A 57,671-nucleotide genomic window follows, 5' to 3' on the forward strand; every position below is an offset into this window, starting at 1 on the left:
TTGCAGAACTTGCTGCACTGATTATCAATATTATCCGTACGCAGTTTGTCGCTATTCTCGGCAATATTTCCATTGCAATTCCGGTTGCAGCATTGATCACCATGATGTGGCCGTTGATTCTGGGTGAACAATTACTCAATCACAGTAAAGCAACATATTTACTTCATAGTTTGAATCCTTTTACATCCCTAGCAGTCCCACATGCAGCTATTGCAGGTGTATGTCTATTTTTATCTGGTTTGATCGCAGGTTACTTCGACAACATGGCAGTGTATCGTAAAGTCGGACCTCGCTTAAAAGCACATCATCGTCTAAAAAACTGGCTAGGTGCTGACAGACTGGAAAAGTTTGCAAACTATATTGAACGTAATTTAGGAGCACTAGCCGGGAATTTCCTGTTCGGAATCATGCTAGGCAGCATGGGGACAATTGGTTTTATTCTTGGTCTGCCTTTAGATATTCGCCATATTGCCTTTGCTTCAGCAAACTTTATGCAGGGCCTATTGAGTATCAATGGCACACCTGAAATAGGACTCATTATTGTTTCATTCCTTGGTGTATTATTAATTGGTTTGACCAACTTATTTGTCAGCTTTAGTCTCACTATTATTGTGGCATTACGCGCACGACGTGTTCGTTTTGAACAATGGAAACCTCTGGCAAAATTAGTATTTACTCACTTTGTTACACGACCAATGGACTTTTTCTGGCCCCCAAAACAACCTTTAGAGGTCGAAGATCCAATTTCACCAAAGAAATCTTCTCATTAGATATTTGTGTTATTTTTTGTGCTAAAAATAAGATGCACATTGTAATGAAATTACTATAAATTATGCTTTTACACTGACTTGAAAAAAAGTGTACTGGCGAGTACACTTTGACGCATTCATGCAATAAATGTATGCGACTATAATATAACTCAGGTTATTTTATATGCCTTACTTACTGATTTTAATAGGTTGTTTAGGAATAACGATAAGTAGTATAGGAATCTATATTCCAACGATACAACAGCTCGATCTCACTGCTGTTTCATGGATGAGTCAACACCGCAATCCCCTCATAGATGGAATTGCGGTTTTATTGTCTCATGTTGGCGGTTTACCGATCATGCTGATGTGCGTGGCGATTTGGACCTTACAGCAATGGCGATTAAAACAATATGCTAACTGTCTATTTATCTCACTTGGTCTCGTTGGTGGTGCCTGTCTTGGCTGGTTACTCAAATATGCTTTCGACCGACCTCGTCCAAATGCAATTTATCAAATCGTTGAAACTTATGGAGCCGCATTTCCAAGCGCACATAGTCTCTATGCAGCAGTGATTGCTGGTTTGATGATCATGATCTTTCGAAACCATCATCAAAGTAGAATCATTTTCGTCGCTGCCTGTATATGGTTTGTTGGCATGGGTTTTTCACGGGTTTATCTCGGTGCTCATTACCCGACAGATGTTGTTGCAGGTTGGAGTATTGCGTTGATATGGCTGACTATACTGTGGTTAGTCCTATCACAACGGATAGCAAAGCAAACAATTATTTTTAGAGAAAAATCTAACGAGGTGGAATAATGATGTCGGCAAAGCTTTGGGCCCCTGCCCTCACTGCTTGTGCTCTTGCAACAAGTATTGCACTTGTGGGTTGTAGCAAAGATCCAAAAGATGCAGAGCAAGCCGCTGCACAACAGCAAATGCCGCCAACTGAAGTTGGTGTCATCGTTGCTCAACCACAAAGTGTTGAACAAACTGTCGAGCTTTCGGGTCGAACTTCAGCCTATCAAATTTCTGAAGTACGTCCGCAAGCAAGCGGTGTGATTTTAAAGCGTCTGTTTGCTGAAGGTAGTTTTGTGCGTGAAGGACAACCTCTGTACGAAATTGACGCAAATACCAACCGTGCGAACCTAGACAGTGCAAAAGCAGCCTTAGTTCGTCAAAAAGCCAATCTCAATGCGCTTCAAGTTAAAGCTGACCGTTATCGCCAACTTGTCGGTATCAATGCTGTGTCTAAGCAAGAATTTGATGATCTACAAGCACAAGTAAAATTGGCACAAGCAGATGTTGCAGCTTCAGAAGCAGCGGTGAAAAATGCGCAGATTAACTTAGGTTATTCTACTGTTCGCTCACCAATTTCAGGGCAATCAGGTCGCTCTAGTGTGACTGCAGGTGCATTGGTAACGGCTAATCAACCTGAAGCATTGGTAACAATCCAACAGCTTGATCCAATCTATGTCGATATCAACCAATCAAGTGCTGAGCTTCTTCGTTTACGTCAACAGTTAAGTCAAGGCAGCATCGACCGCAGCAACAATACTAAAGTTCGTTTAAAACTTGAAGATGGCAGCATCTACCCTATTGAAGGTAATCTTGCATTCTCTGATGCAAGTGTAAATCCAGAAACAGGGACAGTTACCCTACGTGCTGTGTTCTCAAATCCGAACCAATTATTATTGCCAGGAATGTTCACTAATGCTCAAATTGTGCAAGGTGTAATTCCTAATGCGATTTTAGTGCCTCAAGCGGCTGTGACCCGTACACCAACAGGTCAAGCGACTGCGATGATCGTGAATGCGAAAGGTGCAGTTGAAGTACGTCCAATCGAGACTGCAGGTGTTAAAGGTAAAGATTGGATTGTGACCAAAGGTCTAAATACGGGTGACAAGGTCATTGTAGATGGTGTGGCGAAAGTTAAACCTGAACAACAAGTTGTAGCTAAACCTTACCAACCTCAAGCTGCAGCACCTCAAGCCGGCAAAGATGGTCAACAAGCAAAGCCAGCAGCTCAATCTGAACAAAAAGCTACTTCAAATGCATAAGGAGTAGACTGAATGGCTCACTTTTTTATCCATCGCCCAATTTTCGCTTGGGTGATTGCATTGGTCATCATGTTGGCGGGTATTTTATCCCTCACCAAGATGCCAATTGCGCAATACCCAACGATTGCACCACCAACGGTATCGATTTCTGCAACATATCCGGGTGCGTCTGCTGAAACTGTTGAAAACACAGTAACGCAAATTATTGAACAACAAATGAATGGCTTGGATGGGTTACGTTACATCTCATCTAACAGTGCGGGTAATGGACAAGCTTCCATTACACTAAACTTTGAACAAGGTATCGATCCTGATATTGCTCAGGTACAAGTTCAAAATAAACTTCAATCAGCGACTGCACTTTTGCCTGAAGACGTACAACGTCAAGGTTTAAAAGTTACCAAGTCTGGCGCAAGCTTCTTACAAGTTATTGCGTTTTATTCTGAGTCAGATGCATTAGATGCAAATGACATTAAAGACTATGTAAACTCAAATATCTCTGAACCACTTAGCCGTGTGACTGGTGTTGGTGAAGTGCAAGTATTTGGTGGTTCATATGCTATGCGAATTTGGATGGACCCATCCAAAATGGCCAACTTGCAAGTTACACCGAGTGATATAGCAAATGCATTAAGAACTCAGAATGCGCAAGTGGCGGTAGGTCAGTTAGGTGGTGCACCTTCTGTACAGGGTCAAGTTTTAAATGCGACTGTAACTGCTCAAAGTCTTTTACAAACACCTGAACAATTTTCAAATATTTTCCTTAAGAACTCACCAAATGGTGCACAAGTTCGTTTAGGTGATGTCGCTAAAATTGAATTAGGTGCAGATAATTATGCATTTGACTCTAAATTTAATGGTCAACCTGCAGGTGGTGTAGCGATTCGTTTGGCAACGGGTGCAAACGCATTAGATACAGCCCAAGCGATTGAAGATCGTTTAAAAGAATTACGTCCAAACTACCCAACAGGTATGGTGGACAAACTTGCATTTGATACAACACCATTTATTGAGCTCTCAATTAAAAGTGTTGTGAAAACCTTAATTGAAGCAATTATCCTCGTATTCTTGGTCATGTTCTTGTTCCTACAAAACTGGCGTGCAACCATTATTCCAACAATGGCTGTTCCAGTGGTTGTATTGGGTACATTTGCCGTGATCAACATGTTCGGATTCTCGATCAACACATTAACCATGTTCGCTATGGTTCTCGCCATTGGTCTTCTGGTGGATGATGCGATTGTCGTCGTAGAAAACGTTGAACGTGTGATGGCAGAAGAGCATCTTGAGCCTGTGGAAGCGACTGAAAAGTCGATGGGACAGATCTCTGGTGCATTGATTGGTATTACCTCTGTCTTAACTGCAGTATTTGTACCTATGGCATTCATGGGGGGTACGACAGGTGTAATTTATCGTCAGTTCTCTATCACGCTCGTTACAGCAATGATTCTTTCATTGATTGTTGCATTAACCTTTACCCCTGCATTGTGTGCGACCATGTTGAAAAAACATGATGTCAACAAACCTCAAAGCAATAACATTTTTGCCCGTTTCTTCCGTTGGTTTAACAATGGTTTTGACAAAATTTCGGTGAAATATCAAAACGGCGTAAACCGTTTAACACATGCCAAGCTATTTGCAGGATTGGTCTATGGTGTTGTGATTGCTGTGATGGGCTGGTTATTTGTCAACCTTCCTTCTTCATTCTTACCAGATGAAGACCAAGGTGTGGTGATGACTCTCGTTCAGCTTCCACCGAATGCAACGCTTGAACGAACAGGTAAAACAATTGATCAAATGACAGGCTTCTTCCTCAACAACGAGAAAGAACATGTTGAATCTGTATTTAGTGTTGCTGGTTTCTCGTTCACGGGTATTGGTCAAAATGCGGGTCTTGCCTTCATTAAGTTGAAAGACTGGAAAGACCGTACCTCTCCTGAATCTCAGGTCGGTGCCATTATCCAACGTGGTATGGCACTGAATATGATTGTGAAAGATGCCAGCTATATCATGCCTCTTCAACTTCCAGCAATGCCGGAGTTGGGCGTGAGTGCAGGCTTTAACCTACAGTTAAAAGCAGCTGCAGGTCAAAGTCACGAGCAATTATTAGCAGCACGTAATGCTGTACTCGGCTTAGCTTCTCAAGATCAGCGTTTAACAGGTGTTCGTCCTAACGGACAAGAAGATACGCCTCAATATCGTGTCATCGTCGATCATGCTCAAGCAGGTGCTATGGGAGTCAGCATTGCTGAAATCAATAGTACGATGGGTATGGCATGGGGTGGTACATACATTAATGACTTCATCGATCGTGGTCGTGTGAAAAAAGTGTATGTCCAAGGTGAAGCGAGCTCTCGTATGATGCCTGAAGACTTAGACAAGTGGTATGTCCGCAATAACCAAGGTACGATGGTTCCATTCTCAGCGTTCGCAACAGGCGAATGGACTTATGGTTCACCACGTTTAGAGCGTTATAACGGCGTTTCTTCCATGAACATTACAGGCACTCCAGCTCCAGGTGTGAGTTCGGGTGATGCAATGGCAGCGGTTGAAGAAATCATTGCGAAGCTTCCTTCAATGGGCTTACAAGGTTTCGATTACGAATGGACTGGTTTATCTCTTGAAGAACGTGAGTCTGGCGCACAAGCACCATTCCTTTATGCTCTTTCGTTATTGATTGTCTTCCTCTGCTTGGCAGCCTTATATGAAAGTTGGTCTATCCCATTCTCTGTACTCATGGTTGTGCCATTGGGTATTGTTGGTGCACTTGCCTTAACATTCTTGGGAATGATTATTTTGAAAGATCCAAACCTTTCAAATAACATCTACTTCCAAGTGGCGATTATTGCCGTGATTGGTTTGTCCGCGAAGAATGCGATCTTGATTGTAGAATTTGCGAAAGAGCTTCAAGATCAAGGTGAAGAACTCTTCGAAGCAACCTTGCATGCCGCGAAAATGCGTTTACGTCCAATCATTATGACCACATTGGCTTTCGGTTTTGGTGTTCTTCCACTAGCTCTCGCTTCTGGCGCAGGTGCAGGAAGTCAACATTCCGTGGGTTATGGTGTACTTGGTGGTGTAATCAGCTCAACACTTTTAGGGATCTTCTTTATTCCAGTGTTCTATGTATGGATCCGAAGTATCTTTAAAACAAAACCAAAACAAAATAAACAGGAGCAAATTTCGTGATGCAAAACGTATGGTCTATTACAGGTCGTAGCATTGCGGTATCTGCAATTGCGCTTGCTTTGACAGCATGTCAAAGCATGCGTGGTCCAGAACCGGTCACTCAAGCCAATATTCCAGGAAGTTATCTTGGCAATGCTTCTGGTCCATCTATTGCGGAGCAAGGTTATAAGGATTTTTTTGTAGATCAACGCTTAATCCAAGTTTTGGATTTAGCCTTGGCAAATAACCGCGATCTTCGTAAAGCAACGCTAAATATCGAATTAGCACGTCAACAATTTCAAATCAGCCAAAACAATCAATTGCCTACGATTGGTGCAAGTGGTGGTGTTTTACGACAAGACACGATCAATTCGCCAAGCCCAGTAACAACCTATAATGTAGGTTTAGGTTTAACGGCTTATGAAATTGATTTTTGGGGTCGTGTTAGAAGTTTGAAAGACAATGCCCTAGACACTTATCTTTCAACTGCAAGCGCACGTGATGCCACTCAAATTGCCTTGATTAGCCAAACAGCTCAAGCTTGGTTGGCTTACTCATATGCGCAAGCGAATCTTAAGCTCGCTGAACAGACGCTGAAAGCTCAACTTGAATCTTACAATCTCAACAAAAAACGTTTTGATGTGGGAATCGACAGTGAAGTTCCGCTTCGTCAGGCTCAAGTTTCTGTTGAGACGGCACGTGGTGATGTTGCTGAATACAAGACTCAAATTGCACAAGCGGTTAATGCGTTAAACCTCCTTGTAGGTCAACCACTACCTGACAATTTATTGCCTAAAGAGAGAATCACACGTGTGACATCAACCACTGCTTTTGCGGCTGGTTTGCCAAGTGATCTACTCAACAACCGTCCAGATGTTAAAGCGGCTGAATATCAGCTAAGTGCGGCTGGTGCGAATATCGGTGCTGCAAAAGCGCGTTTATTCCCAACCATTAGCCTCACAGGTTCAGCAGGTTATGCATCAACAGACTTAAGTGATTTATTCAAGTCTGGCGCTTTTGTTTGGTCTGTTGGTCCTAGTCTAGATATACCAATCTTTGACTGGGGTACACGTCGTGCCAATATTAAAGTCTCTGAAACACAGCAACAGATCGCATTGTCTGATTATGAAAAATCAATTCAATCTGCGTTCCGTGAAGTGAATGATGCTTTGGCAGTGCGTCAAAATATCGGTGAACGTTTAACTGCACAACGCCGTTTAGTTGATGCGACCAATACAACCTACAAACTCTCAAATGCCCGCTTCCGCGCTGGTATTGACAGTTTCTTAACTGTATTAGATGCGCAACGTACATCGTATAGTGCTGAGCAAGGTTTATTGCTGCTTGAACAAGCGAACCTTAACAACCAAATCGAGCTCTATAAATCACTCGGTGGTGGCTTAAAAACTAATACTACGGATCAAGTGATTTATCAGCCTTCAAGCTCAGGTTTAAAATACGACAAGAAGTAATTTTTTGTTTGAATAAAGCTCACTTCGGTGGGCTTTTTTATTGTCCCAAATACTGATATTTTGTCATTAATTATCCTTTTTATAACGACTTCAATCACATGCTGTTAAGTAATTTAGAATCTGTACCTGGTCATCAAATTCAACAACAATTTGACGTGGTATATGGTAGTACCGTCAGAAGTAAACACGTTGGACGTGATTTACTCGCAGGACTTAAGAATATCGTCGGTGGAGAACTTACCGCATACACGGAATTACTTGAAGAGTCTCGTCAAGAAGCAATGAACCGTATGATTGATAAAGCGCGTGGCTTAGGGGCGAATGCGATTGTCGGAATTCGTTTCTCGACTTCCAATATTACCCAAGGTGCTTCCGAATTATTTGTTTATGGCACAGCTGTGTATGTCACACCGAATGCACCTAAAATTCCTGATCCATTCACCTCTTAAGGATTCGTTATGGATGGTATCATTTTTCAGGTGGTTATCTTTCTCATCCTATTTTGTATTGGATTTGGATTTGGTCGCTATAATGAACAAAAGCATCTTAAGCAACTTGATGAACAAGAAGCGCGCTTAGCTTATATCAAGTTAGATAGTCAGCGTTTTAAAACTTCTGAAAACCATGGACAAATGATCAGCAGTAATGTTGTGATTTCGCATGATTATTTTAAGTTTGTACTTGCGCAAATCCAAAATTTCTTTGGTGGACGCTTACGCAGTTATGAAAGTATTGTTGAACGTGCAAGACGTGAAGCTATTGTTAGACTTAAACTTGAAGCTGAAAAAATGGGCGCAACTGAAATCTTAGGGTTAAGACTCAGCACCACAGATTTAGGACTTCAAGGTGGAATGGTTGAAGTATTCGCTTACGGAACTGCTATACAAAAGAGAGACTAAAAGTCTCTCTTTTTCTTTACAAGTATGTAGTAGTCAATCAAGCCGTACACTTTGCTTGAGGCGTCTTCAAACCCCTTATCGCTCGCATGATCATTGAGATAGAAAACCAAATGTAGTTGATTAAATTTTTCTCATCGATATGCCCATGATCATTAAAGTTTACTTCACTTTCATTTTTCGGATCATTCGATACAGTATTGCTGGTGATAACCGTGAAATAAAGACGCCTAATTTTTCTTTTGCCCCACCCACGACAATATACTCATCCCCTTTCAATAATGCCTGTACGGTTTGTTTAGCAAATTCCTCTGCTTCTAAACCATTTTCAATGGCCTCATCTTGATAACCTTGGGGCTTTCCCTCCCCGTTTAAAGCGTTAAAGGATACATTGGTTTTCACAAATCCTGGGAAAATTACCGAGACACCCACACCATCTTGCGCAACTTCAGCACGTAAGCTATTCGCCCACATATGAATCGCACCTTTGGCTGCCGAATAAGTCGCACGATATTGTGTGCCCAATAAACCAGCGACACTTGAGATAAAGGCAATTCGTCCTGACTTTTGTTGCTGAAAAGTCGGTAAAACCGTTTTGGTTAAAAAGACTTGAGAGAAATAGTCAACTTCCATGATCGCACGTTCAGTTTGCATGGTCGTGTCTTTAATTAATGCACGTTGTGATAGACCTGCATTATTGATTAACCAATCAATACGTCCTTTTTGTTGGAGAACTTGTTCATAAGCATGACGAACTTGTGATTCATCTGTGATATCCGCTTTAATGGAAATATGTCGTTCTGGGTGTGCCAAAGACTGCCTTACCGTTTCCAGCTCTTCAAAACGACGAGCCGTCAAAATAACCTGTGCCCCTAAACTGGCACATTCAGCAGCCAACGCTTTACCAAGACCCGATGATGCACCTGTAATCCACACCACTTTCTGATCAAGCTGTTCCAACTTTGCCATTCCCTTTATCCTTATGGTTTAAGCATTTAATTTTGCTTTTTGCTGTCCTTCATTATCAAGAAAAACCAAAAAATGGTCAAAGTACTTCACGATACTTTGTGCATCATGAATTTTGCTTAAATTTTCAAATCGCTTATACCCTAATCCTGTGGTCAGACTGATCACACCATTCAAGGTTTTATCCACCACCATATTAAATTTCAGCATTTTTTTAGGTTCACGAATTAAGCTCGTAACACCTTGATCAACCACTTTAGTGAATGCTTTTAAGCCAGGGGCAACATATTGGTTTTGACCTTCACGCATACGTTCTGCACAGCCCAGTAGCTCATTCACAATAACTTTTTCAACTGGGTACGAAATATAGTATTTTCCATCTTGTTCATACATCAAACTTTGTACATGATTCACCATAGGCGTTAAGCGATCATTACCAAAAAAAGATACTGACCAAGGCATGTATTTCAAGATTGCATCTTGCACTTGTTTCAATACTTTTGCTGAGTCTTGATCCTTCGCATTAGAATCTTTGACCAGTGTGCCAAAGGCTTGATCAATAATCTCACAAGCAATTTTGGACAGGTTATCTCCAAGAATTTTAGCTTGCGCTTCACGATCTCCTGCATTGAGTTTTTGGTGAATGGTTTGATATTGCTGATAAGTTTCAGGTTGTAAGCGCAAAGAAATAGTATAGGTCATGCGATTGTTATCCTTTATTGTCAGGCCGATTCCGCGAGTTGACGCTGGCTTTAGTGTTATTCAAAATCAATTACTGTTCGATTGTGTGGGATTTGAAACGAGAATGCATTTGCTTAACGTGCCTCTCCATGCATTTTTTTTGCTACAATAGATGCAATTTTTTATCTACTTTTGATCTGTTCGAACTATGACTGATTCAGCGCAAAATATTGCTACAACCTACGATCCGACCGAGATCGAGAAAAAATGGTACCAAACTTGGGAAGAACGCGGTTACTTTAAGCCGTCTGAAAAAGGCGAGTCTTTCTGTATCATGATTCCGCCACCAAACGTCACTGGTAGCTTGCACATGGGTCATGGTTTTAACAATGCCATCATGGATGCTTTGACACGTCATAAGCGTATGTCTGGCTTTAACACGCTTTGGCAACCGGGTACTGACCACGCAGGTATCGCAACGCAAATGGTTGTAGAGCGTCAGTTGGGTGCACAAGGCGTAAGCCGTCATGACTTGGGTCGTGAAAAGTTCATCGAAAAAGTATGGGAATGGAAAGAACAATCTGGCGGTAATATTACCCGTCAAATCCGTCGTTTAGGTTCTTCTGTAGATTGGTCTCGTGAACGTTTCACCATGGATGAAGGTTTATCAAACGCGGTAAAAGAAGTGTTTGTAAAACTGCATGAAGAAGGTTTGATCTACCGTGGTAAACGCCTTGTTAACTGGGATCCTAAATTACAAACTGCCCTTTCTGACCTTGAAGTTGAGTCTGATAAAGAAGAACAAGGTTCGCTTTGGCACTTCAAATATTTCTTTGAAGATAAGTCACTTCGCACGCACGATGGTAAAGATCACATTGTTGTGGCAACCACTCGTCCTGAAACTTTGTTGGGTGATACAGCTGTTGCAGTTGCACTTGATGATGAACGTTACGCACACCTTGTAGGTCAAAACATCATCCTACCAATCACAGGTCGTGCTGTTCCTATCGTTAAAGATGAATATGTAGACAAAGAATTCGGTACAGGCTGTGTAAAAATCACCCCTGCGCATGACTTCAATGACTATGAAGTGGGTAAACGTTGCGAATTGCCAATCATCAACATCTTCAACAAAAATGCTGAAGTGTTGGCTGAGTTTGAATACATCGCTAAAGCGGGTGAGCAAATTTCTAAAACCATTCCTGCACCAGCAGACTACATTGGTTTAGAGCGTTTTGAAGCACGTAAAAAGTTAGTTGAACAAGCGGAAGCTGAAGGTTGGTTAGACCAAATTCAACCGTACACGTTGAAACCACCTCGTGGAGACCGTTCAGGTGTAATCGTTGAGCCGTTATTAACAGACCAATGGTATGTGAAAATTGCACCGCTTGCTGAACCTGCAATCAAAGCTGTGAAAGATGGCGACATCAAATTTGTCCCTGAACAATACAGCAACATGTACATGGCTTGGATGAACAACATTCAAGACTGGTGTATCTCTCGTCAATTGTGGTGGGGTCACCGTATTCCTGCTTGGTACGATGCGGAAGGCAACGTTTTTGTTGGTCGTAACGAAGAAGAAGTTCGTGCGAAAAACAACATCCCTGCTGATGTTCAGTTAAGCCAAGACGAAGACGTATTGGATACATGGTTCTCATCGGGTCTTTGGACATTCTCAACTTTAGGTTGGACGGGTAATGAAGCGAAAGATAAAGAAAACTATTTCTTAAATACTTTCCACCCGACTGATGTTCTTGTAACAGGTTTCGACATCATCTTCTTCTGGGTTGCTCGTATGATAATGCTTACGATGCACTTCATGAAAAATGAAGATGGTACGCCACAAGTACCGTTCAAAACTGTGTATGTTCACGGTTTGGTACGTGATGGCGAAGGTCAGAAGATGTCTAAATCTAAGGGTAATGTACTTGATCCACTCGATTTGATTGATGGTGTTGATCTTGAAACTTTAGTACAAAAACGTACTACAGGTTTGATGAACCCGAAACAAGCGGCGAAAATTGAAAAATCAACTCGTAAAGAATTCCCTGAAGGTATTCAATCTTACGGTACTGACGCAGTTCGTTTCACATTCTGTGCGCTTGCAAACACGGGTCGTGACATTAAGTTCGACATGAAACGTGTTGAAGGTTACCGTAACTTTGCCAACAAAATCTGGAACGCAACTCGTTTCGTAATGATGAACTGCGAAGAGCAAGTGATTGGTCAAGAGGTGCGTCAAGACCTTTGGGAATTGCCTGAACAGTGGATTGTAAGCCGTCTACAAAAAGCAGAACAAGCGGTGCAAACAGCATTTGCAACCTATCGTTTAGACTTGGCTGCACAAGCAATTTACGAGTTCATTTGGAATGAATACTGTGACTGGTATGTTGAATTAACTAAGCCTGTTCTAAATGACGAAAACGTATCGGTTGAGCGTAAAGCTGAAGTACGTCGTGTGCTTCTTTCTGTAATGGAAGCGTCTTTACGTTTGGCTCATCCATTGATGCCTTACTTAACAGAAGAAATCTGGCAAACCCTTGCGCCAAAACTGAACATTTCTGGCGAAACGATTATGCTTGCACAGTACCCTGTTGCTGACCAAGCGTTAGTGAATGAACAAGCTGAAACAGATATGCAATGGCTTCAAGGTTTGATTGGTGCGGTACGTAACATCCGTGGTGAGATGGGTCTAGGTAATGCTCGCTTGTTGCCTGTTCTACTTCAAAACACGACTGAAGCTGAAAAAGCACAAATTGCACGTATTGAGCCACTCTTTAAAGCATTGGCAAAAGTTGAAAGCATTACTTTCCTAGCTGATGGCGAACAACCACCATTGTCTTCATCAAGTGTAGTGGGTCATGTCTCTGTATTCGTTCCAATGAAGGGCTTAATTGACCCGAAAGCGGAATTGAGTCGTCTACAAAAAGACTTAGACAAAGTTCAAAAACAGCATGACCAAATCGCAACTAAACTTGCAAATGAAGGTTTTGTGGCGAAAGCACCTGCGGCTGTGGTTGACGGTGAGAAAGCGAAACTTGCTGAGTTTGCTGACCAATTAGCGAAGATTAAAGCGAATATGGAGCAGATTGCAGCGCTTTAATGCTGTAATTTGATTCAAAAACCCCCCTCTTAGTGAGGGGGTTTTATTTATAATAACAATTAATTACGTCTTAAGAATTTCATAACATGAAAACAAGCTTGGGAAGATTAACATTAGAAAAAATTAAAGCTTTAACAGAGAATTCTACTTTAGCTCAGACTGCTAAATTCTCTGATAACTCTGCAATAGCACAAGCCTCTAAACTTTACGAAAATTCAGCAATGGCCCAAGCTTCTAAGGTTTATGAAATTTCAGCAATGGCTCAGGCTTCTAAGCTTTACGAAAATTCAGCAATAACTCTAGCTTCTAAGGTTTATGAAATTTCAGCAATGGCTCAGGCTTCTGAGCTTTACGAAAATTCAGCAATAGCTCAAGTTGCTGCTAGATCAATAGCCTTATCTACACCTATTAAAGACTTACTTAATACTCAAGAATTTTCTAGCTTAAAAAACTTATTACATAAAACTGAAATAGATATTATTAATTTTTGGAAAGAACAAAATACACAATATCAATTAGCTACACTAATAGGATCACATTCAAATTTAAGTTCAATAGTAGGGAGTTTATCCGATGCATATATTGAACAATTTGCAGAAAAAAATCGCTATTTTGATCTAATTGAAGAGGAAGTATCATTCAATGATACAACTATTATTCCTATATCAAAAAATAATCGTGCTACTTTAAATAATTTTACGATTATTCTTTTAGTTTCTGTAATCCTACCTATTTTTCTAGGACTAATCACAAACTATATCTATGAATTTTATCTTCAGCCTTTAGCCCAAGAACATCATTCAGCAAAGTCAAAAAAAGAAGTTAAAAATCATATCAAGACACATACTCACTTTGATAAAAGCTTACTTACCTCGTATCGTATTACTTCTAAGCCATTAGCCTTACATACTTCATCAAACTTGAAGTCACCGATTTTAGAACATATTTCTTCGTTTACTTTAATTCAAAGGGTTGAAGAATCAAATTTACATAAATCTTGGCTTAAAGTTCGTGTTGAAATTAACGGAGAAATTGTAGAAGGTTATGTTTTAAGACGTTATACATCACCTATTAAATAATCCTACCCCTTGCAAAGCATTGCTTATAATCCCATAGGGAGAGGAGAAAATTATTAGAGAATTCTATGCTCTATCAATATTTCCCCCACTCCCTTTTTATCAATTCTCCACAACTACACGGCCATTCAACGGCTGAATAGGTCGATTATTCGGATGTCCCAGTAATTCTGCAAAGTCCTCAATCTGCTTGGCTGAGGCTGTTTGAATCTCTTTTAAAATAAGCCAGCGAACACCCTCGGAACATGGAGGTGTGGTGAGCGACCCACTAAAACGATAATAATCCAAATTCTTTGGCAATAAATGATTAACAGACTGGGGCTGTTTTAACTCAACTGTTTGCCCTTTTTGCTTCGGTAATGAATTCCATATTCTTGCCAATTGCGGATTCTCTGCACCTTGTGCATACATCATCCCCACGACAGCCAGCTCTCCTTTGGCATTGGCATGTACAAAATGGATTTCTAGCGGATATTGTTTGCCATGGATTTTATTTTCACTTGGGGTATGCAAATGAAACTGCTTGAGTTGAAAACGATCACCATCCAGCATCAACTCTCCGCCTTCTTTAAAGTCGACTTGAACCGTATGACCATTGTTATGAATACGTTGAATCAAAGTTTGATAGCTAAACTGCAATGGTTTCAAATCCGCTTTTACAGAACGCTCAATGTTAATTGGTGACTGATTCTGACCAGAACAAGCTGCATAGTTCGGGCTTAGCTTGTTCCATTGTTCAGGGTGGTAATAATCCCAATCTGCACCTGCCCATACACTTGAAGAAAGAATAGAAAGTGAAAATACTTGAAAAAAACCTCTCATCATTAAACCTTAATACGCGAACCGTTCATTAATTTATGTGATTTTTACCATTATTATTTTGATCTATTTGATATTTTCTCATAGATCAAATGATCTCCACATCTTGATCATGACTGAATCAAAAATGGAACACAGTTATAGAAAATATGAACATTTGGAACAATGACGATATTGATCAAAATGATTTTATGAAGGGTTAATACTTATTTTTTAAGATAATTTTTATTGTAAATTTACTGTATTTTTTATTATAATTTTACTTAACGGTATAAAAAAAGCTTCTTCAAGACTAGCAGATATAAATATCGCGTGAGTACTTGAAGAAACTGTCATAAAAAATGATTAAAGAGACGAACGATTTTATTTTATAAAATTATTCACGATTAGATCTTTTACCTCATCTCCTCGACCAGCTAAAACCGCCTTCATCGCATACAATGAAGTCGCCTTCACTTGCTCAAATTTTGGTTCTGGTGGCATCACCAACTCTACAGGGTTGGTATGAATATCGATTAGTGCAGGACCATCATGAGCTAAAAATTTCTGAATAGCTGCTTCCAAACCATGACCATCTTTTTGAGTCATGCCATAAATCCCGATCGCTTCAGCGACTTTGCCAAAATCAGGGTTCGCTAATTTGGTAAAATTATCCAGTAAGCCATCAACTTTTTGTTCAAGCTCTACAAAATTGAGCGAATGGTTATTAAAGACAACAATTTTGATCGGAAACTTTTCCTGTACGATGGTCATGAGATCACCCAACAGCATACTCAGACCACCATCACCACATAGCGCAATCACCTGACGTTCAGGAAAGGCTTTTTTAATCCCGAGTGCTTGAGGCATCGAGTTTGCCATCGTACCGTGCAGTAAACTACATAGCAATTTACGCTTACCATTGGTATCGATGTGACGAAGCATCCATAGTTTCGATGAGCCTGCATCTCCAGTGAAAAATGCATCATCATCTGCATATTTGTTGAGAAGCGCCACCACATATTGCGGGTGGATCAAACCATCTTTACCTATACGCTCTTCTTTCAAACGAGCTGCATCTGCAACTTTCTTTAAATCTAAGCACTCTTGAATAAAGTGTTGGTTCTGCTTGTTTTCAACTAAAGGGATTAATGCACGCAGCGTTGGTGCAATATGTCCAACAGCACCAAAATCTATAGGATAGCGACGACCTAAATGAGTAGCATCGACATCGATTTGAATAATCTTCGCGTGTTTAGGATAAAACTGTGGCCACGCAAAGTCCGTTCCAAGCAGTAACAATACCTCACTATGATTAATCGCATGTAAGGCTGCTTTATTACCATACATACCATTCATCCCCATATTATGAGGATTATCATATTCAATAAAATGTTTCGCACGTGAGGTATGCACAACGGGTGCATTTAATTTTTTCGAAAGTTCAACCACTTCATCGTGAGCATGCTGAGCTCCAATACCCGCATAAATCGTGACTTTTTGATGAGCATTGATGAAGTTTTTAATCTGATGAAGTTCAGCAGGATTAGGCGTAGTTTCAGGCTGCGGATGATGTACCCTGAAATCCAATGATTCCTGAATATATTGACTGCTGATATTGGTTGGCATAATGACCACCGCTACGCCACGTTTATTCAGTGCTGCCTGACAGGCCAATGTCATCACATGTCTGACTTGACTGGCTGCTTTGATCTCCTCGCAATATACAGAACAACTTTTATAAATTTCTTTAAAGTCGACATATTGGGGAAAATCTAAATAGCCTGCTTGTTCGGTTGAAAGTTGGCTTGCGATCAAAACCACAGGCGCACCATTACGGTGTGATTCGTACAGACCATTAATAAAATGCAAGCTTCCAGGACCACATGAGCCAGCACATACTGTTAAATTGCCACTCATCAATGAATCTGCACCTGCTGCAAATGCACCTACTTCTTCATGGCGAACATTGATCCATTGAATAGAACTACGCGATAAAGAATCGGTAAAGTGATTAAGCGTATCTCCAACAATGCCGTAACAGTGCTTTACGCCGACTTGTTCCAACACTTCAATCATAATGTCTGAGACTTTTTTACTTTTCATGTTATTCCTAGTTTTAGTTTTTAGAGCATTATCGTTATATTATGGTCAATACATCAAATAAATGCGACAAAATACACATTTTATATAAATTATAATATTAATTTTTTAATAATAGGACAATCAACCATTGAGAAATACGGAATGAGTAGATGTCAGTAACAGCTATTTATAGCTCGTATGTTTTGGATTCAAAGAAGTGAATGTTCAATCAAAAATGCTAACCCGGAAGCTTTTGACATTTCCATTAAACGCTGCTTTTCCAATTTGAGTTGTTGTTTTAACGATGAAACATCTTGGTCAATCTGTTGATAGAGCTTTTGAATATTTAAAGCACCTTGAGTTTTTTGTACTTCAATTTTTGCCTTGTTTGACCACACTAAGCTATTAATCAATATCTGGATTTGCTTTTCTAAAGTTAAACTCTGTGCTTGCAATACTTGTTGATAGTAATTCAATTGATCTTGCTGAATAGCTTTCTGTATACCGACTTGAAGTTGCTCGACTTCAAGTTGTAACTTCAATAGCGTGAATAAATCCTCTTGTTCATAAGCTTCATTAACACGTTGTAATAATGCCGTCTTTGCAGCCTTTTTGGATTCATCCGGTTCACGGTCTGGATGAATGATAGATGCTGTTTTGAGATATACTGTTTTCAGGGATTGATTCACTAACTTTTCTGCTTCGGCTTGTTTATCTTGCTGCCGTTTAAGTTTGGCTTGCTGCCTTGCTTGTTGATACTGCGCTTTGTCCCACAATGAATCGTCATCAATCGTTGAATCATTTTGTTCACCATGAGCATCTGGTGCTTGACTAGATTCGAAGTTGTTCTTTTTATCTTGCTTATTTCGTGGTTGAGCAAACACCTGTTCGAAATAAATATGGAATTTTTCAACTGTCTCAAGTTGAGTTTCATTGAGCATATTTGATTTGCTCAACATTTGGGTCAAGTTAAAACACTTCTCTTCCACAACCTTTTGAGACGACTTATTTAAATCTATTTGACTTAGGCTATTCCATAGACTTTGTAATTGCTGAAACAGCACTTCATAAACATCACGATAGACAGGAATAAGTTTCTTCTGCGTGTAGGCACGAATTTCTTCTTGCGCGTGTTGCCATGCGGATAATTGTAATTTTTGTTGTTCAATCTGATCAATCAAAATCCTCAACTTATGATCTTGAGGAACTTGAACAAGTTGTGCAAAAGAACTGGTTTGAATTTTGAATGAAGTCACGTTAGGTGCTTAGTCCAATGAGAGAATACTGAGTTTAGCAAAATGTGGATGCTTTATTTTAAGCATCAATCACAGTTTGATTTCGACCATTGGCTTTTGCTTGATAAAGATGTCGATCTGCTCGTTTAAGAATGGTATAAGCATCAGCATCATTGAGATCAATCACACTAACTCCAATACTGACAGTCAAAGTTTTCTCTACCAAAATAACAGCTTGTTCCACCATTGTACGAATTTTCTCTGCCAAAACTTGCGCACCCATCAGATGTGTTGCAGGCAATAAAATTACAAATTCTTCACCACCATAACGTGCCACAAAATCGGTTTCACGCGTTGCTTGATCAAGGATTTTTGCTACTTGTTGTAACACTTGATCCCCTTGATCATGACCATATTGATCGTTGACTTGCTTAAAATAATCGACATCCAATATAAGTGCTGCATAGCCAATTTGATTTCTTTTATGTTGAGCAAACCAGTATTCAAGTTGTTCGTTTAAAGCACGGCGATTGTGTAAACCTGTTAATGCGTCATGTCGTGACAATCGAATCAACTCAAGATTAGCCAATTCAAGTGCTCGAGTACGCTCTTGAACCTTCCGCTCTAGTGATTGGTTAGCATCAAGTAATTGTTGTTTTTGTTCCAATAAGGTTTGCGTCATGCTTTGTAGAGAATGTGATAATCCTTGGATTTCACGGATGCTGCTTTGACTATGAAATGCCGTATGCACGTCTCCCTGTTCGACCGCATAAGCCGATTTAGCTAAAGCCTCAATGGGTCTGCTCAATTTATTGGCAAGTTGATAAATCACATAAAAGATAAACAGCGAGACGAATAAACCAATCAGAAAGATTTTGAACTGCAAATCACGCATATCAGCCAAAGCAATCGCCAAAGGTTGACGAATAACCACATGCCAACCAATATCACTTTTAGTCTCGGACTCCACCGCAATATTTGCGGTTAAGAAATCCTGTCCTTCATTCCAATCATCAATATAATAAAGTGCATCGTTGACTTGAAATTGAGGTGGCTGGACTCGTCCAATACTTGTAAATGGATACAGCAGTTCACCCTGTTTATTTAAGATAAAGACTTCTATGCCACGCTGAGATGCTGTTTGAGATAAAGCTCTATTGAGAATATGACGTGCCCACTCCCAATCTGCATGTGCAGCTAACACTCCTTTTAATTTTTGAGTATTTGGATCATAGATTGGTGTTGCGAAATCAATAAAACGCATCGGCTCATGAGGATTTAAAGCTTGAATTTTTTTTGCCAATAACACAGCTTCATGCACATCACCTAAGTATGTACCCTGTAAACCTGCCTTAAACCATGGCCGTGAAGAAACGTTTTCACCTTCAAGAATACCATCCGCAGCAATTTGAACATCACCGTTTAAATCTGTTACCCCCATCCAAGCATAATAGACATATGCATTTTTGACTTGTTCCAAGCGTGTACGAACACGTGGATCATCTAGACTTGCTTCTGAAAAGAATGGAGATTGGCTGAGCAGCACCATTTCGCGCTCGCGTTCGGCAAGAGAAGCTGCCAAGGCATTACTGATATTTTTTGCTGCGACATGTAGGGTCTGTCCACTGGCTTTAGCCAAGTGCTGAGATGCGATATTTCCAATATACAGCGATACGCATATCCCAAGGATAATGGTTAATCCAGCAAATATGAACAGAACGCGATTACGGAATGAATCCAAAATACACCTTAACTCTTGATTAAACACCGAAACATGCAACCATAAGAATATAACAGAATATTACAAATACATAACAAACATTTCGGATCATTGTAATGAATAAAAAATGCCAACCTTATCTCATATATTCAAAATCCTGATTAACATTAACAACTGTAATTCCACTCCCTATCTTTTAAACAACATGATTTAATATTCAAGTCACGCACCACATCTACATAAAGTCATAATAATTCGACAATAATTCTGTATTTCTTTTTTTTGGCGCTTGATAGCTTAAGTAGAATCACCTAGAAAATTGAGGAACAAATGGATTTTGCTTCTATCTTTTTTTACGACACCACATGGGTATTTGTTTTCGAAATTTTAATCCGATGTGTGGTGATGTATTTACTCATCATTCTTTTTCTTCGTTTGACTGGCAAGCGAGGGGTTAGACAACTCTCCATCTTTGAAGTTGCCATTATTCTTTGTCTTGGATCAATTGCTGGAGATCCAATGTTTACGGAGGATTTACCCTTAATTCAAGCCGTAGTCGTCATGAGTGTGATCATCTTGCTTTACCGCACCACAACGTGGTTAATGATGAAATATCAGCCTTTCGAAGACTTAGTCGAAGGTAAATCCTGTTACATCGTAAAAGATGGCATGCTCGTCCTTGAAGCATTCAAGCGAGGTAATATGTCGCATGATGAGTTCTTTTCGGAAATGCGTCGTCAATCCGTTGAACATTTAGGTCAAATTCGAGTCGGTCTATTAGAGTCCGATGGGAATTTCAGTATTTTGTTTTATCCCGATGAGCAAGTTAAATATGGCTTACCAATTTTTCCAGATCAAGCTCAATCAATATACAAGGTAAAACCTAGCGTAATATATGCGTGTACACATTGCGGATTCTGTACTGAACTTCAACAACCACTTCAAGATTGTCCGCGCTGTTCTTGCCAAGATTGGACACAAGCAATCAACAGTCTAAGAATTGGTTAGCAGATGAATAATCTACAGTCTGTTGGGACGAAGCAGATTATTCATCCTCAGCGCTGACTCAATCGAACATAGGTGGTTGAGATTAATCCAAGACTTTCACCACAATTTTACCAATGTGATCACCTGCATCCATTGCCAAATGAGCCACTTGAATCTCATCAAAATTAAAAGTTTTATAGATCATCGGTAGACATTCACCTTTTGCCCATAACGGCGCAACATGTGTCTTTAAATCTTGAGCGATTTTGGCTTTTTCTGCTGTGGTACGTGCACGCATGGTTGAGCCAGTAATGGTTAAACGCTTCATCATGATTTGACCTAATTTTACGCCGTCAGCTTTAGCTCCTCCAAGAAATGCGATATAAACCAAACGCCCATCACGACGTAATACATTCAAGTTTTGGGCTAAATAAGGCGCTCCAACCATATCTAAGACAATATCTACGCCATTTTCTTCTGTCGCTTGCTGAATGACCTGTTCAAAGTCTTCCGTTTTATAATTAATTGCATGCGTCAAATCTTGAATTGCTTTTACTTTCTCATCTGAGCCAACAGTCGCAAAAGTTTTTAAGCCAAATGCTTTACACAACATTAATGCTGTTGTTCCAATCCCACTGGTTCCGCCATGGATTAAAGCCGTTTCCCCCGCTTTAGCTTTGCCCATTTGAAAAATATTCGCCCAAACGGTAAAAAATGTTTCTGGAATTGCAGCAGCTTGAATATGACTCACCCCTGCAGGAATATTAATCAGCTGAGATTCAGGCACCACACAGTATTCCGCATAACCACCACCATTGGTAAGTCCACACACTTGATCCCCCACCTGATAGACGTTTACCTCAGCCCCTACTGCAACGACTTCCCCTGATACCTCTAACCCAGGTACAGGTGTGACCCCTTTAGGCATTGGATATAAACCTTGGCGCTGTAAAATATCAGGACGGTTAATGCCGAAAGCATGTACTTTCACCAAGACTTCATTGTCTTTAGGTTGCGGAATATCAACCGTTTCATAAGCCAACTTCTCAACGCCGCCTGGTTCAGTAATGATCACATGTTGCATGCTTTGTGCCATAATCAAATCCTTTATTTACAATACTTTTCATTCATTTCAATCAATTTCATCATAGTTGATCGCATTGATAAAGTCCTGTATTACTTATGTATAAGGATGAAAACGAATCATTATTTTTTGGGGAAAATAATATGCGTTACTTGCTGCAATTTATTTTGCCATGCAGTTTTGCTGCCTTGGTCATCATCTGTTGGACTTTTTTGTTACGTTTTCCATGGGATTCAGCAGTAATTGCGATGATCTACTTCCAAATTGGGCTGGTGTTGTTATTGCTATACATTGAATACGATGCGAGCAAAGTGGATGGTGCAGCAGGTTGGACTTTTTTATTTTTCTGTTTTTTTGAAATGATATTGTTCGTCGCTTTGGGGATCATTCGTGTCATTGTTGGTGGATGGCAAGTTTTAAATCTTTTATTTTGAACCTTGCCTCAGACACGAATATTAAAATAACTCAATAATACAAACAAAGCTTCGTATTTTTCTGATTTACAAAGGAATTTTAACCTTAATTTCATAGATTTTAAGGTCGTCATGGATCGTACACTCGAGAATTTTAAAATGAAAAAGCAGACTCTAGTTGTCACACTATCGCTCATGCTCGGTTTAGCAGGATGCTCTGGGGAAGATCAAGCTAAATCAACCTTACCAAATACTCCTGAGCCAACCATACCAATTCAGCCTGAAGATCCAGAACCATCTCTACCACCGGATCTCGAACCTGAAACACCGATCAATGTTCCACAACCAAAAACGTATTTAAATCTGGATTTTACTGAAATTTATTCAATACCTTCTGATTGGAATATCCTGCCTTCAAATCCAGGTAGCATTCAATTTAAAGAAGGTGCCTTACTGATTGATGGTCGCAAAGACTTAATCAAACCCACCACGATCATGTTAAGTTCGGATTTTCAAAAGCTTCGCAACTATAAAATTGAGTTAGAATTCGAATACCTTGAGCGTAATAACGGTACTCGTTGGGGAAGTATTATTTATAGAGCTTCAGAAGTGTTTGCTCAACCTGAATATACACCATATTACCAATTTGCTATTCGTGCAGATGCATCTGCTTATAATGGTCTAGAACTCGCACTTAGACGCTCAAATAACACATGGAATGTCATCAATACATCCAAATTTGAATCAAACATTGCTTTAAATACACCTTATAAGGCTACAGTTGTTGTTCATGATCAACGTGTTCGTCATTACTTGAATGATCAATTGGTTTTTGATGGTGAATTACCCATCAACCTAAACCAAGGTGCCATTGGACTTTCAGCATCAGGATTGCTGATGAAGGTCAACACAATACGGGTGATTGAACAACTTGATGCCCTCCCTACTCAAGATCGGATTACAGATGTCATTGATCACAAATATCCAGTTGCAATGGCGCCCGCTTTAGCACAACCAGCCGACTCATTAACAAATGATAACGCTCATACCGCCACTTATATTGCTTACCAACTTGATGAACAATTATTTTTAAAAGATTTCGACAATAAGACCACGATGCACCTTAGAAGTCTTCTTTCTGATCAAACCAAAAGAACACTTCCTCTTCTGCATATCGACTCTGAAAACACACTGGCTGAATTAAGATCTTTGTCTTCAGATTATGATTTTAGTGATGTCACGCTAGTCTCTGATGATCCATATCTATTAAGAAAAGCGCGTGTGGAGATTACAGAAATCCGTACAGCATTGGATTGGTCTGAAAAGTACAATTTGATTTCAGATCAAAATAGTGTTGTGAAAATTGCACAGGCAACCAATACAGCACTTTCTAAAATTGTGATTTTACCAGCCCATTTGGTTCAGTCTCATGTAGTTGCACACTTGCAACGTTTATTGATCACACCTTGGGCAGGTTTTACCCACAATACTTCTGGACAGACCAGTCTTAAGCTTGATGCCTATCAAGCCGCTGAGATATTAACAACAGGCGTAAATGGCATTTATACGCATCAGCCTGAATTATTTCATTCCATCATGCGCTCAATGGCGCCCAACACCCTACTTCGTAAACCACTCATTACAGGTCATCGTGGAATTCCATCTCAAGTTGATGAAAATACCCTTGAAGGTATTCTTAAGGCGATAGAAGTTGGTGCTGACGCCGTGGAATATGATGTCTATCTGACGAAAGATGACCATGTCGTTTTAATGCATGATAAATCGGTTTTACGCACAACGGGTATCGCAAAAAATATTGAGAACATGACGCTCGAAGAAGTTCGTAAACTAAAAACGACCGGGCAGCGACTTGCCATACCGACGATGGATGAAGTATTGGCTGCAGTAGTTAAAAAGTACCCACATGTCACCAATTTTATCGAGATTAAGAGTGCAAAACCCGAAATAATTTCAAAAATTAAAGATTTACTTGATAAATATGATGCATATGGTCAAGCCATTGTCATAAGTTTTGATGGGCAACAAATTCTTGAAATGAAGAACACTCTAAAAGGTGTATCAACGGGTTTATTGGTATATCCACCAAAGGAACAAACTACTTTTCTAAACATTCGAAGAATTTTGGAAACAACACGACAATTTTCTTCAACATTCAATCCGAATTATAGTGGTTTGAATCAGGATGTCATGTATCTGGCAAGTTTACGTGGGGTGACCTTCTGGCCTTGGACGTTCCGTTTAATTAAAAATGATTTCTATCGTATGTACATTCAAGGTACACATGGGTTGACCACAGATTATGCACAAGATGCATCGAATTTTGTGGTCAAAATTAAAACTCCACGACAAATAACAGCAACTGTTGGTCAACCTTTACAAATCGCTGGGCAAAAATTAACGCAACTGGGTCAATCTAGTTACCAAAGCTTCAATACGATGCTCGTACTACCAGGCTCTGCAAAATATAGTCTAAATGGTCAATCTGTGAGTTTCAGTGAACGTGGTACAGCCTATGTCATGCCAAGCTACCAATACACCATAGCACCCAATTTCACCTATACCATCTATGCAAAACCCGTGACTGTGACCATTCAATAAGCACATCACATTGATATTTGGAGACCAATTCAGTTCGCTGAGTTGGTTTTTTTCGAAAATCGCATTTTCCCTCATCTTTTCATAAGATTTCAACTGGACTTTTAATGATGTTCACCGCTTAAACACGACAGTATTTAAAGCTGATGAATTTCATCAATATTTAATATGTAATATTTTTTTTACTTTATGACAAATCCATAGAATTGTCATTTTACGTACTTAGATTGTGTCTCGCTTAGGGACATACTTTTCGAGTACTTTTTAATGATGAAATTTACAACACTGACGTCAGCAATATTATTAACATTAAGCTTAACGGCTTGCTCCGATGATGATCAAAAAAACACTGTATCAAATCCAGATCAAACGGAAAATCCTAATCCATCTCCTGAACCAGAAACACCAGACATTGAAGTACCTGTACCCAAAATACTTTTTGAAGAAAATTTCAATGCTTTAACGTCTATTCCAAACAATTGGACTCAACTTCGTAGCAATCCAGGGAATATTGAGGTTAAAGATGGAGCACTATTCATCGATGGTACGCCGCACGATACACAAATGACGACCATCATGTTGCCAAACGAACTACAGCAACATCGTAATTATCGTATCGATATGGATTTTGCTTTCTTAGAAAATAACAATGGCGGGCGTTGGGGTAGCATCATCTATCGTGCCGCTGATCAATATGCTGATCCAGCTTTTATTCCATACTATCAATTCGCATTTCGTGTTGATGCAACCGCTGCAAGTGGTCTTGAACTTTCTATGCGTCAACCTAACAACACATGGAATGTTTTACAGAAATCTGCATATAAAGAGAATTTTGAGTTAAATAAAACCTACAAAGCAACAGTCATCGTACATGGCCAACGCGTACGCCATTATATTAATGATGAACTCGTACTCGATAGCACGCTACCTTACAATTTAAATCAGGGTGACATTGGCATTTCTACAGCTGGCGCTTTGATGCGTGTAGATTCAATTAAAGTGACTGAGCAACTTGAAGCCCTACCAGAGTCTAATCGAGTTACAGATCTAATCGATCAGCAATTGCCAGTCTCTATGGCACCAGCACTCGCTCAGCCTGCTGGCGCAACTACACTGAACTCAGCTCCATTAGCAACTCATGTTGCCTACCAACTGGATGAGCAACTCAATCTTCTTAACCAAGATCAAAAGAAAATTACTCATTTAAAAGATTATTTAAATGATTCAACACGACGTCATATTCCGCTATTAACGATCAATTCAGAAAAAACAATTCGTAATCTGAAAACGTTGACAGAAAACTATGATCTCGCTGATATCACCTTGGTGTCGGATCAGCCTGAACTCTTACGTAAAGCTCGTGTTGAAATCCCTGTATTGCGTACAGCACTCGACTATTCAAAACAATCTGGTTTAACCAATAGTAAATCAGATATTGTAAAAATTGCACATAATACCAACTCTTCTTTATCAAAAATTGTCATTTTACCGCCGCACTTAGTGCAATCAGAAGTCGTATCTCATCTACAACGCTTATTAATAACACCCTGGGCAAGCACACTTCATCCAGATCAAAAAGATGGCATTGATGCATTCAAAGCAGCTGATATTTTAAGCACTGGGATTAATGGGATCTATACTCAACAGCCAGATGTTTTCCAAAACATTATGAAGCAGATGGCACCGAATACCTTGTTAAGAAAACCCCTCATCACAGGCCATCGTGGTATTCCAGCTTTAGAGGATGAAAATACTTTAGAAGGAACAATCAAAGCTATTGAGGTAGGTGCTGATGCAGTTGAATATGATGTTTATTTATCGAAAGATGGACATGTTTTCTTGATGCATGACGGGACGCTAAAACGTACCACAGGTGATAGCAGAAACACTGAAGATCTGACCTTAGCTGAAATTCGTCAGTTACGTACGATTCCCAATGGTCGTCCAGTTCCAACCATGGATGAGGTTTTGGCTGCAGTCAAAAAATATCCACATGTGACCAATTTCATCGAAATTAAAAGTACTAAGCCTGAAATTGTAGCGAAGATTAAAGAGCTTTTAGATAAGCATAATGCCTATGATCAATCGATTGTTATTAGTTTTAATGGTGATCAAATCTTACAGATGAAAAATACCTTACCGGGTGTTTCTACAGGCTTCTTAACGAGTACGCCGAACGCACAAAGCAATATTGTAAACACACGTCGAATATTAGACGCGACTCAAAAATATTCTTCTACATTTAACCCGTCTTTTGCAGGATTAAGCAAAGAGTTAATGTCAATGGCGAGCTTACGTGGCGTAACTTTCTGGCCTTGGACATTCCGTACCAATAAAGATGATTTTAATCGTATGTATGTACAAGGAACACATGGCTTAACCACCGATTATGCTCATGAATCTTCTGATTTAGTCGTCAAGATCAATACTCCAGGTCAAATTAATGCGAAAGTGGGACAGCCTGTTGTTTTTAGTGGAGAAAAAGTTACTCAAATAGGTAAGGCTTCAGCACAAAACTTTAATTCAATGATTGTTCTGCCTGGTTCTGCCAAATATAGTAAAAATGGTCAGTTGATTACGTTTAGTGAAACAGGCAAAGCCTATGTCATGCCGAGCTATCAATACACGATTGCTCCGAATTATAGCTACACCCTGTACGGTAAACCCGTGACAGTCACGATTCAGTAAGAAACTTTAAATTTACATGCCCAATTGTTAAGTTTAAAGCTTCAATTGGGCATTTCTTATTTTTTTAAATTTTGAATCACTTCGGGTAAAAAAGAACGGTGAAATCCATCATAGGCTTGATTATTCTCAGCCGGACTTAATGGAAATATACGTGTGCCTTGAGAAGCTGCGCCATCAATCCGTATCGTGACACCCGATATAAATTTAGATGCTTCAGACAACAAATAGACAATCGCTGATGACACCTCGGCTTCTGTTCCCATGCGTTGCAAAGGAACTTTCTCCGCCATACTTGGAATCACTTTTTCAGCCATTTCACCAGTATATGTATCCATACCTGATGACAAAATCCATCCAGGTGCTACGGCATTCACACGAACTCCAGATTTGCCCCATTCGACAGCAGCTGTCTTGGTCAGATTATCAACCCCTGCACGGGCTGCCCCTGAATGTCCCATATTCGGCATACCTCCCCACATATCAGCAGTCATGTTGACAATACTTCCACCATGCTTATTCATCCACTGATTGTAAGCTTCGCGCATAAGATAGAATGTAGCGTGTAGATTGTTTCGAATGACAGCATCAAATCCATTGGCTGAGATTTTTTCTAAATGCGCTGGAAATTGTCCGCCTGCATTATTCACCAAGCCATCAATTCGTCCGAATTTTTTAGTTACTTCGCTAATCATGGCTTTCACTTGTGCTTCATCACGATTATCACAAGCGATGCCATAGGCTCTACCACCATCTTCCATGATTTCAGCAACAACTTTATCGAGTTTTTCTTGGGTACGCCCTGTAATAATCACTTGTGCATCCAATGATGCAAGCTCATGAGCTGTACAACGTCCAATACCAGAACCACCTCCTGTCACAATGATGACCTGATTCTGAAATAAGTTTTCCTTGAATACCGAGTTATATGTCATGCCAATCCTTAGGTTGTAATTTTTATCGACCTGCAAAATTATCCCGATTTTTTAACAGTTGCAAGATCATAGAATTTTATAATTGTTGTTTTAAATGCCAATCAAACCTTTCATTCAAGGGCTATGGTATCGTTTTTACAAAACGCATTAAGATTTTTCTTACCACAGGTAAAAATATTAAGATCAATGGAAATGCGATTAACCAAGACATTGCCCACGTCTTTATCCAGACCGCCCAGATCCCATCAAAAAATCCACGATTCATTACAATATTAATTAAAGAAATTGAACCACTCATCAAACATGACAAAATTAACGGCATCAGCCAATTGAGATGTTTGGGGTGAAATTTTGGGAGTGCTTTATTCATTGTAGCGCCTAATCATTTCATCTCATTTAATTTAGCACCAATGCAATCACTATTCCTATATTTTTCAAGTTTCAAGCACACAAAACTAATCCAATATCGTTAAAATTTTGAACCTTGAGGCATGATTTAATAATTTTTCTTAGTAAATGTATATTAAATAGAATGGATTAGTTTCCATCTTAATCAAGACTCATGAGCAATAAAAAAATATTTAACTTTAAACGATGATTTTATTTTTTAGCTTTTCTACTCTACGAAAATGTTTTAAGTTTTTAGTCCAATTTTACCGTTAATCTCTATTCTTTAGATTCGAAGCATTTTTTTGCAGTTTTTGCATAGCTTCTCTAGGCATAGGCGCTGTCATCATTTGTTGGTATTCTAAACAAGCTTTACTAGGGTGTTTTTGTTGTATCGGAGCATTAACACATGCCGTTAAGAGCATCAAAAGCAAATACGCTACTATTTTCATCATATCTCGAATTTATCGTTAATGTTTACCCTATCTTAGCTCATTAAGACTAGTGTGGTCGTTATTGAATTTTAAATAAAAAAACCCGCCATCAGGCGGGTTTTTTTAAATCAGTCAATCTTAAAGACGAACCAATTCCACAATCTTCTCAGCCAATTCTTCAGCAGCTTCTACTTCAAAACTTGCATCCGTACCTGTTGCAGTATCAGTAATGACCACCACTCCAGTTTCACGTAATAATGCAACTTGCTCAGCAGTTAAACCAGCTTTAGCAATCGCGACAACACCTTGTTGGATCAATAAGCTTTCTAATACTTGTGCATTCACAATTGCAGCATTTGATACAGTTACCGCAGCAGGTTTTTGACCCAAACGCGCCGCACGTGCTTCTGATGTTACAGGCTCATTATGTGCAGTCCACTCAACTGCCTCTTCAACCATACCTGCACCAACTGTAACGTTGCTTAAGCGGTCAATAAAGATAAATGAACCTGTGTAACGGCTATCTTGATAACGGTCAAATACGACTGGTGCATCAAATTCAATCGTTACATTCGCAATCGCATTCAGCTCTAAGTTTTCAACTTGAACTTTTTCAAGCGTATTTACGTTTGTACGGAAGTTAATTGCTGTTACCTTAGCAGGAACAGTTTGCGTACCAATCTTCACGTTATATAACTTACCAATCGCAAGCGGTTGATCTGCCATCCATACAACAGTCGCTTGAACAGAACGAGAAATTGCCGGTACTTCTTGGTCTGCACGTACAAGTACGTTACCACGAGAAATATCAATCTCGTCGTTTAACGTTAATGTCACTGCTTGACCAGCAACTGCACGTTCTAAGTTACCATCAAAAGTAACGATTTCTTTAACTGTAGATGATTTACCTGATGGCAACGCAGTAATCGTATCTCCAACGTTGATATCACCTAGTGCGATCGTACCGCAGAAACCACGGAAATCGAGGTTAGGACGGTTCACATACTGTACAGGGAAGCGGAAGTCAGCTTTAGCTGAAGTACGATTAATCTCTACAGATTCAAGCGTACCCATCAAAGTTTCGCCTGTGTACCACGGCGTATTTGGAGATTTGTTTACAACGTTATCACCATTTAACGCAGAAATCGGCGTAAAGATGATGTTAGATGGTTTACGATCGCCAAGTTGTGCAATAAAGCCTGCGTATTCTGTTTGAATCTCATTAAAGCGTGCTTCAGAGAACTCAACCAAGTCCATTTTGTTGATCGCAACAATAATGTTCTTAATACCAAGTAAGCTTGCAATATACGTATGACGACGTGTTTGCGTCTGAACACCGTAACGCGCATCAATTAAAATGATCGCAAGATCACACGTAGACGCACCTGTAGCCATGTTACGTGTGTATTGTTCATGCCCCGGAGTGTCGGCAATAATGAACTTACGTTTTTCTGTAGAGAAATAACGGTAAGCTACATCAATCGTAATACCTTGTTCACGCTCTGCTTGTAAACCATCTACAAGTAACGCTAAGTCAGGTGCATCACCTGTTGTACCGACTTTTTTAGAATCACGTGTCACTGCTTGCAATTGATCTTCATAAATCAATTTTGAATCGTAAAGTAAACGACCAATTAAAGTTGATTTACCATCATCTACGTTACCGCAAGTCAAAAAGCGTAATAAGTCTTTATTTTCGTGTTGTTTTAAATAACCCAAGATATCTTGGCTAATCAAATCTGATTGATGAGACATGGCTCATAGCTCCACAAATATGTTGAAATCGGTGTATTTGAATCCCCCTCGTTCCCCCTTTGAAAAAGGAGGATGACTCCTCTCTTTTACAAAGAGAGGAGCAACGCTGCTGCGCAAGAGAGATTCTAGAAGTAACCTTCTTGCTTTTTCTTTTCCATCGAGCCCGCTTCATCATGGTCAATCATTCGACCTTGGCGCTCAGAACTCGTTGCAAGCAACATTTCTTGGATAATTTCTGGCAAGGTGTTAGCAGTTGACTCCACCGCACCTGTCAATGGGTAACACCCCAAAGTACGGAAACGAACCGATTTCATTTGTGGAACTTCACCTTCTTTTAAAGGCATACGCTCATCATCCACCATAATTAATGTACCACTACGCTCAACAACAGGTCGTTGTGCCGCCAAGTACAATGGAACAAGTGGAATACTTTCTAGGTAAATATATTGCCAAATATCAAGCTCAGTCCAGTTCGACAATGGGAACACACGGATACTTTCGCCTTTGTTCACTTTACCATTGTAAAGATTCCAAAGTTCTGGACGTTGGTTTTTAGGATCCCAACGATGTTTATCATCACGGAATGAATACACACGTTCTTTGGCACGTGATTTTTCTTCATCACGGCGAGCACCACCAAATGCAGCATCGAACTTGTATTTATCTAATGCCTGTTTTAAACCCTGAGTTTTCATGATATCAGTATATTTCGAACTACCATGATCAAATGGGTTAATCCCAGCATCCTTACCTTCTTTATTTTGGTGGACGATAAGATCGAAACCGTGTTGCTTAGCCATATTGTCGCGGAAAGCAATCATGTCCTTAAATTTCCAACCTGTATCTACATGTAACAGTGGAAAAGGGAGTTTTGCAGGATAGAATGCTTTAAGCGCTAAATGCAGCATAACTGCCGAGTCCTTACCAATCGAATAAAGCATGACTGGATTTTCGAATTCTGCAGCAACTTCGCGAATGATATGAATACTCTCAGCTTCAAGCTGTTTAAGATGAGTAAGTCTTTCCTCATTTAATGACATGGACAACACCAGCTAGAATATGTGTACTTATGACACTTTTGAAAATTTATATTCATTATAGTGATTTAGACAACAGAACTTTATCTCGTTTTTTTATATTAATATACTCAAATAGAATATAAGCAAAGAGACAATCTAATTATGATAACAATTACAGGCCTTTCAAATATAAAATACCAAGAATGGTTAGCCCTTTGGTCAGCTTACCTTGAATTCTACAAGACCGAATTGAATCCTCAACAAGCGGCTCTGACTTTCAAACGATTATCTGATGCGTCGCAAACCGATATGTTTGGCTATGCCATTATAAAAAATCAAAACGTCGTCGGAATTGTACATCTCATTTCTCACGCAAGCACTTGGACTAAACTCCCTTATTGTTATCTCCAAGATTTGTTTATTGATGCAAATTATAGAAATCAGGGCTTAGCCAGGAAATTAATAGAATTTAGCTATGACGAATGTAAAAATAGTTATGATAGAGTGTATTGGCTAACCCATAAAAGCAATGATAACGCTAGACTTTTGTATAATCGTGTTGCAACCGAGACAGGATTCATTCAATATAAAAAATCTCTAAATTAGTTATTTTTATCTCCCATGCTTAGCCTTGAATCTCTTAAACAACATTTAGAGCGAGCTCAAATTGCTGGTCATATTTATCAGCATCATCAAATTCTAGTGTTACAAGAACCGTTTACTGAAAATGGTTCTGCTTTAAATATTTTTGTTCAGCACGAGTTAACTGCTGATCAAATTGGCTTACAGTTTGCTGTTGAACATACTGATCAAAAACTAAAGTTCTTGATTGGCGTTACACATAGCAATCAAGATCATAGAAGTGAAATTAGTATTGGTCATTTAAAAGGCAATCAAAAAGCTTTTAATTTGTGCTACGCCTTTTACAATTATCCTAAACATTTTTTTGTAGTTGAAACAGATTTATATGCGAACGCTGAGCAATTTAAAGACTGCTTAGAAAAGCAATTATTCATTCAGCCTGAGCTTAGTTTTTTAGACACAGCCACTAAAGTAAATCCAATGGGACAGAATTACCCATGGATGAAGGATTATATCGCGCAACTTAGCTTAGAAATGAAAGTTCGGATACAAACAAGTCTCATGTAAAAAAAGCCACCTTTTTAGGTGGCTTTTTCAAATACTAATCTAAGAATATTAACGTCCCAGTTTTTTGACATCTAAAGGTATTTCAATACCAACAGAAGCACCTGCATCATTACCATGACGATCTGAATCTGCAATCCAACCATTAATCTTTAATGGCAAATTCGGCTTCACAAAATGCGTCCAAGTTAAATCTAATGCTTGGATATCATCTTCCTCAGAAAATGCAACATTGGTATCTCGATTTGATTGATTTACTTTTGCAAATAATACGCGACCTGAAAGTCTATTCATGGCATCAAAACGAATATTTCCACCCAAAGAAATCATCTCACCATCTCCTCCAATCGCATGTGCAAGAGGATAGCCATGTTGATAATATCCATCTGTATAAACACTGTGATTATAAGATATTCCTTGGGCCTTCCCATTTGTAGTGGTGTCTACCCACTCAGCATAAACCTGATAAGGCATTTTTTTTAAAGATGAAGAATAATCCACCCCAGCCTGATACATTTTCTTAGCAGGTAAGCCACCTGCTTCATCTTCCCCCACGTATTGAGCATAGACGCCGATTGGCTGGTTCAATAAATAGCTTAGATTCAAACGCGCATCAAATCCAGCAATCTGGTTAGATGGATTAACAGTATCCCCGTAAACATTATCTTTACCAATCCAAGCATCCCAGAGAGTTCCTAAATCCTCAGGGCGACCTTCACCACCCCATTGAATAATGCGTGATGCACCGAACTCTAAATAAGGTAGTGGTTGTGCGGTCAAACGTAAACCAATAATTTTAGCATCAGGAACTGCTTTATAATCATCTAACTGGCCGCCAAAAGCTTGGTATTGCCAAGGCCCGATCCATGATAGCCATTTATGATCAAAAGCAGACTGTTCAGCACGCTGTAGAGTGAAACCATATACTGGTCGACTTGCATCTCCACGTATCAAACTACCATCGTGTCCAGGTCCCCAGTAGGTTTGAATCTGACCAGCAATGAGCCATTGATTCCAAAGTTTACCCGCAAGATATGAGCCTTCTAGGTTAACGTCTTGCCCATTGTCTATCTGAGGGTCTTTTTCACCTCTAACTTTGAGCTTCGCATCCCAATTTTGCCCCCCAAGATTTAACTCTGCACCAAGTGCATATTGTGCTTTTTGATGATCGGCAAAAGATTGTGGGATTTTCTTTTGATCACTCTCCGCGAAAGCATCAACTTTTAATGTTTCATTTTGCTGCTTAATCGCTCTTTCGACTTCCTGAATAACCTTTTGTTGTTCAATGGAGTTAATTTTAGCATTGGTGAGGGCACGTTGGACTTCATCACCACTTAGCGGCCATGTCGAGGTGCTTATTTGAATCACACCTTGTTGATTCAGCCAATTTAAATCATCTCTCAGGTTTTCATCGTTGAGGAGAATGCCATTGGCAAAGACCAATGGACTAGAAAATATTAAGCTCGATGATAGGATTTTTATAAGTCTATTCGGGTTCATCACAAATCAATTTAGGATTATATCTTATTGATTATTTGAATTTTTAATTTATAAATCCATTAACTTTACATTAAGTATTTAATTAGATACATTTAACAACATTGTATAAATATTTTGATAAACATACAGCTGGTTAAACAGATTAGCTTTAATGATAATTTTCTATATTTTTTATCACCTTAATTAAATATTTTGTGATTAAAACCTCAAAATACACTCACACTAAAAAACATTTAAATTTAATTTTATGTTAAGAAAAATTAAAAAAGCCCTTCAAAGAAGGGCTTTTTTAATTTCACTATTACGCATTTTTGTGACGCATATGTGGGAATAAGATCACATCGCGAATACTTGGCGCATTGGCAAATAGCATTACCAGACGATCAATACCAATCCCTTCACCTGCTGTAGGAGGTAATCCATATTCAAGCGCCTCAACGAAGTCGGCATCATAGTGCATTGCTTCATCATCACCCGCATCTTTTTCAGCTACCTGTGCTTGGAAACGCTCAGCCTGGTCAATTGGGTCATTTAACTCTGAGAAGCCATTTGCAAGCTCACGACCACCAATGAAGAATTCAAAACGGTCAGTAATGTGCGGGTTGTCATCGTTACGACGTGCCAATGGAGAGGTTTCCGCAGGATATTCAGTAATGAAGGTCGGTTGACGAAGTTTCGTTTCAACAGTTTCCTCAAATACAATCGTTTGAAGCTTACCTAGACCAAAACCTGGCTTCACTTGCTCTTTAAGTTCATTCTTAACAAACTCAGCTAAGAACTCGCGATCATTTACATTTTCAGGTGTAAATTGTGGGTTATGTTCAAGAATTGCATCAAACATTGAGATTTTCTTGAATGGACCTTTGAAGCTATACACTTCTTCGCCATAAGGTACATCTGTCGAACCTAAGATATCAATTGCTAGTTTTTCTAGCATTTGCTCTGTCAGTTCCATCAAGTCTTTGTAGTCTGCATAAGCTTGGTAGAATTCGATCATGGTGAATTCTGGGTTGTGACGTGTAGACACACCTTCATTACGGAAGTTACGGTTAATCTCAAACACACGTTCAAAACCACCTACAACCAAACGCTTTAAGTAAAGTTCTGGTGCAATACGTAAGAATAATGGCATGTCTAAGGCATTGTGATGCGTTTCAAATGGACGCGCAGAAGCACCACCTGGAATCACATGCATCATTGGCGTTTCAACTTCCATATAACGTTTTTCAGTCAAGAAGTTACGAATACCAGCAACTACCTTTGCTCGAATTTCAAAAGTCTTACGCGTTTCTTCGTTCACGATCAAATCAAGATAACGTTTACGATATTTTACTTCTGTATCTGTTAAACCGTGGAACTTGTCTGGAAGAGGACGGAGTGATTTAGTGAGGAGTTCAAAATGTTCAATATGCACATAAAGATCACCCTTGCCTGAACGTCCAATGTAACCTTCAACGGCAATAATATCACCTAAATCAAGACCTTTAATGGTGTCTAAAGTCTCTGCAGATAATTCTTTACGTGCAACATAAAGCTGAATACGGCCGGTCATGTCTTGGATCACCATGAACGAACCGCGGTTCAACATCACCCGACCCGCAACTTTGACATAAACTTTTTCACTGCCTTCAATTTCTTCTTTTGATTTATCAGCAAACTGATCCTGAAGGTCTTGTGCATAATGTTCACGCTTAAACGTGTTTGGCCAAGGGCTCGTACCCTGCTCTTGAGCCTTATCTTGAATCTGTTTTAACTTGGCATGACGCTGTGCGATTAAATCGTTTTCGGAAATGGCTTGTTCAGAAGTCGATTGAGCGTTTTGTTGCGTCATCTCTGCCTCGTAATTTTATTTAAAAAAGAAGTTGCATAGCATAGCAGAATTCAAAGTACTTGAGCATTAGAAAATAATCAGCCATTTGAAAAACGCTTAATTTCATCCACTAAAGTCTAGGTCTGAACATTTCTTAGACCAAAAGCTAAGTTGTACTTTGAATACAGCACTCTACAATCATCCTATAAATTGTGGAAAAGTATACTTTCAACAATCAAAAAAAATAGAATGGATTTAATGATGACTTATGAACACTCAAGACCCTAAAGTATTGTTTATGCATGGATTAGATTCTTCAAGAGAATCTACCAAGTTTCAGGCAATTCTTTCTAAAAATAAATATTGCATTAATGTTGATTATCGAAATTTAAAATACGCTGCTGTTGAACGTTTTTATATCGATATGATCGAGAAAATTAAACCAGACATTTTAGTAGGACATAGTCTAGGTGGTTACTGGGCATTAAAGATGTCAAATCGATTTCAACTTCCTGCTGTGATTGCAAATCCGAGCCTAATGCCATCTTTTGATCCTGATTATCCAGCGATTACAATTGAGGAGCTTCAATCCAAAACCTCATCTCAAATCGCTTATATCGAACTCGGTGATGAACTGATTGATATGCATAGTACCTCTGACTTATTAGAGCCATACATGTACGTTGAAAGTATTATTGGTGGCCGTCATCAACTGGAAAACCCTGATCGCCTGAATTACCTGATCGGATTAGTCAGCCACTCAAATCATCAATCACATTAAAAAAGCCTTGTGAATCACAAGGCTTTTCGACTTAAATTTGAGGTTTTGATTTATCGTCCAAAACAGACCAAATATTCATTCCTAAATCCGCGTGTAAGTCTGGCAAATCAAGGAAAATACTCGCCCCTAAAACAGTGTGCTGACATTTATCCATCAATTGCTTAACTGCTTTTAATGTACCACCTGTGGCCAATACATCATCAACAATAATCACTTTTTGAGCCTGTACATCCGCAGACATTTCTAAACGGTCCATGCCATACTCAAGGCTATAGCCCACACCAATTACTGGTGGTGGTAATTTTCCAGCTTTACGAACCAACAACAACCCCTTACCAGTACGTTGCGCCAACAAACTCGCCAAAACAAACCCACGTGCTTCAACCGCAACGAAACTCTCTACCTCTGCCAATTGCTCCGCAGGAATACTTTCGATTAAGGCGTCAGTTAAAGGTGCAATGCTCTGCATGAACAAAGGAGTTAAATCAAAGAAACAAATTCCTGGTTTTGGAAAATCTTGGACCGTACGAATGTGTGACCACAATGATGTAGACAAAGAAGTAGACATAGGAGATAAAAATTAGACAAAAGAATGCGTGAATTTTAACGAATTATTGACAAAAAATATAGCAAACATGAGCTAAGAAAAAATACCAACCAATATAACTTATTGATTTTTAATAAACCATTTTTTAATTAAATAACAAGTATAAAACACAAACAGTATAAATTTTATATAAATAGCTGGTAAATCAATACGCGACAAAAGTCTGACAATTTTTTTTAAATCATAATACATATAATTTTGGCAAATATTTCAAAGATTTAATGCTCAGTCCTATCATGCATTAGCATAATTAGCATGCGTTTTGTCCTAATCTGCCATTCAGCTTCTCTTTTAGTCAGCTAAACTCCGTTATTTACTTTACTTTCCACCTCGAACTGCGTAAAAATTTGCTTGAATATGAACGATAAAAATTCATATCACTCGAGTCTAGGTGTGAGAAAGATTTTGGCTGACACCAATAAATGGAATTGTCAGTATTTTTTGGAGAATCAAATGAAAAAATATCAATGCATCGTTTGTGGATGGATTTATGACGAAGCAGAAGGCTGGCCACAAGATGGCATTGCTGCAGGCACTAAATGGGAAGATATTCCAGATGATTGGACTTGCCCAGATTGCGGCGTATCAAAAGCAGATTTTGAAATGATTGAAATCTAATACAGATTTCCTTTAAAGACCATTTTGATATGGTCTTTTTTCTTATTTACTAAAAAAATTATCAGTATTGGAGAGTACTATGCAACCGATCATCATTGTTGGCTCTGGCATGGCAGGTTACACATTAGCGCGAGAGTTTCGCAAACTGAATGCTGAACAAGCACTTGTTATGATTTGCTCAGATGATGCGGTGAACTATGCAAAACCAACTTTATCTAATGCACTTGTAGGTAAAAAAGCGCCAGAGCAAATTGCCTTAGGTGATGCTGAGAAAATGTCTGCGCAATTGAATATGCAAATTATTGATCATGCGACTGTAACTTCAATTTCTGCAGATCAACATCAATTGACCTACACAAAAGATGGACAAGCTGAAAACCTTATATACAGCAAATTAATATTAGCTGTAGGTGCTAACCCTATTCGTTTAGCCATTTCAGGTGATGGCGCTGATGATATTCATGTAGTTAACTCACTGATTGATTATCGTGAATTTCGCTCTAAGCTCGACCTTAAACAAGACAAGCGTGTTGTCATTTTAGGTGCAGGCCTCATTGGGTGTGAGTTTGCCAACGATTTACAGAACACTGGTCATCAAGCGACTGTGATTGATCTTGCCCCACAACCTTTGGGTCGCCTTCTACCAGAACACGTTGCACATGCTTTCCAGCAAAATCTTGAAGAAACAGGTATTCAGTTTGCATTAAGTACCACCGTAGATCGGGTAAGTAAAAACTCAAACGAAAGCTATACCGTAACGCTTGCAAATGGACAGAGCTTTACAGCTGACGTTGTTCTTTCTGCTGTTGGCCTGCAACCCAATACATCAGTTGCACAAGAAGCAGGAATCCATACCAGCCGTGGGATTGTGACTAACACTTTAATGGAAACCAATAAAACCGATATTTATGCATTAGGTGATTGTGCAGAAGTAAATGGTTTACTGCTTCCGTATGTCATGCCAATTATGCAACAAGCACGTGCTTTAGCTAAAACATTGTCTGGTGAAAATACACAAGTTCATTATCCAGCGATGCCAGTTGCAGTGAAAACTCCTGCTGCACCACTGACTGTATTACCTGTACCTCAAGGTGTAGAGGCAACTTGGGAAACTGAAGAACTCGATGACGGAATGATTGCTAAAGCACTTGACCAAGAATCAACGCTTCGTGGATTTGTGCTACTTGGACCAACAGCAGCGAAGCAACGTTTAACATTGACCAAACTGGTCCCAGATTTAATTCCAGCTGCCGTTTAATTATTCAAAGATTTAGGGTATTTTCAAATGAAAGTACCCTTTTAGTTTGGACACAATAAAAATGAATAACGCACTAGAATATCAAGTTTCACCTTATGCTCCATTCATGCAAGAAAGTAAAGTGAGTCTAGGCAATGGGATCGACCTTCATATTGAAGTTGGAGGCAAGGCTGAACATCCTACGATTATTCTCATCATGGGACTGGGTGCGCAGATGCTTTTTTGGCCAGATTTTTTTTGCAAATCTTTAATAGACCAAGGTTTCAGAGTCATTCGTTTCGATAACCGAGATATTGGCCTCTCAACAAAAATTAAGCACAAGGGACCTCGCCTCAATACATTTAAACTTATGGGTCGATTTGCTTTTGGTCTAGGAAATCAAGGCTCTCCTTACAATTTATATGATATGGCTGAAGATGTAGCGTTACTCATTGAACGATTAGGTCTTGAAAAAGCGCATATTATTGGTGCATCAATGGGGGGAATGATCGCTCAGATATTGGCAGCAAAATATCCAGAAAAAGTGGATAAACTAGGATTATTATTTACCAGTAATAATCAGCCATTTCTTCCGCCACCATTTCCAAAACAATTATTTAGTCTTATTGGTCGCCCTGCATCGAATGATGAAGATGGTATTGTAAATCATAGTATTAAAGTCATTCAGACGATTGGTTCACCTGGTTACGTCAATCAATTGGAAGTTATTCAAAACGCGCGTAAATTATATAAGCGTAGTTATCATCCAGCGGGTGTACTTCAACAGTTTTTAGCAATATTATGTACAGGCTCATTAGTTTCTATCGATAAGCAAATTCAAAAGCCAACACTGGTTGTACATGGCTCAAAGGATCGTCTACTCCCTTTTAGCCACGGCAAGGCAGTATCAAAAGCAATATCAGGCGCAAAGTTTGAATTAATCGAAGGAATGGGGCATGATATTCCTGCGCATTTCATCCCACAACTGAGTGGTTTGTTTGCAAAACATTTTAAATGATAAACACTAGGACACTATGGCTGCATTACCATCCCTAAGACAGCTGTCATATCTCGTGACTCTGTCTGAGACGTTGCATTTTACAGAAGCAGCACGTCGCTCATTCGTTACTCAGTCTACGCTTTCTGGCGGGATTATGGAGCTCGAGCGTTTATTGGGTGGCGTTCTCGTTGAACGTGATCGCCAAAATGTACGTTTAACCCCTCTCGGTGAGCAAGTGGTTGCACGAGCACGTGTCCTTCTTGCTGATGCTCAAGATCTCATGCGACTGAGCCGTGAGATGAGCGAACCACTTACTGGTGATCTTCATTTAGGAATTATTCCAACGATTGCACCATTTATTTTGTCGCAATTGTTAGAAGAAGTTCATAAAGAGCTGCCTAAAATTCAACTACATCTTCATGAAGCACAGAGTGAACATTTGGTTGAAAAGCTAGAACATGGCAATTTAGACATGATCATGTTAGCGCTCCCATTCGACACACGTGGCTTAAAAGTCGCTGAAGTTGCGAAAGAGAGTTTGTACTTAGTTGCAAACAAAGCTGACCACAAAACGGCGCAAGCTAAATCTCTAGAAGACCTTGATTTGACACACCTCATGTTGCTTGAAGAAGGTCATTGCTTAAGAGACCATACTTTAAGTGTATGCCCTATCGGTGAACGCAAGAATGATCATCGCCTTAAAGCGAGCTCATTACCAACATTGGTTGAAATGGTGAGTTCTAATCTGGGCTTTACATTACTACCTCAGATTGCGGTAAATACACATATGCTGAAAAATAATGATCAATTGGTGATCCGACCAATTGAGAATGCCCCTTCACGCATTCTGTCATTAGTGACGCGTAAAAGTACGCCATTGCAAAGCGAATTTGATGTCCTTTTACAAATTCTACAGCGCATTACTGCTGATATTTGCTAATAAGTCATCACAAAAAAGGAGCCATTTGGCTCCTTTTTTTATAAAAATCATTTAAGATTTAAAGAGTTCAAGCAATTTATGTTGCGCATTATGAGGAGTCTCACCTTCATCGCATTGCGCACGTGACCAAGTTCCATCACCATTTAACAACCAAGCTTGTTGATTATCTTTCATATAATTCAATAAACCATGTTGATAAATGTGCTTTCTCAAAGTTGGATCCTCAACAGGGAAACAAACTTCAACACGATTAAATAAATTACGATCCATCCAGTCTGCGCTTGAACAATACAGTCGTGGTTGCCCTGCATTTCCAAAATAATACACACGTGTGTGCTCTAAGAATCGTCCAACGATAGAGCGCACACGGATATTCTCAGAAAGCCCTGGCAAACCTGGTCTTAAACAACAAATTGAACGTATGATTAAATCAATCTGCACACCAGCTTGTGATGCTTCATAAAGTTTATTAATCAGTTGCACTTCAGTCAGCGCATTCACTTTCACAATAATCTGAGCTGGCTTACCCGCTTTGGCGTGAGCAATCTCTTCATCAATATAACTAATTAACTGTGTATGCAACGTAAATGGCGCATGAAGTAATTTCTTCAATTTTGCCATTTTGCCCATTCCAGTCAACTCTTGGAATATACGATGCACATCTTCACAAAGCTCTTTGTCCGTTGTCATCAATCCGTAATCGGTATAGATCCGGGCATTGGTTGCATGATAATTCCCTGTACCTAAGTGCACATAACGAACCAATTTATTATTTTCACGGCGCACAACGAGAATCATTTTTGCATGTGTTTTATAGCCTACGATGCCATAAACCACCACAGCACCAGCCTCTTGCAAAACATTTGCTACCGCAATATTTGACTCTTCATCGAATCGCGCTCGAAGTTCAATGACAGCTGTGACTTCTTTACCATTACGTGCAGCTTCAGCCAACACTTGAACAATCTCAGAATCAGGCCCACTTCGATATAATGTTTGCTTAATCGCTAAAACTTGTGGATCTCGTGCTGCCTCACGTAATAAATTAATAACTGGAGCAAATGATTCGAATGGATGATGTAAAAGAATGTCCTGTTTCTTCATCGCAGAAAAAACATTTTCAGACTTCTTTAATACTTTAGGAATGACCGGCGTATGTGAGTCATATCTCAAATGCGGACGTTTAAAATTAGACACTAAACGTGCCAAGTTCACAGGTCCATCAACTTTATATAATTGTTCTTCATGCAAGTCGAATTCGTTGAGAAGGTAATCATAAATATGTTTTGGGCAATTTTCTGTCACTTCTAAACGGACAGCACGTCCAAATCGACGAGAGTTTAACTCCCCTTTTAATGCTTTTGCCAAATCTTCGACATCTTCATTAAGGGCTAAATCCGCATTTCGCGTCACACGGAATTGATAGCAACCTGTCGCAGTCATTCCTGGGAATAAATCAGAGACATGCTCATGAATAATCGCTGACAGCATCACGTGGTGTTCTTTACCATCGGTTAACTCGTCAGGTAAACGAACCACACGTGGTAAAGAACGTGGCGCAGGGACAACGGCTAAATCAATCTGTCGTCCAAAAGCATCTTTGCCTTCTAGCGTGACGATAAAGTTGAGTGATTTGTTGACTAAACGCGGGAATGGATGTGCTGGATCTAAACTAATTGGAGTAAGTACTGGCGCAACTTGTTCCTGAAAATATTTTTTAATCCATTGGGATTGAGCAGGTGTCAACTCTCCACGACGTAAGAAGCAGATATCTTCTTCACGTAATTTTGGAAAAATTTCATCATTCAAAATACGATATTGACGCTCTATTGCAGCATGCGCAGTCTGTGAAATTTTCTCAAGAACTTGCTTTGGTGTTAACCCATCTGGACTACGGCTTTCATTACCGAGCTCCAATTGCTCCATAACACCCGCAACACGAATTTCAAAGAATTCGTCCATATTTCTTGAAAAAATCAATAAGAAATTCATTCGCTCAAGCAATGGATGCAATGGATCAACCGCTTGTTCTAAAACACGAAGATGAAAATCTAAAATTGAAAGTTCACGATTGATATATCGTTCATTATAAGTATATTCAGTTGGAGTATTTGTCATCGCGGTATTCATACCACAAAACCTGCATGCTAAAGATCTGTCTTAAGTATGCTTCAAATTTATGACAATTTCATAAAAAATGCACATGATCACTGTGCATTTTTGATCTCACGAAAGTTTTTTAGACAATTACATTTCACGGAATTCTTGAAGCATTCATGTAACGCAAAATAATTCGCTGTTTATTTTTGAGTTTACGATCTTGACGGTGGTGTTGATAATAACGCGGATTCGGCAAGATCGCTGCCAAAAATGCGGCTTGCTCACGTGTTAGACTGCTTGCCGATTTTCCAAAATAATGACGTGCTGCAGCTTCCACACCAAAAATATGATCTCCAAATTCAATGGAGTTCATGTATACCTCAAGAATGCGTTGTTTTGACCACATACGCTCCATCATGACAGTAGCGACCGCCTCTTGTCCTTTACGTAAAAAAGAACGCTTATTAAATAAAAATAGATTTTTGGATAATTGTTGGGAAATGGTAGATCCACCCGCAACCACTTGTTCTTTTTCTTTATTTCTTTCCAAAGCATGTTTTATGCCGTCAAAATCAAAGCCATGATGTTGCATAAATTTAGCATCTTCAGCTGCAATAATCGCACGTTTCAGATGATCACTGATATTCTCATAATCACGCCATTGATGCTGAATAGGCTTCGAACTGTCGGTCCAATATGTCCAACGCATGAGCATCGTTGTATCAACAGCATTGGTTCTCCACCATGCAAGACTTGAAAAAATCCATAGTTGAATTACAAGGATGATACTGACAATGACCAATAAAGTTCGAACAATAAATGCTTTCATGTCAGTGTGTTGCTCCTTTTGTTAGCGTAGTACATGCTTGACCTTAATCCATATCATTATCACAGAATACAATGACATGACTGAAATGCAACCACCCCAATTTCAAAGCCAATCACGTCTACCCTTAAGTCAGATTACGTTTTTAATCATTACACTGAATGTTGGACTTTTTATCTGGCAAATCTTTAGCGGGGTGGATATATCAAACCCAGCAACAATAGATGCTTTGCGCTGGGGTGCTGATTATGCACCGCTGACTTATTTAGAGGAACCCCTCCGAATCTTCAGCAGTACATTTTTTCATTTTGGTCTTATTCATTTAATGCTCAATATGTGGGCATTGTATATCTTTGGCAATGTCGCTGAGAAAACACTTGGACACGTTTATTTTTTAGGCTTGTATCTATTAGCAGGCATTATGGGAAGCTTGATCAGTGGACTGATTGATATTCGGAATAGTTACGAGTTATTGGAGCATGTCAACCATGATTTATTTCCACGTGTATCCGCAGGTGCATCAGGTGCCGTTATGGGTTTAGGTGGTGCTTTAACGCTCTTATCTCTTTTTCCCCCTTTACCACAACAACAATTTCTCTTTGATCGTAAATCGCTGCTGATCATCTTGGCATTAAATATTGGTATGGGATTCATGATCCCTGGAATAAATAATGCAGCGCATATTGGTGGAATGTTGATGGGTGCAGTCATGGCTTTATGTTGGTACATCGGTCAACGATTTAGACTAGGCTTCACCACTACCATCGTGGTACTTCCTCTAGGCATCTTCTTATGTTGGTTCATGTATCAATATAACTTAGGCTTAGTGAGCGGAATACAACCCATTTGGGCTGAAATGTTGCAGCAAATGAAAATGCAATTGGCGTATTAATTCCAATTGCATTTTTTAGACCTCATAAATTTTATGATTGATTGAGTTCGCGCAAGCTTTTTAATGGAGGAATCTCAGTTAAGTAGCTTAAACGATAACGACCAATCAGCGCACATAAGATCGTCATGCTCATAGGTAGAATCACCCAGATTTCCCAATGCGGTTGTATTGCGAGATCCATTTTATAACTGGCGATCGCACTGATGACCTCAGCAAAAAAACACGATACTAAGCCAGCCATAAAGCCGATAAATCCAATTTCTAAACTCAGCATATTTTTCAAATTGGATTTTGAGCTGCCAAATGATCTTAAAATCGCGACTTCTCGCTTTCGCTCATCCATCAATAAATTAATGCAAGCAATCAACACCAAAAAACCTGAAACACTGACGAGAAGCGCAAGAATGGTAATAATCTGAACCAGAACAGATACTAAGTTTTTAATTTCCTCTAAAATTAAGGAAACATCGATAAATACAGTATTTGAGAACTGCTGAATCAGATTGACCAACTTGGATTTTTCATCTTGAGGTACAAAAAAACTTCCTAAATAACTTCCAGCATTTTCATCCATCGTATTCGGTGCAAAAATGAAGAAAAAATTTGGACTGAAGCTTTCCCACTCGACTGTTCTTAAATTTACAACTTTGGCTTGAAGTTCACCTTCTGGCAAGCTAAAGCTGAGTTGATCACCCACTTTTATCCCTAACTCTTCAGCAAGATTTGCTTCAACAGAAACATCTCCCACCTGCTGCAATTGTGGCTGCCCACTGACAATGACATTATCTTCTGGATAGCCTTGAGCTTGAGTCAAATTCAACTCTCGTCTGAGTGAGTTATTTTGCGCTCTTAATGATTCCGAAAATGGCTGACCATTATGTTTAATTAGGCGTCCGCGGATATTCGGATACAAGGGTGTACTTGGCCAACCTTCTTTTTCGATCTGAGCTTTAAATTGCTCAACTTCAAATGGAGGAAGACCATAAATAAATTGATTTGGCGTACCTTCAGGTAACTGTTGCTGCCAACGATCTAATAGATCCGTCCTTAATACTACAAGAACTGTAATCAGGCTCAGACCTAATGCAAGTGCAGTAATTTGAAATGCTGTTTGATTAGGTACACGTACATAGGCTGACCATCTATTTTTCAAAGATTTGATCATCTTTAATAGCAACCAAACTATGCTGAACATACTTGCACACAATGCGAGGATCGTACCGATAACGAGCAATGAGAGCTGTATATTTTGAGTGAGCAAAATACAAAATAAAATAAGACTTACAGCTCCCGCTCCCAATAAGGTTAAGAGAGAACGCGTAGATTTAACATCCTCACGGATAACACGAATTGGAGGCGTATTTAAGAGCTGCATCAAACTTGGGACAATAAATCCAAACATCACAATGACACTGGTGAATATTGCAATCGGCAAAGGACCCAAAACCAAATCAAACAAGCTAAATTGGATGTCTAAATGCGGAATTAGTTGTAACATAAACTGCAATAAAATATAGCCTAGACCAATCCCTAATCCAGTACCGATGAACATCTCAATTGCGACGGCAATCATAAGTAATGCAATATAGTTCTTAAGAATTTGGAACTTTGCAGTCCCCATACATCTCATTAAAGCAACATGATCTTGATTTTGTTGAACGTACCTTTGACTGGTCAACGCAATTGCAATACCGCACAGTAAAATTGTAAGAATGTTTGCAAGCTGTAAAAAAGTATCTAGATTTTCAATTGGACGCATCAGGCGGGTATTCGCCTCATCCGCAGTTCTCAAGCGAATTGAGCTTGGGGTTTCCATTGCTTGCTGATCATCTGCATTTGGTTCAATCATTTTTTTAGGATGGAGCTGATCAAAATAAGCCGTAAACTCATTAAGTCTATTCGGCTCACCAGACATAAGCAGACGATATTCGATACGACTTCCAGGCTGAATCGCATTGGTTGCCGCAACATCAGATTGTGAAATGATCACTGTAGGTGAAAAGGCTGAAAATCCGAGTTCTTGGTTAGAATCCTTTTCAATGACTCCTGTGACTGTAAAACTCGCATCTGCGATTTGAACCCTCTCCCCTATTTTAACATTTAATAAATCTAAAGCACGTTGACTCAGCCATACCTCTCCTGACCGAATAGCAGTCTGATCAGGTTGAATAATGAGTTCACCACGTAGCGGAAAATTGGACTCAATCGCTTTGACATTCACCATGACAAATTGTTCATCGGTATGTGCCATTGAGCCAAAAACCGTCACTAGGGACTGTTGTAGATTGAGTTGACTTGCCTTCTTTTTAAATTTTTCATCGAGCGGATATTGATCACTTAACACTAGATCTGCAGCTTGAAGCTTAGCAGCCTGCAATGAAACAGCTTGTTGAATCTGATCATTACTGAACTTTAAAGCGGTTGTCGCACTAATCGCGAGACTCAATGCAAAAATGAGCAAATAAATCCCTGTACTAGCAAAACTTTGCTTCAACAAAGGTTTAAATAGCGCACTCATACACGCTCTCCAGATCTTGAAGCACCTTGTACTTTTTGTAATTGACCATTGATCAATTCATAATGCGTCTCACATTTTTGTGCTAGCTGTTGATCATGGGTGACTAAAACCAATGTAGTGCCCAGCTCCCGATTCAAATCAAATAAAAGCTGTTCTATCTCCTGGGCTGTCGTCCCATCTAAATTTCCCGTTGGTTCATCCGCAAATACAATTTTGGGCTCAGCAATTAAAGCGCGTGCAATTGCTACACGTTGTTGTTCTCCCCCAGACAGTACTTTAGGTGTTTGAGTACTTTGACGATCTAAACCCACTTTGTTCAACCAATAAAGGGCTTGTTGTTCTGCTTTGGCATAATCAAAATTCTTTTGAATTCTCAGCGGTAACATGACATTTTCAAGCGCAGATAAAGAAGGTAAAAGCTGAAAGGATTGAAATACAAAACCAATATTTTCAAGTCTAATTTGAGCGCGTTGCTCTTCGCTTAATTGCTCAACTGCTATACCATTAATCGACAATGTTCCTGAACTTGGCTGATCTAATGTCGCCAGAATTCCCAACAGTGTAGATTTTCCAGAACCCGATCTGCCTGTGATTGCGACTTGCTCGCCAGGATAAATTTGTAGATTTAGATTCTCAAAAATCGTCAACTTTTTTTGTTGGATTTGTATCGTTTGTGTCAATTGCTGTGCAGAAATTAACGCTTGTGGCATGATTGAAGAAGTTGAGTCATTACGAACCATAGAAAGCCTTTATGCAAATCAGTCAAAGTTTAAATATTGTTACGTTGAGAAAAACTGCCTTTTTATTTATCTGCAGTTGTCTGTTTCTTTTACCGATCAATAGCTTTGCAAAAACTATCCTTATTCTTGGTGATAGTTTAAGTGCTGGTTACGGCGTGCCTACCGAGAAAGGTTGGGTCAATCTTTTACAAAAACGTCTTGATCAACAGTATCCGAAACAACATCGAGTGGTCAATGCAAGTGTCAGCGGTGAAACAACCAGTGGTGCATTAGCACGTTTGCCCAAATTGCTTCAAACACACAAACCAGATATTGTCGTAATTGAATTGGGAGGTAATGACGGTTTACGAGGTCAACCTCCAAAAATGATTCAACAAAACCTAACTCGATTAGTTCAATTGAGCCAAAAATCTAATGCCAAAGTCCTTATGTTTGGCATGAAGATTCCTCCAAATTACGGCTCAGCCTATAGCAAATCCTTTGAAAATAATTATAGGGTTGTGAGCCAGCAATTTAATGTGAAGTTGCTCCCTTTTTTTCTAGAAGGTGTTGCTGGAAATAATAAACTCATGCAAAAAGATCTGATTCATCCTAATGAACAAGCTCAACCTAAACTCTTAAATAATGCATATCCTTACATTAAAGGCGCTCTATAAAGTTATAGACATAGAGATCCATAAATCCCAATCAATAAAAAAGCCAGCTTAAGCTGGCTTTTTTAAAATGCTGATATTAGAAGTCAAAGAATGTAACTTCACCTGTTTCAAGTGAGTATTCTGCACCTACAACTTTTAATTTACCTTGTGCAATCAAGTTTTCCAACACCGCAGAACCATGGCGCAACTGGTTAACTGAAGCAAAAACATTTGAGCGAACCGCGTGTACTGAAAGCTTTTTCAAATCATCTTTTAACTCAGTTTGCATTAAAATTTCGACTGATGGACGTACGCGATTGACAATAGACATCAAATTAACAGATGGCGGTTGTTGAGGATTACGTAATGCTTCAATCGTTGAGTCGATTGCGCCGCAATGTGTATGACCCAATACAATCACTAAAGGACAATTAAAACTTTCGGCTGCAAACTCCACACTTCCAACTTGAGATGGAGCTACGATATTACCTGCTACACGAATAACAAATAAATCACCTAAGCCCTGATCAAAAACCATTTCAGCTGGAACACGTGAATCAGAACATCCTAATACAATCGCAAATGGCTCTTGAGTTTCAGCCATCTGAGCGCGCTCATGATGCGTCAATAATCGTTGATGCTTGGTTTGACCTTCAACAAAACGTTGATTACCAATTTTTAAACGTTCTAAAGCTTCTTGTGCAGTTAGCATCTTGTATCCATGGTTTATCAAGGTTTGAAGTAATTTTAATACTGTGCTTTTTGATTGTCACTGACAAAATTTAAACTCTGTTACAATTTTTGTTAATTGCTAAAAATATCTTCAATTTCTTCAAATCTGATGATTATGATCATTCCTTACTGAATCACTTTAGCAGCTGATTCAGCGCTTAAATTTATGTTTATGAAGTAAAACTTATTTAAATCGAGAACCAATTATCACAAAAATAGGATTTATTTTTTACTTTTAACTACTACTTTATAAAAGTCACTTGATTATAATGTCGCCCTGTTTTAAGGGATTTCACCTGCATGTTTGTTCATCTTCCTTTACCCATATTAAAGCATCAACATTTATTTTCCATTTTACTCGCGTTAATGCTCAGCCTCGGTACCTCATCTACCCGAGCAAATACTGTTGAATTTATCGACTATCAAAAAGTTTTAAATGAAGAACGTGCTTGGTCAGGATTATCCAATAAAACGATTCGCGTCGGAGATGTTGTGTGGTCTTATAGCGAAGGTGGTCCTGCTGATCGACCTGCCTTATTACTAATTCATGGTATAGGCATGAATCAAGACAGTTGGAATCATGTAGCTCGGAATCTCACACAGCAATATCGTGTCATTATTGTTGACTTGCCTGGAAGTGGACAAACGCTAACGCCTAAGGGGTTTGACTTATCACTTCCTCATCTGACTGAACAGTTACGTCGTTTTGCAGAAGCATTACGCATTGAAAACCAGCTTAATCTAGCGGGTCACTCTGTCGGTGGATCAATCGGACTGATGTATGCTGCTAAATATCCTCAAGAAATGAAAAGTTTATTTCTGATCAGTGCCGGTGGATTATTCAGAAGCAACAAAACATTCTTCCTCAATAACCCAATTTATTTAAAGCAGCTTTTAATCTCACAACCTGGAGACTTGAATTATGTTTCTAGGAGAGTCATGCATAAAGCTCCCTTCATACCCAGTTTAATCAAGAAACAACAAGAGCAAGCACTTATTCAACGCGCGGCGGATACATCTGAGCTGATTCATCAGCTTGTAAAACTCAATCAACAGTACACCGTTGAATCATTTGCTCAATTGTTAAAAAATATTGAGGTTGAAACATTGATTTTGTGGGGAAAACAAGATCAGATAGTCAATGTTGAAGTTGCACATGAATTAGGGACCGCCTTAAAAAAAGCACATCCCCCTATTTTATTAGATCAAATTGGTCATACACCTATCGTAGAAACACCTGATCTTGTGGCGCAACATTACTTAAGTTTTTTAAATAAGATGAATACCGTTAAAACGTCATCGTCAAATTAAGGATATTGAGAATTTTCATGGAAAAAAATCCTAAAATCGAACAGTTGATTGAGGCACATTTGGCATTTCTTGATCATGAATTTTCTCAAGATGACACCATTGAAAATGAATTTTTATATTTTTATCAATGGTTTCGAAAACAACCTTTAAAGCAAATTTGGTCTTTCGAGGCGATTAATGCACTGCTTCAAAAACAAATTCTAAATACACCTGCAACTGATTCTCTCATTCAACAGATTGCGGAGCATATTCGATTTGCGTTGGTTCACCCGCTTAATGAAACGACTCAAATCGAAGATATTATCTCGGTTCACACCATTGATCGAATTGCACTTTACATTTCATCTAAAAGTGCTCATCGCCAAGCTCTAATTAAACGTATTGTGAACAATCCCGCATTTTCGAGTATGCTCACCGAGTTAATCCATCATTCTATTCAGGATTATATTGATAATTCAGTGATGAATAAAAAAGTACCCGGTGTCGGCCGCTTTATGAAAATGGGGAAATCAGTTCTTGAAAGTGTCACTGATTCAAATCTTGATGATACGGTCAAACATTATCTTCAAAAAAATATTATCAAGATCAGTCAAATTAGCGAACAAGTGATTAACCAACACTTTGATGATAATAAGCTATACCACTTTCAAGCCAATCTTTGGCACAAAATAAAGCAAGTCCCACTCTCTGCTGTTAAAAACTATGTTGAAATCAATGATCTACCAAATACTGTGGCAATGGGACATGATATTTGGGACAACCTCCGTCAAACTGAATATCTAAAGCAACAAGTACACGATGGTATTTACACGTGGTATTGCCATAATCAATACCGCTCTTTTGATCTGATCATGCAAGATATCAATATCAACGAAAGCCTTGTTCAAAATGAATTAAGTGCTCTACTCTGCCCCGTAATTAAGCATATGATTTCTAGTGAACACCTTAAACAACGTGCACGTGTATATCTTGAAAAATTCTACTATTCTGAACCAGCACTAAGTATTCTCACATCTTAATTAGAAAACCGCTCCTTAGAGCGGTTTATTAGAAATATGTCGTCGGTATTTGAATCTCAATTTGATGCTCACTCAGCCATGAATTGAGACGTTCTATTTTACGTAGGTCCTTTGATTTTCTATGCTCGCTTATAGGGTAGATATAATGGCAATTCATCAATAAAAATATACTCTCAACAAGTAGTTTTAAATTTTGCTGAAAACAAGGAAGGTGATGTAACTGTTGAAAAGTTTTAGAACCTGTTCTTAAACTTTCAATAATGGCACTGATCACCTCCTTCGGAGCTTGAATTGGGCCAATTGATGTTTTTAAATTAATATTATCCAATCGCTGATTGTTAAGAATAAGATCTAATCTAATCTTATGTAAAATTCCTAAATGGTCTTCAAAACGGTAATTCACTGATTTTTTTTGAAACAAATCCATACGCTGCTTTGAATCCCGAGCAATATCTTTTAGATACTCTTTTGTATTCGAAATATTCACATCAGATATCAACTGTTGCAAGTCGAATGGAATGCTAAGCGAATCTAAGTTTTCAGTTGGAACTGCACTCCCAATATATGATAGATCAGCTTCGATCTTTAAAATCTCATGTACATCTACACTATAAAGGGGTTGCCAATAATCAGTTAAAAGTTCGTGAGCGAGATAATTGGTATCATTTTTTAATGTATTCACAATTCCTTGTATTTTGTCATATCCAATAAAAGCGCCTCTCCGATTTAATTCACTCACTAATGCTGTAGACAATTCAATACTTTGAGCAGATTGCTGAGAAGTATTTTTATCAACCAAGTTAAAGATTTTTTGAATAGGCTGTAAAGTAGCGGATCCAGGAAAGCACATATAGTGTAAATAGAATAGCCCTTGGTCCTTTAAAGATTTATCTAGAATCTGCCTAATAAAATATTGATTGTGTTCAGAAACCCAAGAATACACTCCATGACAGACAATGAAATCAAACACTTCATTATTATTTTTGTTAAATTTTTCAAAGTCTATATTTAAGAATCTTATATTGCTTAACTGTAAGAATTGAGCAAGCTCTGTAGCTCGTTGTATGTGTTTGTCATTAAAATCCACTCCGACAAACTCAGCGTACGGATTTGCAATTGCTGCCACAATCAAGTTAAGACCACAACCACAACCTAACTCTAAATATCGAAAATTTTGAGATATATCTGGCGCTATATAACCTTGAAATTGGCTGATTGTACTCAGCCAAATTGGCTGCATCTCTGGATAAAAAAACATAGGATAGATAGTGTCAACCACATAGCCATCGACGCGCTTCATTATTTTCCTTCTAAACTCGACTATTCAAAGCTTGGAGTGAGATTCTCGCTCTCACTCCAAGCACAAGACATTAAAACTTATAATTCAAGGCAAAGCTGTAACGTCGACCATCAAGCACCCAATCATTTCCATCTTTCAGTACATTTTTGTTTGCAACATTATATACACCAGTAGATAGCTGGAATTGGTCACTATACTTATACACAGCTCCAACATCTACAAATGTATAAGCTGGTGTTTTATCTCCGTCGGTATCACCCACTGTTTTGCCACGATAATTCAATTGAGTCCATAAATACAATTGATCATTAAAGTCCCAATCCAAGCCTGCATTAAACATATGTTTAGGCAAATTATTCAATGGTTTACCTTCATACTGTCCAGATTTTTGCTCACTATCTGTAAATGTATAAGAGTGTCTATATTTTAAGTAATCTGTGATGTTGTAATCTGTGGTCAGTTCAAGCCCTCTAATTTCGGCTTTATCAATGTTATAGTTGAGTGTATAACCATTTGCGTTATATGGCAGATTAGGGTTGGACTGATAGAAAGCACTGCTATCAACGAAATCATTAATTTCAGATTGAGTGTAAGGCGGCTCACCGTCATTTTTTGGGGGAAGTCGACTACCATCTAAACGACCAGATCGAGTAATTTTATCGTTAAAGTCAGTTTGATAGACCATAAGACTTGCAGATAAACCCAATTCAGGATGAGTGAATGCAAAACCTGTTTCATACGTTAAACTGGTTTCTGGCTTTAAATTTGGGTTTGGCATAATTGCCCCGCCCATTGAGTTCAGCATGTAATCTGGAGAAGAATTACGTAAGCTCGGCGCTTTATAGCCTGAAATTACACCTCCTTTTAAAGTCACATTGTCTGTAGCTTTATATACTGCATATGCCTTTGGACTGAAATTATCACCAAAAAACTCATTTTCATCGAAACGACCACTTAAGGTTAGTGCTAACTTATCACTGACATTCCAAGTATCTTCTGCAAAAATAGACCATTGATATCGATCCATTTTAGTGACTTTACCAGCCATCGCTGCATTTTGGTTACTTGTACCATCCTCGAGATTTTCTTTTAAATATCGCCCGCCAATGGTCAGACTATGATCTTTGAAAAAGTACGTTCCTTGTGTATTGGCTGTGATAGTCTCAAATAAAATCCCCCCTGGATTTTGAACTTTACCCACAGTACGCCCTGTAATTGCATTATTTTTATCTTTATCATATTGCAAGTAAGAAGTGAGTTTTAGATTGTCGTAATCACCATCATGAGTAAGACTAAAATTATTTTTTTCTAATTCGGAGTAAGTCCCTGTATTCGGTACGACATCTGAACGATAGATTAGCTCACCATCATCATTACGATTATTCGTATTATATGCTGGATAATAATTTCCATTAGATAGAACGAAATATTTACCATCAATATCAACTTTAGGACCCGTTACTGAAACATACTGGGTATAACTTTTACCTGGGTTGTGTGTACGCTCTTGTTGAGTTCTTACATATTCAGCAGTGAGTGTGTTTTTTTCATCTGGTGTAAAAACAAACTTTGTACCTAGATTTGTTTTTTGAAAATCTGGTTCACTCTCACCTGTTTCGGCTGTATTTTTTTGTAATGAACTTTCTTCAATCGTTTGAAGACCAGCCGTAACTTGGACTGAAAGAAGCTTATCAATTAATGGTGCATTTACATACAAGCTGGTATTGGTTGCGTCGTTGTTAACGTCATTCGATTTACCAGCTTTGATATATTCTGTTCGAATACTTGCAGTCAAACGATCTTGATGCTTTTTAGTAATGATGTTAATTACACCACCCATTGCATCAGAACCATATAGAGAGGATGACGGGCCTCGAATCACTTCAATACGTTCAATCGATTCTATTGGCGGTAAGAAGTTTACTGATGCTCCTTGAACCCCCCCATTTGTTGTTAAAAGACTACCATCATTCATTGGACGTCCATCTACTAAAAATAGGGTATAAGCTGATCCCATACCCCGAATGGAGATCGTCTGGTTCGTTCCACCGCCTTGTACAAATACACCTGGAACATTTTTCAATGCATCAGTTACATCACTATAAGATTTTTTTTCTAATTCTTCGGCAGTAATCACTGAAATCGTAGCAGCAGCATCCGCTATATTTTGCTCATAACCACTCGCTGAAGTTACGACAATTGTTTTTAACTTAGTTGTATCTTGTTTTGCATTAGTATCTTGACCAATTTGCTCTTGTGCAAAACTTGAAACCGACATGGTGGTTAAGACAGCAAACGCTAACTTAGATTTTAAAAATGTCTTTTGCATTGTGTAATTACCAAAGAATGTGTGGAGAGATCTTGTTCGAATTGTGTCGCATTGTAACAAATGATAATCACTTTGCAATAGATTATGATAACTATTCTCATTTATAGTTTTGTTTCTACATTTCAATTTTATTGATATTACTCATTTTGTTCAGTTTTCATAAAAAAAAGCCCCCTTTTAATGGGAGCTTTTCAAATCAACTTTTGTAAATTTAAAGGCAACTTATTTCATATAAGCGCCTTCTGATTGGCTGTGGTCTGTCTGGTCCACAACACGTTGTAACTCTGGGATATGCTGTTTTAGCGTAACTTCAACACCTTGTTTAAGTGTCACATCAATCGCTGAACACCCTTGACAGCCACCACCAAATTTCAAGACCGCTGTTAAACCATGCTCAGCATCTTCAACCACTTCAACCAATGCACAGTTTCCACCATGCCCTGCTAAACCAGGGTTAATTTCTGACTGTAATACATAGGTTATACGCTCTTCAATCGATGCATCTGGGCCTACACGTGGCACTTTCGAGTTAGGTGCACGGAAAGTCAGCTGACCACCAAAGCGATCTTTATTGTAATCAATCACTGCATCCAATAAGTATGGGATTGATGGTGTATCAATATATGCAGCAAATTTTGGATATTCTTGTTTATAGTCGGTTGGAACGACTTCATCTGGTGCACTATATGCCATGCAGCATTCAGCACGTGGTGTACCCGGATGTTCTACGAAAACACGTACCGCGATACCAGGAGTATTTTGCTTTTCTAAAAGTTCAAACAAATACTCTTGCGCAGTTGGTGTAATTAATAAATTTGGAATTTCTTCAGCAACTGCAGTGCTGGTGTTCTCAGTCGACATAACAATTTTTCCTCAAGCTGAAGACTCTATTTTAACTGAAGATCGGGGGTAATATTTAAAATTCAACTAAATTTGTCAGAATTATTATATTAATAACAATTAAATTTAAAAAAATGGCATGATGAACAGAATTAAAGCAATTTACTCAATCTTATCCATATGCTTGATTTACCTTTTAATCATACTGTCACCATCGTTTTAATTACGGTTGCCATTTCACTGGTTGCATTTTCCAATCAAAATATTATGAATCGTTTGATTTTTTGGCCTCCAGCCATGCAGAAAGGTCAATACGATCGATTTATCACGCATGGTTTTATACATGCAGATGGAACACATCTACTGTTCAATATGATCACACTCTTTTTCTTTGGAAGTGTAATTGAGAGTTTTTATCGACAATACTTATATGAACTCGGATTTGTTCTGTTCTATTTAGGCGGT

General features: G+C 38.9%; 47 protein-coding genes (2 of these 47 running past the window's edge). 25 read left to right on the plus strand and 22 right to left on the minus strand.

The window, feature by feature from the left end; genetic code table 11:
• The 7 genes from BMW42_RS06905 to BMW42_RS06935 form a co-directional block, all read left to right on the plus strand.
• On the plus strand, positions 1-770 hold the final stretch of the coding sequence (locus tag BMW42_RS06905; RefSeq protein ID WP_092766860.1) for a site-specific recombinase. Its footprint begins 1,282 nt before the window's first position; the window shows 770 of its 2,052 coding nt (coding positions 1,283-2,052); its start codon lies off the left edge, out of view; its stop codon occupies positions 768-770.
• A gap of 163 nt (positions 771-933) precedes the next feature.
• Complete coding sequence (locus BMW42_RS06910) at positions 934-1,569, plus strand: phosphatase PAP2 family protein (protein ID WP_035267854.1); 636 nt, start codon at positions 934-936, stop codon at positions 1,567-1,569.
• Positions 1,569-2,810: an efflux RND transporter periplasmic adaptor subunit gene (locus BMW42_RS06915; protein ID WP_092766861.1), complete on the plus strand. Its 1,242-nt coding sequence runs from the start codon at positions 1,569-1,571 to the stop codon at positions 2,808-2,810. Before BMW42_RS06910 ends, BMW42_RS06915 begins: the two co-directional genes overlap by 1 nt.
• Positions 2,811-2,822: 12 nt before the next feature.
• A complete protein-coding gene (locus BMW42_RS06920; protein WP_092766862.1) occupies positions 2,823-5,999 on the plus strand; it encodes an efflux RND transporter permease subunit in 3,177 nt (1,058 codons plus the stop codon).
• Positions 5,999-7,450 (plus strand): multidrug efflux RND transporter AdeIJK outer membrane channel subunit AdeK, encoded by a 1,452-nt coding sequence (adeK, locus tag BMW42_RS06925; protein ID WP_092766863.1) that lies wholly within the window; start codon positions 5,999-6,001, stop codon positions 7,448-7,450. Before BMW42_RS06920 ends, adeK begins: the two co-directional genes overlap by 1 nt.
• Before the next feature lie 98 nt (positions 7,451-7,548).
• Positions 7,549-7,899: a YbjQ family protein gene (locus BMW42_RS06930; protein WP_092766864.1), complete on the plus strand. Its 351-nt coding sequence runs from the start codon at positions 7,549-7,551 to the stop codon at positions 7,897-7,899.
• Between the two features lie 9 nt (positions 7,900-7,908).
• A complete protein-coding gene (locus BMW42_RS06935) occupies positions 7,909-8,349 on the plus strand; it encodes a YbjQ family protein (RefSeq protein ID WP_092766865.1) in 441 nt (146 codons plus the stop codon).
• A gap of 159 nt (positions 8,350-8,508) precedes the next feature.
• On the opposite strand, the gene BMW42_RS06940 is transcribed toward BMW42_RS06935, so the two are convergent.
• Positions 8,509-9,315: an SDR family NAD(P)-dependent oxidoreductase gene (locus BMW42_RS06940; protein ID WP_035266703.1), complete on the minus strand. Its 807-nt coding sequence runs from the start codon at positions 9,313-9,315 to the stop codon at positions 8,509-8,511.
• 18 nt (positions 9,316-9,333) lie between these two features.
• Complete coding sequence (locus tag BMW42_RS06945) at positions 9,334-10,014, minus strand: hypothetical protein (RefSeq protein WP_035266700.1); 681 nt, start codon at positions 10,012-10,014, stop codon at positions 9,334-9,336.
• A 187-nt stretch (positions 10,015-10,201) separates the two neighbouring features.
• Here BMW42_RS06945 and BMW42_RS06950 point away from each other — a divergent pair, with 187 nt between their 5' ends.
• Positions 10,202-13,096 (plus strand): valine--tRNA ligase, encoded by a 2,895-nt coding sequence (locus tag BMW42_RS06950; protein ID WP_092766866.1) that lies wholly within the window; start codon positions 10,202-10,204, stop codon positions 13,094-13,096.
• An 86-nt stretch (positions 13,097-13,182) separates the two neighbouring features.
• On the plus strand, positions 13,183-14,175 hold the full coding sequence (locus BMW42_RS06955; protein ID WP_092766867.1) for a hypothetical protein: 993 nt from the start codon (positions 13,183-13,185) through the stop codon (positions 14,173-14,175).
• 99 nt (positions 14,176-14,274) lie between these two features.
• Here BMW42_RS06955 and BMW42_RS06960 read toward each other — a convergent pair whose 3' ends face one another.
• The 4 genes from BMW42_RS06960 to BMW42_RS06975 form a co-directional block, all read right to left on the minus strand.
• A complete protein-coding gene (locus tag BMW42_RS06960; RefSeq protein WP_092766924.1) occupies positions 14,275-14,994 on the minus strand; it encodes a carbonic anhydrase in 720 nt (239 codons plus the stop codon).
• A 360-nt stretch (positions 14,995-15,354) separates the two neighbouring features.
• Positions 15,355-17,076 (minus strand): thiamine pyrophosphate-dependent enzyme, encoded by a 1,722-nt coding sequence (locus tag BMW42_RS06965; RefSeq protein WP_092766868.1) that lies wholly within the window; start codon positions 17,074-17,076, stop codon positions 15,355-15,357.
• Positions 17,077-17,264: 188 nt separating this feature from the next.
• Entirely contained in the window at positions 17,265-18,311 is a 1,047-nt protein-coding gene (locus BMW42_RS06970; RefSeq protein WP_228143096.1) for a molecular chaperone DnaJ, read from the minus strand.
• Between the two features lie 58 nt (positions 18,312-18,369).
• Positions 18,370-20,031, minus strand: a complete 1,662-nt coding sequence (locus BMW42_RS06975) for a sensor domain-containing diguanylate cyclase (RefSeq protein WP_228143097.1) — start codon at positions 20,029-20,031, stop codon at positions 18,370-18,372.
• 309 nt (positions 20,032-20,340) lie between these two features.
• Here BMW42_RS06975 and BMW42_RS06980 point away from each other — a divergent pair, with 309 nt between their 5' ends.
• Entirely contained in the window at positions 20,341-21,018 is a 678-nt protein-coding gene (locus tag BMW42_RS06980; RefSeq protein WP_092766869.1) for a YetF domain-containing protein, read from the plus strand.
• A gap of 82 nt (positions 21,019-21,100) precedes the next feature.
• On the opposite strand, the gene BMW42_RS06985 is transcribed toward BMW42_RS06980, so the two are convergent.
• On the minus strand, positions 21,101-22,093 hold the full coding sequence (locus BMW42_RS06985) for an NAD(P)H-quinone oxidoreductase (protein WP_092766870.1): 993 nt from the start codon (positions 22,091-22,093) through the stop codon (positions 21,101-21,103).
• Positions 22,094-22,224: 131 nt separating this feature from the next.
• On the opposite strand from BMW42_RS06985, the gene BMW42_RS06990 reads away from it, so the two are divergent.
• The 3 genes from BMW42_RS06990 to BMW42_RS07000 all read left to right on the plus strand — a co-directional run bounded on the left by BMW42_RS06990 (position 22,225) and on the right by BMW42_RS07000 (position 27,798).
• Positions 22,225-22,515 (plus strand): hypothetical protein, encoded by a 291-nt coding sequence (locus BMW42_RS06990; protein WP_092766871.1) that lies wholly within the window; start codon positions 22,225-22,227, stop codon positions 22,513-22,515.
• Between the two features lie 138 nt (positions 22,516-22,653).
• Positions 22,654-25,113, plus strand: a complete 2,460-nt coding sequence (locus BMW42_RS06995; RefSeq protein WP_092766927.1) for a glycerophosphodiester phosphodiesterase family protein — start codon at positions 22,654-22,656, stop codon at positions 25,111-25,113.
• 264 nt (positions 25,114-25,377) lie between these two features.
• Positions 25,378-27,798, plus strand: coding sequence for a glycerophosphodiester phosphodiesterase family protein (locus BMW42_RS07000; RefSeq protein WP_228143098.1), 2,421 nt, complete (start codon positions 25,378-25,380; stop codon positions 27,796-27,798).
• Between the two features lie 56 nt (positions 27,799-27,854).
• On the opposite strand, the gene BMW42_RS07005 is transcribed toward BMW42_RS07000, so the two are convergent.
• The 4 genes from BMW42_RS07005 to cysD all read right to left on the minus strand — a co-directional run bounded on the left by BMW42_RS07005 (position 27,855) and on the right by cysD (position 32,346).
• Entirely contained in the window at positions 27,855-28,730 is an 876-nt protein-coding gene (locus tag BMW42_RS07005) for an SDR family oxidoreductase (protein WP_092766872.1), read from the minus strand.
• 121 nt (positions 28,731-28,851) lie between these two features.
• Positions 28,852-29,100 carry a DUF2798 domain-containing protein gene (locus BMW42_RS07010; protein ID WP_035266689.1) on the minus strand — a complete coding sequence of 83 codons (249 nt, stop codon included), beginning with the start codon at positions 29,098-29,100 and terminating at the stop codon, positions 28,852-28,854.
• A 589-nt stretch (positions 29,101-29,689) separates the two neighbouring features.
• On the minus strand, positions 29,690-31,306 hold the full coding sequence (gene cysN, locus BMW42_RS07020; RefSeq protein WP_092766874.1) for a sulfate adenylyltransferase subunit CysN: 1,617 nt from the start codon (positions 31,304-31,306) through the stop codon (positions 29,690-29,692).
• A gap of 125 nt (positions 31,307-31,431) precedes the next feature.
• Positions 31,432-32,346, minus strand: coding sequence for a sulfate adenylyltransferase subunit CysD (gene cysD, locus BMW42_RS07025; protein WP_092766875.1), 915 nt, complete (start codon positions 32,344-32,346; stop codon positions 31,432-31,434).
• Positions 32,347-32,487: 141 nt separating this feature from the next.
• On the opposite strand from cysD, the gene BMW42_RS07030 reads away from it, so the two are divergent.
• On the plus strand, positions 32,488-32,931 hold the full coding sequence (locus BMW42_RS07030; RefSeq protein ID WP_092766876.1) for a GNAT family N-acetyltransferase: 444 nt from the start codon (positions 32,488-32,490) through the stop codon (positions 32,929-32,931).
• 15 nt (positions 32,932-32,946) lie between these two features.
• On the plus strand, positions 32,947-33,474 hold the full coding sequence (locus tag BMW42_RS07035) for a hypothetical protein (RefSeq protein ID WP_092766877.1): 528 nt from the start codon (positions 32,947-32,949) through the stop codon (positions 33,472-33,474).
• 48 nt (positions 33,475-33,522) lie between these two features.
• On the opposite strand, the gene BMW42_RS07040 is transcribed toward BMW42_RS07035, so the two are convergent.
• Together BMW42_RS07040 and lysS are read right to left on the minus strand one after the other, a co-directional pair.
• Complete coding sequence (locus BMW42_RS07040) at positions 33,523-34,971, minus strand: capsule assembly Wzi family protein (protein ID WP_092766878.1); 1,449 nt, start codon at positions 34,969-34,971, stop codon at positions 33,523-33,525.
• 301 nt (positions 34,972-35,272) lie between these two features.
• Positions 35,273-36,802, minus strand: a complete 1,530-nt coding sequence (gene lysS / locus BMW42_RS07045; protein WP_092766879.1) for a lysine--tRNA ligase — start codon at positions 36,800-36,802, stop codon at positions 35,273-35,275.
• Positions 36,803-37,049: 247 nt separating this feature from the next.
• On the opposite strand from lysS, the gene BMW42_RS07050 reads away from it, so the two are divergent.
• Positions 37,050-37,562 (plus strand): YqiA/YcfP family alpha/beta fold hydrolase, encoded by a 513-nt coding sequence (locus tag BMW42_RS07050; RefSeq protein ID WP_035266673.1) that lies wholly within the window; start codon positions 37,050-37,052, stop codon positions 37,560-37,562.
• Between the two features lie 31 nt (positions 37,563-37,593).
• Here the strand turns inward: BMW42_RS07050 and BMW42_RS07055 are convergent, their stop codons facing one another.
• Positions 37,594-38,130 (minus strand): adenine phosphoribosyltransferase, encoded by a 537-nt coding sequence (locus tag BMW42_RS07055; protein WP_035266671.1) that lies wholly within the window; start codon positions 38,128-38,130, stop codon positions 37,594-37,596.
• Positions 38,131-38,622: 492 nt separating this feature from the next.
• Between BMW42_RS07055 and rubA the strand changes: the two genes are divergently transcribed.
• From rubA to oxyR, 4 genes are all read left to right on the plus strand, one after another.
• Positions 38,623-38,787, plus strand: a complete 165-nt coding sequence (gene rubA / locus BMW42_RS07060) for a rubredoxin RubA (RefSeq protein WP_000760495.1) — start codon at positions 38,623-38,625, stop codon at positions 38,785-38,787.
• A gap of 79 nt (positions 38,788-38,866) precedes the next feature.
• Positions 38,867-40,045, plus strand: coding sequence for an NAD(P)/FAD-dependent oxidoreductase (locus BMW42_RS07065; RefSeq protein ID WP_092766880.1), 1,179 nt, complete (start codon positions 38,867-38,869; stop codon positions 40,043-40,045).
• Positions 40,046-40,106: 61 nt separating this feature from the next.
• Positions 40,107-41,042: an alpha/beta fold hydrolase gene (locus tag BMW42_RS07070; RefSeq protein ID WP_092766881.1), complete on the plus strand. Its 936-nt coding sequence runs from the start codon at positions 40,107-40,109 to the stop codon at positions 41,040-41,042.
• A 16-nt stretch (positions 41,043-41,058) separates the two neighbouring features.
• Positions 41,059-41,964 carry a LysR family transcriptional regulator OxyR gene (gene oxyR / locus BMW42_RS07075; RefSeq protein WP_035266662.1) on the plus strand — a complete coding sequence of 302 codons (906 nt, stop codon included), beginning with the start codon at positions 41,059-41,061 and terminating at the stop codon, positions 41,962-41,964.
• A 51-nt stretch (positions 41,965-42,015) separates the two neighbouring features.
• Here oxyR and ppk1 read toward each other — a convergent pair whose 3' ends face one another.
• Both ppk1 and mtgA read right to left on the minus strand, forming a co-directional pair.
• Complete coding sequence (gene ppk1 / locus BMW42_RS07080; protein ID WP_035266707.1) at positions 42,016-44,094, minus strand: polyphosphate kinase 1; 2,079 nt, start codon at positions 44,092-44,094, stop codon at positions 42,016-42,018.
• Between the two features lie 124 nt (positions 44,095-44,218).
• Positions 44,219-44,893, minus strand: coding sequence for a monofunctional biosynthetic peptidoglycan transglycosylase (gene mtgA / locus BMW42_RS07085; RefSeq protein ID WP_035266660.1), 675 nt, complete (start codon positions 44,891-44,893; stop codon positions 44,219-44,221).
• Positions 44,894-44,969: 76 nt separating this feature from the next.
• Between mtgA and BMW42_RS07090 the strand changes: the two genes are divergently transcribed.
• The gene (locus BMW42_RS07090; protein ID WP_092766882.1) at positions 44,970-45,782 is read left to right on the plus strand and encodes a rhomboid family intramembrane serine protease; all 813 of its coding nucleotides are present in this window, start codon (positions 44,970-44,972) and stop codon (positions 45,780-45,782) included.
• A gap of 31 nt (positions 45,783-45,813) precedes the next feature.
• Here BMW42_RS07090 and BMW42_RS07095 read toward each other — a convergent pair whose 3' ends face one another.
• On the minus strand, positions 45,814-48,300 hold the full coding sequence (locus BMW42_RS07095) for an ABC transporter permease (RefSeq protein ID WP_092766883.1): 2,487 nt from the start codon (positions 48,298-48,300) through the stop codon (positions 45,814-45,816).
• Entirely contained in the window at positions 48,297-49,010 is a 714-nt protein-coding gene (locus tag BMW42_RS07100; protein WP_416224319.1) for an ABC transporter ATP-binding protein, read from the minus strand. Before BMW42_RS07100 ends, BMW42_RS07095 begins: the two co-directional genes overlap by 4 nt.
• A 41-nt stretch (positions 49,011-49,051) precedes the next feature.
• On the opposite strand from BMW42_RS07100, the gene BMW42_RS07105 reads away from it, so the two are divergent.
• The gene (locus BMW42_RS07105) at positions 49,052-49,696 is read left to right on the plus strand and encodes an arylesterase (RefSeq protein WP_092766885.1); all 645 of its coding nucleotides are present in this window, start codon (positions 49,052-49,054) and stop codon (positions 49,694-49,696) included.
• Positions 49,697-49,772: 76 nt separating this feature from the next.
• Here BMW42_RS07105 and BMW42_RS07110 read toward each other — a convergent pair whose 3' ends face one another.
• Positions 49,773-50,387, minus strand: a complete 615-nt coding sequence (locus BMW42_RS07110) for a carbonic anhydrase (protein WP_035266649.1) — start codon at positions 50,385-50,387, stop codon at positions 49,773-49,775.
• Positions 50,388-50,707: 320 nt separating this feature from the next.
• On the opposite strand from BMW42_RS07110, the gene BMW42_RS07115 reads away from it, so the two are divergent.
• A complete protein-coding gene (locus BMW42_RS07115) occupies positions 50,708-51,718 on the plus strand; it encodes an alpha/beta fold hydrolase (protein ID WP_092766886.1) in 1,011 nt (336 codons plus the stop codon).
• A gap of 17 nt (positions 51,719-51,735) precedes the next feature.
• Entirely contained in the window at positions 51,736-52,737 is a 1,002-nt protein-coding gene (locus tag BMW42_RS07120) for a hypothetical protein (protein ID WP_092766887.1), read from the plus strand.
• 28 nt (positions 52,738-52,765) lie between these two features.
• Here the strand turns inward: BMW42_RS07120 and BMW42_RS07125 are convergent, their stop codons facing one another.
• The 3 genes from BMW42_RS07125 to nfuA form a co-directional block, all read right to left on the minus strand.
• Entirely contained in the window at positions 52,766-54,016 is a 1,251-nt protein-coding gene (locus BMW42_RS07125) for a class I SAM-dependent methyltransferase (RefSeq protein WP_171260685.1), read from the minus strand.
• A gap of 91 nt (positions 54,017-54,107) precedes the next feature.
• Positions 54,108-56,366, minus strand: coding sequence for a TonB-dependent receptor domain-containing protein (locus BMW42_RS14845; protein ID WP_092766889.1), 2,259 nt, complete (start codon positions 56,364-56,366; stop codon positions 54,108-54,110).
• Between the two features lie 222 nt (positions 56,367-56,588).
• Positions 56,589-57,227 carry a Fe-S biogenesis protein NfuA gene (gene nfuA, locus BMW42_RS07135; RefSeq protein WP_035269609.1) on the minus strand — a complete coding sequence of 213 codons (639 nt, stop codon included), beginning with the start codon at positions 57,225-57,227 and terminating at the stop codon, positions 56,589-56,591.
• A 159-nt stretch (positions 57,228-57,386) separates the two neighbouring features.
• Between nfuA and BMW42_RS07140 the strand changes: the two genes are divergently transcribed.
• Positions 57,387-57,671 carry the 5' end (the start) of a rhomboid family intramembrane serine protease gene (locus BMW42_RS07140; RefSeq protein ID WP_092766890.1) on the plus strand. Its footprint extends 333 nt past the window's final position, so the window shows 285 of its 618 coding nt (coding positions 1-285); it begins with the start codon at positions 57,387-57,389; its stop codon lies off the right edge, out of view.

This window comes from Acinetobacter sp. DSM 11652, assembly GCF_900109815.1.
In the GTDB taxonomy this organism is placed as follows: domain Bacteria; phylum Pseudomonadota; class Gammaproteobacteria; order Pseudomonadales; family Moraxellaceae; genus Acinetobacter.

What these genes read in the sequence shown, in the direction of transcription:
- BMW42_RS07000 (WP_228143098.1), top strand. Translation starts at nt 25,378, where the DNA reads ATGATGAAATTTACAACACTGACGTCAGCAATATTATTAACATTAAGC.
- BMW42_RS07120 (WP_092766887.1), top strand. Translation starts at nt 51,736, where the DNA reads ATGGAAAAAAATCCTAAAATCGAACAGTTGATTGAGGCACATTTGGCA.
- BMW42_RS06935 (WP_092766865.1), top strand. Translation starts at nt 7,909, where the DNA reads ATGGATGGTATCATTTTTCAGGTGGTTATCTTTCTCATCCTATTTTGT.
- cysN (WP_092766874.1), bottom strand. Translation starts at nt 31,306, where the DNA reads ATGTCTCATCAATCAGATTTGATTAGCCAAGATATCTTGGGTTATTTA.
- cysD (WP_092766875.1), bottom strand. Translation starts at nt 32,346, where the DNA reads ATGTCATTAAATGAGGAAAGACTTACTCATCTTAAACAGCTTGAAGCT.
- BMW42_RS07115 (WP_092766886.1), top strand. Translation starts at nt 50,708, where the DNA reads ATGTTTGTTCATCTTCCTTTACCCATATTAAAGCATCAACATTTATTT.
- BMW42_RS06915 (WP_092766861.1), top strand. Translation starts at nt 1,569, where the DNA reads ATGATGTCGGCAAAGCTTTGGGCCCCTGCCCTCACTGCTTGTGCTCTT.
- BMW42_RS06990 (WP_092766871.1), top strand. Translation starts at nt 22,225, where the DNA reads ATGCGTTACTTGCTGCAATTTATTTTGCCATGCAGTTTTGCTGCCTTG.
- adeK (WP_092766863.1), top strand. Translation starts at nt 5,999, where the DNA reads ATGCAAAACGTATGGTCTATTACAGGTCGTAGCATTGCGGTATCTGCA.
- BMW42_RS06960 (WP_092766924.1), bottom strand. Translation starts at nt 14,994, where the DNA reads ATGAGAGGTTTTTTTCAAGTATTTTCACTTTCTATTCTTTCTTCAAGT.
- BMW42_RS07055 (WP_035266671.1), bottom strand. Translation starts at nt 38,130, where the DNA reads ATGTCTACTTCTTTGTCTACATCATTGTGGTCACACATTCGTACGGTC.
- BMW42_RS07065 (WP_092766880.1), top strand. Translation starts at nt 38,867, where the DNA reads ATGCAACCGATCATCATTGTTGGCTCTGGCATGGCAGGTTACACATTA.
- BMW42_RS07105 (WP_092766885.1), top strand. Translation starts at nt 49,052, where the DNA reads ATGCAAATCAGTCAAAGTTTAAATATTGTTACGTTGAGAAAAACTGCC.
- mtgA (WP_035266660.1), bottom strand. Translation starts at nt 44,893, where the DNA reads ATGAAAGCATTTATTGTTCGAACTTTATTGGTCATTGTCAGTATCATC.
- BMW42_RS07010 (WP_035266689.1), bottom strand. Translation starts at nt 29,100, where the DNA reads ATGAATAAAGCACTCCCAAAATTTCACCCCAAACATCTCAATTGGCTG.
- oxyR (WP_035266662.1), top strand. Translation starts at nt 41,059, where the DNA reads ATGGCTGCATTACCATCCCTAAGACAGCTGTCATATCTCGTGACTCTG.
- BMW42_RS06985 (WP_092766870.1), bottom strand. Translation starts at nt 22,093, where the DNA reads ATGGCACAAAGCATGCAACATGTGATCATTACTGAACCAGGCGGCGTT.
- BMW42_RS06930 (WP_092766864.1), top strand. Translation starts at nt 7,549, where the DNA reads ATGCTGTTAAGTAATTTAGAATCTGTACCTGGTCATCAAATTCAACAA.
- BMW42_RS06940 (WP_035266703.1), bottom strand. Translation starts at nt 9,315, where the DNA reads ATGGCAAAGTTGGAACAGCTTGATCAGAAAGTGGTGTGGATTACAGGT.
- rubA (WP_000760495.1), top strand. Translation starts at nt 38,623, where the DNA reads ATGAAAAAATATCAATGCATCGTTTGTGGATGGATTTATGACGAAGCA.
- BMW42_RS07100 (WP_416224319.1), bottom strand. Translation starts at nt 49,010, where the DNA reads ATGCCACAAGCGTTAATTTCTGCACAGCAATTGACACAAACGATACAA.
- BMW42_RS07095 (WP_092766883.1), bottom strand. Translation starts at nt 48,300, where the DNA reads ATGAGTGCGCTATTTAAACCTTTGTTGAAGCAAAGTTTTGCTAGTACA.
- BMW42_RS07005 (WP_092766872.1), bottom strand. Translation starts at nt 28,730, where the DNA reads ATGACATATAACTCGGTATTCAAGGAAAACTTATTTCAGAATCAGGTC.
- BMW42_RS14845 (WP_092766889.1), bottom strand. Translation starts at nt 56,366, where the DNA reads ATGCAAAAGACATTTTTAAAATCTAAGTTAGCGTTTGCTGTCTTAACC.
- BMW42_RS06945 (WP_035266700.1), bottom strand. Translation starts at nt 10,014, where the DNA reads ATGACCTATACTATTTCTTTGCGCTTACAACCTGAAACTTATCAGCAA.
- BMW42_RS06920 (WP_092766862.1), top strand. Translation starts at nt 2,823, where the DNA reads ATGGCTCACTTTTTTATCCATCGCCCAATTTTCGCTTGGGTGATTGCA.
- BMW42_RS06965 (WP_092766868.1), bottom strand. Translation starts at nt 17,076, where the DNA reads ATGAAAAGTAAAAAAGTCTCAGACATTATGATTGAAGTGTTGGAACAA.
- BMW42_RS06950 (WP_092766866.1), top strand. Translation starts at nt 10,202, where the DNA reads ATGACTGATTCAGCGCAAAATATTGCTACAACCTACGATCCGACCGAG.
- nfuA (WP_035269609.1), bottom strand. Translation starts at nt 57,227, where the DNA reads ATGTCGACTGAGAACACCAGCACTGCAGTTGCTGAAGAAATTCCAAAT.
- BMW42_RS06955 (WP_092766867.1), top strand. Translation starts at nt 13,183, where the DNA reads ATGAAAACAAGCTTGGGAAGATTAACATTAGAAAAAATTAAAGCTTTA.
- BMW42_RS06980 (WP_092766869.1), top strand. Translation starts at nt 20,341, where the DNA reads ATGGATTTTGCTTCTATCTTTTTTTACGACACCACATGGGTATTTGTT.
- lysS (WP_092766879.1), bottom strand. Translation starts at nt 36,802, where the DNA reads ATGACGCAACAAAACGCTCAATCGACTTCTGAACAAGCCATTTCCGAA.
- BMW42_RS07090 (WP_092766882.1), top strand. Translation starts at nt 44,970, where the DNA reads ATGACTGAAATGCAACCACCCCAATTTCAAAGCCAATCACGTCTACCC.
- BMW42_RS07110 (WP_035266649.1), bottom strand. Translation starts at nt 50,387, where the DNA reads ATGCTAACTGCACAAGAAGCTTTAGAACGTTTAAAAATTGGTAATCAA.
- BMW42_RS07030 (WP_092766876.1), top strand. Translation starts at nt 32,488, where the DNA reads ATGATAACAATTACAGGCCTTTCAAATATAAAATACCAAGAATGGTTA.
- BMW42_RS07040 (WP_092766878.1), bottom strand. Translation starts at nt 34,971, where the DNA reads ATGAACCCGAATAGACTTATAAAAATCCTATCATCGAGCTTAATATTT.
- BMW42_RS07035 (WP_092766877.1), top strand. Translation starts at nt 32,947, where the DNA reads ATGCTTAGCCTTGAATCTCTTAAACAACATTTAGAGCGAGCTCAAATT.
- BMW42_RS06910 (WP_035267854.1), top strand. Translation starts at nt 934, where the DNA reads ATGCCTTACTTACTGATTTTAATAGGTTGTTTAGGAATAACGATAAGT.
- BMW42_RS06995 (WP_092766927.1), top strand. Translation starts at nt 22,654, where the DNA reads ATGAAAAAGCAGACTCTAGTTGTCACACTATCGCTCATGCTCGGTTTA.
- BMW42_RS07070 (WP_092766881.1), top strand. Translation starts at nt 40,107, where the DNA reads ATGAATAACGCACTAGAATATCAAGTTTCACCTTATGCTCCATTCATG.
- ppk1 (WP_035266707.1), bottom strand. Translation starts at nt 44,094, where the DNA reads ATGAATACCGCGATGACAAATACTCCAACTGAATATACTTATAATGAA.
- BMW42_RS07050 (WP_035266673.1), top strand. Translation starts at nt 37,050, where the DNA reads ATGAACACTCAAGACCCTAAAGTATTGTTTATGCATGGATTAGATTCT.